This window comes from Cupriavidus sp. 22TCCZM04-2 (assembly GCF_057798895.1).
This window is the reverse complement of record NZ_JBYOJS010000031.1, coordinates 1-46268: the sequence shown is the minus strand read 5'-3', so window position 1 is coordinate 46268 and position 46268 is coordinate 1. Positions and strand designations below refer to the sequence as shown.

General features: G+C 67.4%; 46 protein-coding genes and 1 tRNA gene. 29 read left to right on the top strand and 18 right to left on the bottom strand.

Translation table 11 applies throughout. The annotated features are described in order from the left end of the window. Positions 1 to 73 precede the first annotated feature (73 nt). From AC3FKG_RS28535 to AC3FKG_RS28525, 3 genes are all read left to right on the top strand, one after another. A protein-coding gene (locus AC3FKG_RS28535; protein WP_488742417.1) for an IS3 family transposase occupies positions 74 to 1623 on the top strand; the annotation gives its coding sequence in 2 pieces (ribosomal slippage) (positions 74 to 560 and positions 560 to 1623; 1551 coding nt in all). 540 nt (positions 1624 to 2163) lie between these two features. Next, a complete protein-coding gene (locus tag AC3FKG_RS28530) occupies positions 2164 to 3018 on the top strand; it encodes a ferritin-like domain-containing protein (RefSeq protein ID WP_488744753.1) in 855 nt (284 codons plus the stop codon). After that, positions 3015 to 4169, top strand: a complete 1155-nt coding sequence (locus AC3FKG_RS28525; RefSeq protein WP_488744751.1) for a glycosyltransferase — start codon at positions 3015 to 3017, stop codon at positions 4167 to 4169. Before AC3FKG_RS28530 ends, AC3FKG_RS28525 begins: the two co-directional genes overlap by 4 nt. Positions 4170 to 4173: 4 nt before the next feature. On the opposite strand, the gene hpnA is transcribed toward AC3FKG_RS28525, so the two are convergent. Continuing rightward, a complete protein-coding gene (gene hpnA / locus AC3FKG_RS28520; RefSeq protein WP_488744750.1) occupies positions 4174 to 5175 on the bottom strand; it encodes a hopanoid-associated sugar epimerase in 1002 nt (333 codons plus the stop codon). A gap of 160 nt (positions 5176 to 5335) precedes the next feature. Between hpnA and ispH the strand changes: the two genes are divergently transcribed. From ispH to AC3FKG_RS28490, 6 genes are all read left to right on the top strand, one after another. Continuing rightward, entirely contained in the window at positions 5336 to 6307 is a 972-nt protein-coding gene (gene ispH / locus AC3FKG_RS28515) for a 4-hydroxy-3-methylbut-2-enyl diphosphate reductase (RefSeq protein WP_483713356.1), read from the top strand. Positions 6308 to 6331: 24 nt separating this feature from the next. After that, the gene (hpnH, locus tag AC3FKG_RS28510; RefSeq protein WP_483713355.1) at positions 6332 to 7492 is read left to right on the top strand and encodes an adenosyl-hopene transferase HpnH; all 1161 of its coding nucleotides are present in this window, start codon (positions 6332 to 6334) and stop codon (positions 7490 to 7492) included. 27 nt (positions 7493 to 7519) lie between these two features. After that, positions 7520 to 8614, top strand: coding sequence for a bacteriohopanetetrol glucosamine biosynthesis glycosyltransferase HpnI (gene hpnI, locus AC3FKG_RS28505; RefSeq protein WP_488744749.1), 1095 nt, complete (start codon positions 7520 to 7522; stop codon positions 8612 to 8614). A 137-nt stretch (positions 8615 to 8751) separates the two neighbouring features. Further along, positions 8752 to 10176 (top strand): hopanoid biosynthesis associated radical SAM protein HpnJ, encoded by a 1425-nt coding sequence (hpnJ, locus tag AC3FKG_RS28500; protein ID WP_483713352.1) that lies wholly within the window; start codon positions 8752 to 8754, stop codon positions 10174 to 10176. Between the two features lie 44 nt (positions 10177 to 10220). Further along, complete coding sequence (gene hpnK / locus AC3FKG_RS28495) at positions 10221 to 11030, top strand: hopanoid biosynthesis-associated protein HpnK (RefSeq protein ID WP_483714452.1); 810 nt, start codon at positions 10221 to 10223, stop codon at positions 11028 to 11030. A gap of 7 nt (positions 11031 to 11037) precedes the next feature. Then, complete coding sequence (locus AC3FKG_RS28490) at positions 11038 to 12039, top strand: lysylphosphatidylglycerol synthase domain-containing protein (RefSeq protein ID WP_483713351.1); 1002 nt, start codon at positions 11038 to 11040, stop codon at positions 12037 to 12039. A 16-nt stretch (positions 12040 to 12055) separates the two neighbouring features. Here AC3FKG_RS28490 and AC3FKG_RS28485 read toward each other — a convergent pair whose 3' ends face one another. Continuing rightward, entirely contained in the window at positions 12056 to 12694 is a 639-nt protein-coding gene (locus AC3FKG_RS28485; protein WP_483713349.1) for an MlaC/ttg2D family ABC transporter substrate-binding protein, read from the bottom strand. A gap of 187 nt (positions 12695 to 12881) precedes the next feature. On the opposite strand from AC3FKG_RS28485, the gene hpnN reads away from it, so the two are divergent. Together hpnN and AC3FKG_RS28475 are read left to right on the top strand one after the other, a co-directional pair. Continuing rightward, on the top strand, positions 12882 to 15515 hold the full coding sequence (hpnN, locus tag AC3FKG_RS28480; protein ID WP_488744752.1) for a hopanoid transporter HpnN: 2634 nt from the start codon (positions 12882 to 12884) through the stop codon (positions 15513 to 15515). Positions 15516 to 15556: 41 nt separating this feature from the next. Beyond that, a complete protein-coding gene (locus AC3FKG_RS28475; RefSeq protein WP_488744748.1) occupies positions 15557 to 16387 on the top strand; it encodes an MlaA family lipoprotein in 831 nt (276 codons plus the stop codon). A 19-nt stretch (positions 16388 to 16406) separates the two neighbouring features. Here AC3FKG_RS28475 and AC3FKG_RS28470 read toward each other — a convergent pair whose 3' ends face one another. After that, a complete protein-coding gene (locus AC3FKG_RS28470; RefSeq protein ID WP_483713347.1) occupies positions 16407 to 16838 on the bottom strand; it encodes an FKBP-type peptidyl-prolyl cis-trans isomerase in 432 nt (143 codons plus the stop codon). Between the two features lie 304 nt (positions 16839 to 17142). Beyond that, entirely contained in the window at positions 17143 to 17280 is a 138-nt protein-coding gene (locus AC3FKG_RS28465) for a hypothetical protein (RefSeq protein ID WP_483714524.1), read from the bottom strand. Between the two features lie 258 nt (positions 17281 to 17538). Here AC3FKG_RS28465 and AC3FKG_RS28460 point away from each other — a divergent pair, with 258 nt between their 5' ends. Both AC3FKG_RS28460 and AC3FKG_RS28455 read left to right on the top strand, forming a co-directional pair. Further along, complete coding sequence (locus tag AC3FKG_RS28460) at positions 17539 to 17919, top strand: hypothetical protein (protein ID WP_483713346.1); 381 nt, start codon at positions 17539 to 17541, stop codon at positions 17917 to 17919. 70 nt (positions 17920 to 17989) lie between these two features. Then, positions 17990 to 18076: transfer RNA gene (locus AC3FKG_RS28455), tRNA-Leu, on the top strand. Between the two features lie 53 nt (positions 18077 to 18129). Here AC3FKG_RS28455 and AC3FKG_RS28450 read toward each other — a convergent pair. The 4 genes from AC3FKG_RS28450 to AC3FKG_RS28435 all read right to left on the bottom strand — a co-directional run bounded on the left by AC3FKG_RS28450 (position 18130) and on the right by AC3FKG_RS28435 (position 19999). Next, a complete protein-coding gene (locus AC3FKG_RS28450; protein WP_483713345.1) occupies positions 18130 to 18480 on the bottom strand; it encodes a VOC family protein in 351 nt (116 codons plus the stop codon). An 88-nt stretch (positions 18481 to 18568) separates the two neighbouring features. After that, entirely contained in the window at positions 18569 to 18949 is a 381-nt protein-coding gene (locus tag AC3FKG_RS28445) for a hypothetical protein (protein WP_488744747.1), read from the bottom strand. Positions 18950 to 18954: 5 nt separating this feature from the next. Then, positions 18955 to 19212, bottom strand: coding sequence for a DUF2795 domain-containing protein (locus AC3FKG_RS28440; RefSeq protein WP_483713342.1), 258 nt, complete (start codon positions 19210 to 19212; stop codon positions 18955 to 18957). A gap of 211 nt (positions 19213 to 19423) precedes the next feature. Continuing rightward, complete coding sequence (locus tag AC3FKG_RS28435) at positions 19424 to 19999, bottom strand: recombinase family protein (RefSeq protein WP_488744746.1); 576 nt, start codon at positions 19997 to 19999, stop codon at positions 19424 to 19426. Positions 20000 to 20077: 78 nt separating this feature from the next. Here AC3FKG_RS28435 and AC3FKG_RS28430 point away from each other — a divergent pair, with 78 nt between their 5' ends. Then, a complete protein-coding gene (locus AC3FKG_RS28430) occupies positions 20078 to 20710 on the top strand; it encodes a hypothetical protein (protein ID WP_483713339.1) in 633 nt (210 codons plus the stop codon). A gap of 113 nt (positions 20711 to 20823) precedes the next feature. Here the strand turns inward: AC3FKG_RS28430 and AC3FKG_RS28425 are convergent, their stop codons facing one another. Further along, positions 20824 to 24888, bottom strand: coding sequence for a CheR family methyltransferase (locus AC3FKG_RS28425; RefSeq protein ID WP_488744745.1), 4065 nt, complete (start codon positions 24886 to 24888; stop codon positions 20824 to 20826). A 369-nt stretch (positions 24889 to 25257) separates the two neighbouring features. Here AC3FKG_RS28425 and AC3FKG_RS28420 point away from each other — a divergent pair, with 369 nt between their 5' ends. From AC3FKG_RS28420 to AC3FKG_RS28410, 3 genes are all read left to right on the top strand, one after another. Next, on the top strand, positions 25258 to 26679 hold the full coding sequence (locus AC3FKG_RS28420; protein ID WP_488744744.1) for an erythromycin esterase family protein: 1422 nt from the start codon (positions 25258 to 25260) through the stop codon (positions 26677 to 26679). A gap of 159 nt (positions 26680 to 26838) precedes the next feature. Then, positions 26839 to 27270, top strand: a complete 432-nt coding sequence (locus tag AC3FKG_RS28415) for a PRC-barrel domain-containing protein (protein ID WP_483713336.1) — start codon at positions 26839 to 26841, stop codon at positions 27268 to 27270. A gap of 178 nt (positions 27271 to 27448) precedes the next feature. Beyond that, a complete protein-coding gene (locus AC3FKG_RS28410) occupies positions 27449 to 27961 on the top strand; it encodes a DUF4142 domain-containing protein (protein ID WP_483713334.1) in 513 nt (170 codons plus the stop codon). Between the two features lie 98 nt (positions 27962 to 28059). Here the strand turns inward: AC3FKG_RS28410 and AC3FKG_RS28405 are convergent, their stop codons facing one another. The 4 genes from AC3FKG_RS28405 to AC3FKG_RS28390 all read right to left on the bottom strand — a co-directional run bounded on the left by AC3FKG_RS28405 (position 28060) and on the right by AC3FKG_RS28390 (position 30425). Continuing rightward, positions 28060 to 28266 carry a hypothetical protein gene (locus tag AC3FKG_RS28405; protein WP_483713333.1) on the bottom strand — a complete coding sequence of 69 codons (207 nt, stop codon included), beginning with the start codon at positions 28264 to 28266 and terminating at the stop codon, positions 28060 to 28062. Positions 28267 to 28547: 281 nt separating this feature from the next. Continuing rightward, the gene (locus AC3FKG_RS28400; RefSeq protein WP_483713332.1) at positions 28548 to 28832 is read right to left on the bottom strand and encodes a hypothetical protein; all 285 of its coding nucleotides are present in this window, start codon (positions 28830 to 28832) and stop codon (positions 28548 to 28550) included. Positions 28833 to 28939: 107 nt separating this feature from the next. Then, entirely contained in the window at positions 28940 to 29104 is a 165-nt protein-coding gene (locus AC3FKG_RS28395; RefSeq protein WP_483713331.1) for a hypothetical protein, read from the bottom strand. A 754-nt stretch (positions 29105 to 29858) separates the two neighbouring features. Continuing rightward, positions 29859 to 30425, bottom strand: coding sequence for a phasin family protein (locus AC3FKG_RS28390; RefSeq protein WP_483713330.1), 567 nt, complete (start codon positions 30423 to 30425; stop codon positions 29859 to 29861). Between the two features lie 309 nt (positions 30426 to 30734). Here AC3FKG_RS28390 and AC3FKG_RS28385 point away from each other — a divergent pair, with 309 nt between their 5' ends. From AC3FKG_RS28385 to mdcH, 8 genes are all read left to right on the top strand, one after another. Further along, complete coding sequence (locus AC3FKG_RS28385; protein WP_488744743.1) at positions 30735 to 31652, top strand: LysR family transcriptional regulator; 918 nt, start codon at positions 30735 to 30737, stop codon at positions 31650 to 31652. Positions 31653 to 31760: 108 nt separating this feature from the next. Further along, positions 31761 to 33419 carry a malonate decarboxylase subunit alpha gene (mdcA, locus tag AC3FKG_RS28380; protein ID WP_483713327.1) on the top strand — a complete coding sequence of 553 codons (1659 nt, stop codon included), beginning with the start codon at positions 31761 to 31763 and terminating at the stop codon, positions 33417 to 33419. Further along, positions 33419 to 34327: a triphosphoribosyl-dephospho-CoA synthase gene (locus AC3FKG_RS28375; protein WP_483713325.1), complete on the top strand. Its 909-nt coding sequence runs from the start codon at positions 33419 to 33421 to the stop codon at positions 34325 to 34327. Before mdcA ends, AC3FKG_RS28375 begins: the two co-directional genes overlap by 1 nt. Positions 34328 to 34335: 8 nt before the next feature. Next, entirely contained in the window at positions 34336 to 34653 is a 318-nt protein-coding gene (locus AC3FKG_RS28370) for a malonate decarboxylase subunit delta (RefSeq protein ID WP_483713324.1), read from the top strand. Further along, a complete protein-coding gene (locus AC3FKG_RS28365) occupies positions 34650 to 35522 on the top strand; it encodes a biotin-independent malonate decarboxylase subunit beta (protein WP_488744742.1) in 873 nt (290 codons plus the stop codon). Before AC3FKG_RS28370 ends, AC3FKG_RS28365 begins: the two co-directional genes overlap by 4 nt. Continuing rightward, positions 35519 to 36355 (top strand): biotin-independent malonate decarboxylase subunit gamma, encoded by an 837-nt coding sequence (mdcE, locus tag AC3FKG_RS28360; protein ID WP_483713322.1) that lies wholly within the window; start codon positions 35519 to 35521, stop codon positions 36353 to 36355. Before AC3FKG_RS28365 ends, mdcE begins: the two co-directional genes overlap by 4 nt. Beyond that, entirely contained in the window at positions 36343 to 36987 is a 645-nt protein-coding gene (locus AC3FKG_RS28355; RefSeq protein ID WP_488744741.1) for a malonate decarboxylase holo-ACP synthase, read from the top strand. Before mdcE ends, AC3FKG_RS28355 begins: the two co-directional genes overlap by 13 nt. Further along, the gene (mdcH, locus tag AC3FKG_RS28350; RefSeq protein ID WP_488744740.1) at positions 36984 to 37916 is read left to right on the top strand and encodes a malonate decarboxylase subunit epsilon; all 933 of its coding nucleotides are present in this window, start codon (positions 36984 to 36986) and stop codon (positions 37914 to 37916) included. The genes AC3FKG_RS28355 and mdcH overlap by 4 nt, the downstream gene beginning before the upstream one ends. A gap of 8 nt (positions 37917 to 37924) precedes the next feature. Here mdcH and AC3FKG_RS28345 read toward each other — a convergent pair whose 3' ends face one another. Further along, the gene (locus tag AC3FKG_RS28345; protein WP_488744739.1) at positions 37925 to 38650 is read right to left on the bottom strand and encodes a Coq4 family protein; all 726 of its coding nucleotides are present in this window, start codon (positions 38648 to 38650) and stop codon (positions 37925 to 37927) included. Between the two features lie 132 nt (positions 38651 to 38782). Between AC3FKG_RS28345 and AC3FKG_RS28340 the strand changes: the two genes are divergently transcribed. Continuing rightward, entirely contained in the window at positions 38783 to 39175 is a 393-nt protein-coding gene (locus AC3FKG_RS28340) for a hypothetical protein (protein WP_483713317.1), read from the top strand. A gap of 35 nt (positions 39176 to 39210) precedes the next feature. Here AC3FKG_RS28340 and AC3FKG_RS28335 read toward each other — a convergent pair whose 3' ends face one another. Further along, positions 39211 to 40173, bottom strand: a complete 963-nt coding sequence (locus AC3FKG_RS28335) for an alpha/beta fold hydrolase (RefSeq protein ID WP_488744738.1) — start codon at positions 40171 to 40173, stop codon at positions 39211 to 39213. After that, entirely contained in the window at positions 40170 to 41699 is a 1530-nt protein-coding gene (locus tag AC3FKG_RS28330) for a flavin-containing monooxygenase (RefSeq protein ID WP_488744737.1), read from the bottom strand. Before AC3FKG_RS28330 ends, AC3FKG_RS28335 begins: the two co-directional genes overlap by 4 nt. Before the next feature lie 82 nt (positions 41700 to 41781). On the opposite strand from AC3FKG_RS28330, the gene AC3FKG_RS28325 reads away from it, so the two are divergent. The 3 genes from AC3FKG_RS28325 to AC3FKG_RS28315 all read left to right on the top strand — a co-directional run bounded on the left by AC3FKG_RS28325 (position 41782) and on the right by AC3FKG_RS28315 (position 44169). Continuing rightward, positions 41782 to 42423, top strand: coding sequence for a TetR/AcrR family transcriptional regulator (locus tag AC3FKG_RS28325; protein WP_488744736.1), 642 nt, complete (start codon positions 41782 to 41784; stop codon positions 42421 to 42423). Positions 42424 to 42574: 151 nt separating this feature from the next. Then, positions 42575 to 43579, top strand: coding sequence for an acyl-CoA dehydrogenase family protein (locus AC3FKG_RS28320; RefSeq protein WP_488744735.1), 1005 nt, complete (start codon positions 42575 to 42577; stop codon positions 43577 to 43579). Next, positions 43576 to 44169 (top strand): SAM-dependent methyltransferase, encoded by a 594-nt coding sequence (locus AC3FKG_RS28315; RefSeq protein WP_483713310.1) that lies wholly within the window; start codon positions 43576 to 43578, stop codon positions 44167 to 44169. The genes AC3FKG_RS28320 and AC3FKG_RS28315 overlap by 4 nt, the downstream gene beginning before the upstream one ends. A 38-nt stretch (positions 44170 to 44207) precedes the next feature. Here AC3FKG_RS28315 and AC3FKG_RS28310 read toward each other — a convergent pair whose 3' ends face one another. After that, positions 44208 to 45203, bottom strand: a complete 996-nt coding sequence (locus AC3FKG_RS28310; RefSeq protein WP_488744734.1) for a Bug family tripartite tricarboxylate transporter substrate binding protein — start codon at positions 45201 to 45203, stop codon at positions 44208 to 44210. A gap of 214 nt (positions 45204 to 45417) precedes the next feature. Then, positions 45418 to 45906 (bottom strand): PaaI family thioesterase, encoded by a 489-nt coding sequence (locus AC3FKG_RS28305; protein WP_483713306.1) that lies wholly within the window; start codon positions 45904 to 45906, stop codon positions 45418 to 45420. Positions 45907 to 46268 lie beyond the last annotated feature (362 nt).

Sequence of the window (46268 nt, the reverse complement as noted above, 5' to 3'; positions counted from 1 at the left end):
CCCTCCATGTCAGGATAGTTGTCGCCTCGCTGCCTTTCGATGAAGGACAATGGGGGGCGGTAACGGTTGGAAGATGAAGCCTTATCCGGCGGAGTACAAAGAATGGGTGGTCGAGCAGATGAAGCCGCCCTTGAACCGGTCGGTGGCGGAGTTGGCCAGGGAGACAGGCATTACAACGGTGTGCCTGCGCAACTGGCGCAACGCGGCCCGAGAGCAAGGAAAGGTTGTGCCAGGCAACGGCAAACAAAGTGATAAGTGGTCCAGTGCGGACAAGTTCCGAGTGGTGCTGGAGACGGCGCCCCTGAGTGAGGCGGAGCTGTCCGAATACTGCCGCAGGAAGGGTATTCAGCCGGAACAGATCCGGGCGTGGCGGGCCGCGTGCGAGCAGGCCAATGCCAAGACACCAGACAAGCCTGACCTGGCGCAGCGCCGCGAGGAACAGGCGGCTCAGAAGCGGATCCGGGATCTTGAGCGCGAACTCAAGCGCAAGGATGCGGCGCTGGCTGAGACAGCAGCGCTGCTGGTGCTGAGAAAAAAAGCCGAGGCGATCTGGGGAAGGGACGAGGAAGACTGATCAACGTCTCGGATCGCCGCGATGCCATTGCGTTGATCGATGAAGCGGTAAAGAGCGGTGCACGCCAGTCCAGGGCCTGCGAGGAACTGGACTTGAGTGAGCGCACCTTGCAGCGCTGGCGCCATGCGCCAGAGGATGGCCGCCCGGGAGCGCAGCGCCCGGTGCCGGCGAACAAGCTCAGCGAGGCAGAACGGCAGGCCGTGCTGGCAGCGGCCAACCAGCCTGGCTACGAGAGCCTGACGCCGCACCAGATCGTGCCGAAGTTGGCCGACGAGGGCCGCTACCTGGCGTCGGAATCGACGTTCTACCGTGTGCTTCGGGCTGCAGGGCAGAGCCGGCGACGTGGACGCAGTCACAATGCCAAGCCCCGCGCGCCGACCACGCATCGTGCAGACGGTGCCAATCAGGTGTGGTGCTGGGACATCACGTGGATGCCCACTACGGTGAAGGGTCGCTTCTTCTACTGGTACATGATGCAGGACATCTACAGCCGCAAGCTGGTGGTCAATGAAGTGCACGAGAGCGAGTCGGTGGAGCATGCCCGCCGGCTGCTCGAACTGGGCTGTCTGCGCGAGCAAACGGCTGGGCGGCCGCTGGTGCTGCACTCTGATAATGGCAGCGTCATGAAGGGGCTGAGCATGCGCGCTGCGATGCAGGATCTGGGCGTGGTGCCGTCATACAGCCGCCCACGCGTGAGCAACGACAACGCCTATGCCGAAGCGTTGTTCCGTACGGCCAAGTACTGCCCGCTGTGGCCCGAGAGGCCATTCGATACGCTGGAACAGGCGCGTGAATGGGTGCATCGGTTCGTGCGTTGGTACAACGAGGAGCACCGTCACAGCGGGCTGAAGTATGTCACGCCGAACCAGCGGCACCGCGGGGAAGCGATACCCCTGCTGGCGCGACGAATGGTGGTGTATCAGGCTGCGCGCGCCCGGCACCCGCAGCGCTGGTCGCGGGGAATCCGGAATTGGAAGCTGGATCCAGTGGTCTACCTGAACCCCGAGCGGGCTGAGCTGGAGCCTAAGGAGTACCGGAAAGCAGCATAGCGGCGGACGCGACAACTACCTTGACACACGCCGCTCGGACAAAAAGTGACTCGCCGGCTACGCCGGCGAAACAGCGGCGTTTGCCAAGAGCGATAACCCAATCATTGCCAGAAACGCCCCGCCGGCTACGCCGGCGAAACAGCCGCGCCTGCCAAGCACGATGCCCTGCAATTCGGCGACACCCCCAAAAAGGCCCGCATCATCAACTTCGTCGTGCTGACCGCAGCGCTGTCCTCGTGCAACGGCGGCATCTTCAGCACCGGCCGCATGCTCTACAACCTGAAGGTGTTCGTGTGGGTGACGTCGATCTGCGGGCGGTGCGCCTGCGGGCGCCCGCCGCTACAATGGCCCCCGGGCAATCCACTGCCAGGGGGCCAGATGTCCGAACTCTACGCCGCACCACCGCGCCACGACGGGGTCGCTGATCCAGACGCCGGCCACACCGACGTCATCGCCAATTCAGCCGAAGATGCCGTAGCGCGCGCCGCCGCCGTGGCCGGCACAATCGCGCGCACGGCGGTCGAGCAGGCGGACCACGCGATGCGCCACTGGACCGACCCGGCGCCGGGTCCGGTGCGCATCGGCTCCGCACAGCACCTGCGCATGTTCTCCAACATGCTGCTGCAAACCCACAACCCCTACAAGCCGGCCGTGATCGAATGGCCGACGCTCTCGCCTGATGCGCTGCAGCGCGTCACCTCCCTGCCGATCTGGGACATTGCCGTGCAGACCGAGGGCCGCGCCTCGATCCGCGTGAAGACCTTTGCCGAAACCGTTGCCGACCCGCTGCTGCGCAGCGCGCTGGACATGGACGGCGCCGAGGAAGCGCGTCACAAGGTCGTGCTCTCGAAGATGGTGGAGGCCTACGGCATTCCGCTCGCACCCGAGCCGGACTATCCGCCCCCGGACGACCCGGAGTGGGGATGGCTGGTGACCGGCTACAGCGAATGCATCGACAGCTTCTTCGCCTTCGGCCTGTTCGCCATGGCGCGGCGCTCCGGCTATTTCCCGGCGGAGCTCGTGGAGACCTTCGAGCCGGTGATCCAGGAAGAGGGCCGGCATATCCTCTTCTTCGTCAACTGGGCGGCCTGGTATCGCAGCAACCTGCCCTGGTGGCGCAGGCCGCTGTTCGCGCTGAAGGTGGCGCGGGTGTGGGCCTTCCTGGTCTGGGAGCGCATCGGCATCGCGCGCGGCATCGACGCCGATGGCGCGGCCCAGGACGCCAACTTCACGATGAACGGCTCGGAAGCGCTTGGCGATTCGCTGTCTCCAGGCGCAATGATCGATTTGTGCCTGGCCGAGAACGAGCGCCGCATGGCGGGCTACGATGCCCGGCTGCTGCGGCCCGAAACCGTGCCGCGCCTGGCAAGGCTGGCGCGCCGCTTCCTCAAATGACCTTGACCGCCGCGTTTGCGCTGTCCCTGCTGTCGCTGGCTATCTGGTGCGTGCTGCTGTTCGGCCGCGCGGGTTTCTGGCGCGTGCGCAAGCCTGCGCCGGCTCCCGCCCCGGATGCGTGGCCCGAAGTCGTGGCCATTGTCCCGGCGCGCAACGAGGCTGACGTCATCGGCCGATGCGTGGCCGGCGTGCTCGGCCAGCAGTACCCGGGAACGTTGTCGCTGGTCGTGGTCGATGACCACAGCCACGACGGCACGACGGAAATCGCGGCCAGCGCGGCAGCCGGGACGCCGCGGCCCGGCGCCCTGACCGTTGTCCCCGCCCGGGACCTGCCGGCCGGATGGAGCGGCAAGGTATGGGCCCAGTCGGAAGGACTCGCTGCCGCCGCCCGCGTGACGCCGGGGGCCGCCTATGTCTGGCTGACCGATGCCGATATCTGGCACGGCCCAGGCGTGCTGGCCGGCCTGGTTGCCCGCGCCGTGCACGAGCGCCGCGATCTCGTGTCGCTCATGGTGCGCCTGCGCTGCGCCTCGGCCTGGGAACGGCTCATCGTGCCGGCTTTTGTTTTCTTCTTTGCCAAACTCTATCCGTTCGAGCGCGTCCGAAACCCGCGCAGCGCGGTAGCGGCCGCGGCGGGCGGCTGCATGCTGGCAAGCCGCGCGGCCCTGGGCCGCATCGGCGGATTCGCCGCCATTCGCGGCGAGTTGATCGATGATTGCAGCCTGGCCTCGAAGATCAAGCCGGGCGGCCCGATCAGCCTGGATCTCGCCGATGACAGCGTGTCGCTGCGGCCCTATGACGACTGGCGCAGCCTGTGGGACATGATCGCCCGCAGTGCCTATACACAGCTGCGCTATTCGCCGCTGCTGCTGGCCGGCACGGCGCTGGCGATGACCGCGACCTATCTGGCGCCGCCGCTGCTGGCGCTGGCGGGAGGCCCCCGGCTATGGCCTGCCTGGCTCACCTGGGCGGCGATGTCGCTGGCCTACCTGCCCATGCTGCGCGAATACCGCCAGCCGGCCTGGCTTGCGCCGCTGTTGCCGCTGACGGCGCTGTTCTACCTTGGCGCCACGCTGGATTCGGCGCGGCGCTACTGGCTGCGCCGCGGCGGGCAATGGAAGGGCCGCAGCCAGGCGCCGGTGCGGTCCTGAGGCTTCAGCCCAGGTATCCCGCCTCGCGGAACCAGTCCAGCGCGTCGCGCAGTCCCTCCAGATAGGGACGCGGCTGGTAACCCAGTTCGCGCCGGGCCTTGTCGCAACGGAAGAACATCTTGTACTTCGACATGGTGAGCCCGTCCACGGTAATAAACGGCTCCTTGCGTGTCACGCGCGCCACGGCCTCGGCCGCGTGGGCGAGCGGATACAGCGGCCACCGCGGCAATTGCACGGTCGGCGGCCGACGGCCGCAAAGGCCGGCGATATCACGCAGCATCTGCTGCAACATGACGTCATCCCCGCCCAGGATATAGCGTTCGCCGGTCCGCCCGTGCTCCAGCGCCTGGAAATGGCCCGCGGCCACATCATCCACGTGGGCCAGGTTGAGCCCGGTCTCGACAAAGGCGGGGATCTTCCCGGTGGCGGCTTCGACGATGATGCGGCCGGTCGGCGTGGGACGCACGTCGCGCGGGCCGATCGGCGTGGACGGGTTGACGATCACTGCCGGCAGGCCGCGTTCGACCACCAGGCGCTCGACCACGCGTTCGGCCAGCACCTTGCTGCGCTTGTAGGCGCCGATGGCCTCGTGCGGTGTCAGCGCAGCCGTTTCGTCGACCGGCGCGGTGGCACCGGCTACGCGCAGCGTGGCCACGCTGCTGGTATAGACCACGCGCTCCACGCCGGCCTGTTGCGCGGCCTCCATGACGGCCATGGTGCCGTCGACATTGGTCCGGACGATCTCCTCGGGGTCGGGCGCCCACAGCCGGTAATCGGCCGCCACGTGGAACAGGTAACGCACGCCCTGCATGGCAGCCGCGACGGCGGCCGGGTCGCGCATATCGCCCTGCACGACCTCGACCGGCAAATCCGCCAGGTTGGCGCGCGGACTCGACGCGCGCACCAGCGCTCGCACGCGCCAGCCACGTGCCAGTGCCTGCCGCAGCACCGCGGATCCGAGAAAACCCGATGCACCCGTCACCAGAACGTAATCGTTTACTGTCATAAACCGGTTTCACGAAGAGATGGAAACGCCGCAACATGCAAAGGGCCGTCAGACATTTCCGGCGCGTCCGGTATATAGTAACCATCATGTGTCGGAAATGTGATTTCTGTACACCTTCCCAATCACTGAAACCCATTGAAGGGTCCAGGGGGCCTACCGTATGCAGGTGATTCTTGCTCAACCCCGAGGCTTCTGTGCCGGTGTCGTGCGCGCGATCGAGATCGTCGACCGCGCGCTCGTCAAGCATGGGGCGCCGGTCTTCGTGCGACACGAGATCGTGCACAACAAGCATGTTGTGGAGGGATTGAAGAACAAGGGCGCGCGCTTTGTCGAAGAACTCGACGAGGTCCCCGCGGGCGCCGTGACCATCTTCAGCGCACACGGCGTTTCGCGCGCCGTGGTGGCCGATGCCGGACAGCGGCAGTTGCATGCCATCGACGCGACCTGCCCGCTGGTGATCAAGGTGCATAACCAGGGCCGGCAGTACGCGGCCAGTGGCCGCACCGTCATACTGATCGGCCATGCCGGCCACCCGGAGGTTGAAGGCACCATGGGCCAGATCCCCGGCAAGGTGATCCTGATCCAGAACGAGGCCGAGGTCGCCGGGCTCGACCTGCCCGCCGACACCCCGGTGGCCTATGTCACCCAGACCACGCTCAGCGTGGACGACACCCGCAATATCATTGCCGCGCTGGCCCGCCGCTTCAGCGACCTGGTCGGCCCCGACACCCGCGACATCTGCTACGCCACGCAAAACCGGCAAAGCGCCGTGCGCGACCTGTGCAAGCTGGCCGATGTCATCCTGGTCATTGGCGCTACCAACAGCTCCAATTCCAACCGGCTGCGCGAGATTGGCACCGAAAGCGGCGTGCCGAGCTACCTGATCGCGGATGGCAGCGAACTCGACCCGGCGTGGGTCGCGGGCGCCAATATCGTCGGCATTACCGCTGGCGCCTCCGCGCCGGAAGAAATGGTCGAGGACGTGATTGCCGCGCTGCGCCGCCTGGGCCCCGTGGAAGTCTCGACCATGGCAGGCCGCGAAGAGCACGCCGAGTTTCGCCTGCCCGCCGAGCTGGTCGACGTCCGCCCCGCAGCGGCCGCACCGCAGCCCGTCGAGAAGGTCCCCGGCTGAACCCACAAGAGAAGGAAGTCCCCCTTGCCTATTCCGTTCCTGCAGGTCGCCCGCGTGGGCGCCTACATCGTCGGCAAGCATCTGGCGCGCCAGAAGCGCTATCCGCTCGCGCTTATGCTGGAGCCGCTGTTCCGCTGCAACCTTGCCTGCAACGGCTGCGGCAAGATCGACTACCCGGACCCGATCCTGAACCAGCGCCTGTCCATCGAGGAGTGCCTGGGCGCGGTCGACGAATGCGGCGCCCCGGTGGTGTCGATTGCCGGTGGCGAGCCGCTGCTGCACAAGGACATGCCCGAGATCGTGCGCGGCATTGTCGCGCGGCGCAAGTTTGTCTACCTGTGCACCAATGCCCTGCTGATGGAGAAGAAGCTGGACCAGTACGAGCCCAGCCCCTATTTCGTCTGGTCGGTCCACCTGGATGGCGACCGCGAGGCGCACGACCACTCGGTCAGCCAGGAAGGCGTCTATGACCGCGCCGTGGAAGCCATCCGTGCCGCCAAGGCGCGCGGCTTCCGCGTCAATATCAACTGCACGCTGTTCAACGATGCCAAGCCCGAGCGCGTGGCCGCCTTCTTCGACACGGTCAAGGCGATGGGCGTGGACGGCATCACGGTGTCGCCGGGCTACGCCTACGAGCGCGCCCCGGACCAGCAGCATTTCCTGAACCGCGGCAAGACCAAGCAGCTGTTCCGCGACATCCTGCGCCGCGGCCGCGGCAAGAAATGGTCGTTCAGCCAGTCGACCATGTTCCTCGACTTCCTGGCCGGCAACCAGACCTACCACTGCACGCCCTGGGGCAACCCCGCGCGCACGGTGTTCGGCTGGCAGCGGCCCTGCTATCTCGTCGGCGAAGGCTATGTGCAGACCTTCAAGGAATTGATGGACGAGACCGACTGGGACGCCTACGGCACCGGCAACTACGAGAAGTGCGCCGACTGCATGGTCCATAGCGGCTACGAGGCCACCGCCGTGGCCGACACGTTCGCGCATCCGCTCAAGGCGCTCGGCGTGAGCCTGCGCGGCGTGAAGACCGATGGGGCGATGGCCCCGGACATCCCGCTCGACAACCAGCGTCCCGCCGACTACGTGTTCTCGCGCCACGTCGAGATCAAGCTGGCCGAGATCGGCCGGGCCCAGCCGCGCAAGGAACGGCCCGCCAGGGCGGAGACCACGGCGACCCACTGAGTGCCGATGCCCGCGGAAGCTGCGGCCATGGCCGCGACCCTGCTTGGCAGCGCGCTGACCTGCGTGTCGGCGGGCTATGCCGTGACCGCCGCCGTGCTGACGCGGCGCGCGGGCACGCGCGCCGCGTCACTCGCACAATCCGGCGAACTCCGCGTCAGCGTGCTTAAACCGCTGTGCGGGGCAGAACCGCGCCTGTACGACAATCTCGCCACGTTGTGCCGGCAATCGGTCACGGGCCAGCAACTCGTATGCGGCGTGCGTGACCCGGACGATCCCGCCATCGCCGTGGTGCGGCGCCTGCAGCAGGACTTCCCCGAGACCGACATCACGCTGGTCATCAACCCGCGCGTGCATGGCACCAACCTCAAGGTCAGCAACCTGATCAACCTGGCCGAGCAAGCGCGCCATGACTTGCTGGTCGTGGCCGACAGCGACATCGCCGTGCCGCCCGACTACCTGGCACGCGTCGCCGCGCCGCTGGCAGACCCCGGCGTCGGCATCGTCACCTGCCTGTACCGCGGGCGCCCCGTCGACGCCTTCTGGCCGAAGCTCGGCGCGCAGTTCATCGACGACTGGTTCGCGCCGTCGGTGCGCATCGCGCATGCCGGGGGATCGCGCCGCTTCGCTTTCGGCGCGACCATCGCGCTGCGACGCGACACGCTGACGCGGATCGGCGGCTTCGCCTCGCTGTCCGACCGGCTCGCCGATGATTTCTGGCTGGGCGAACTGACCCGGCAGGCAGGGCTGCGTACGGTGCTGTCCGACGTGGTGGTCACGACCGATGTGACCGAGACAAGGCTGGCCGAACTCTGGACGCATGAACTGCGCTGGCTGCGCACCATCCGCTCGCTGAATCCGGCGGGCTTTGCCTTTACCTTCATCACCTTTACGTGGCCGATGCTGGCGTTGGGCGTGGCGTTGTCGCCTGCTGCATGGATTGGCGCCATTGCTGTAGCCGGCGCGCTGGCGCGCAGCGCACTGGCAGGCACCGCGGCCGCGGCATTGCGCGCACCAGTGCGGGACATGCTTTTGCTTGTCGGCTGGGCCGCTGCGCTGGGTGGCCAGCGGGTCAGATGGCGGCAGCAAGTCCTCTCCGTGCAGGATCCTGGCATGACCCGGTGACACATGATGACCAAGACAAGACAACGCTGCGGCGCTTTGCCCGATGTAGCAAGCATGGCTACGATCGTAGCCATGCTTGCTACATGCACGCCAGGCCGACAAGCCGCAGCTGACCTGACAACATCGAAGCCGACACTATGAAAAAAACCCTGTTCCTCCAGGCCCCTTCCTTCGATGGCTTTGACGGCGGCGCCGGTTCGCGCTACCAGGCCAAGCGCGAGATCAAATCGTTCTGGTATCCGACCTGGCTCGCACAGCCCGCCGCGCTGGTGCCGGGCAGCCGCGTGCTGGACGCGCCCGCCGACGACCTGACCCCGCAGCAGACGCTGGACATCGCCGTCGAGTACGACCTGGTCATCCTCCACACCAGCACGCCGTCGTTCCCGACTGACGCCAAGTTCGCCGAGGAGCTCAAGCAGCGCAAGCCCGGCGTGATGATCGGCATGGTCGGCGCCAAGCCCGCGGTCGACCCGGGCGGCACGCTGGGCGCCAGCGACGCGATCGACTTTGTCTGCCGCGAGGAATTCGACTACACCTGCCAGGACGTGGCCGCCGGCAAGCCGCTCAAGGACATCCTCGGGCTGTCGTACCGGCTGCCCGATGGCTCGCTCGAGCACAACGGCCAGCGCCCGATGATCGAGAACATGGACGAGCTGCCCTTCGTGGCGCCCGTCTACCAGCGCGACCTGAAGATCGAGAACTACTTCATCGGCTACCTGAAGCATCCCTATGTGTCGATCTACACGGGGCGCGGCTGCCGTTCGCGCTGCACGTTCTGCCTGTGGCCGCAGACCGTGGGCGGGCACCGCTACCGCACGCGCTCGGCCGAGAGCGTGATTGCCGAGGTGAAATGGATCAAGGAGAACATGCCCGAGGTGAAGGAGATCATGTTCGACGACGACACCTTCACCGACTTCAAGCCGCGCGTGGAGGAAATCGCGCGCGGGCTCGGCAAGCTCGGCGTGACCTGGTCGTGCAATGCCAAGGCCAACGTGCCCTACAGCACGCTCAAGATCATGAAGGAGAACGGCCTGCGCCTGCTGCTGGTTGGCTATGAGTCGGGCGACGACCAGATCCTGCTGAACATCAAGAAGGGCCTGCGCACGGATATCGCGCGCCGCTTCACCGAGGACTGCCGCAAGCTTGGCATCCAGATCCACGGCACCTTCATCCTGGGCCTGCCCGGCGAAACGCAGGAAACCATCGAGAAGACCATCGCCTACGCCAAGGAGATCAACCCGCACACCATCCAGGTGTCGCTGGCGGCGCCCTACCCCGGTACCACGCTGTACCAGCAGGCGGTCGACAATGGCTGGCTCGAAGAGAACAAGGTCATCAACCTCGTCAACGACAAGGGCGTGCAGCTCGCGGCGATCAGCTACCCGCACCTGTCCAAGGAAGAGATCTACGGCGGCGTGGAGCGTTTCTACAAGCAGTTCTACTTCCGCCCCGGCAAGATCTGGGCGATCGTGCGCGAGATGCTTGGCAGCTGGGACATGATGAAGCGGCGGCTGCGCGAAGGCGTGGAGTTCTTCCGCTTCCTGCGTTCGCGCGAGGCCTGATCCTGCTGTCTCATCGCACTGCCACCGCGCGTCCCGCGCGCGGCCTGATCATCACCGCGGACGACTTCGGCCTGCATACCGCCGTCAACGAGGCGGTGGAACTCGCGCATCGCGACGGCGTGCTCAACGCGGCCAGCCTGATGGTGTCCGCCCCCGAAGCCGCCGACGCCGTGGCGCGCGCGCGGCGCCTGCCTTCGCTGCGCGTGGGCCTGCATGTGGTGCTGGCCGATGGCCCGGCGATGCTGCCGCGCGCGGCCATTCCCGATCTCGTCGATGCGCGCGGCCGCTTCGGCTCGGCCATGGCGCGCGACGGCTGCCGCTTCTTTTTCCTGCCGCATGTACGCCGCCAGCTCGCCGCGGAAATCCGCGCGCAGTTCGAGGCGTTTGCCGCCACCGGGCTGCCGCTCGATCACGTCAATACGCACAAGCATTTCCATTTGCACCCGACCGTGCTGTCGCTGATCCTGTCGATCGGCCGTGAATTCAGCCTGCGCGCCGTGCGGCTGCCGCTGGAAGCCGATGCGCCGCTGCTGTTGCGCCCGTGGCTGGCGCTGCTGCGCCGGCGGCTGCGGCGCGCGGGCATCGCGCACAACGACTACGTGCTCGGCATCGCGCGCAGCGGTGCCATGGATGAGGCCGTGCTGCTCGCCGCGCTCGCCAGGCTGCCTGACGGCATCGGCGAGATCTACCTGCATCCGGCGGTCACGTCGGGCGCGGCCATCGCGCCGACCATGGCGGGCTACCGCCACGCCGACGAACTGGCGGCGCTGCTGTCGCCGCGCGTGCGCGCGGCCCTCGATGCGGCCGGCGTGCGGCGCGGCGGCTTTGCCGACGTGCTGGCCGCGGCCCGATGACTCTCGCATGAAACGCATCGCCTACCTGACCGGCCTGCTGGGCCTGCTCGCCCTCACCGCCCTGGTGATACACGAAGGTCTCGGCGATATCGCCACCGTGATGGCGCAGGGCGGCTGGCTGCTCCTGCTGCTGGTGCCGCTGCACGCGCTGCCGCTGCTGCTCGATGCGCAGGGCTGGCGCGTGCTGCTGACCTCGGCCGATCCCGAAGAGAAGGCGGGTCTTGGCTTCCTGCTGTGGGTGGCCAGCGTGCGCGAAGCGGTGAGCCGCCTGCTGCCGACCATGAGCATCGGCGGCGAGCTGGTCGGCGTGCGGTTGAGCCGGCTGCGCATCCACGACACCACGGCCGTCACGGCCACGATCGTCGTCGAGGTCATGGTCACGCTGTTCGCGCAGTACCTGTTCTCGGCGCTGGGCGTGCTGATGCTCATCGCCGCGCTGCATGACAGCGGCCAGGCCTGGATCATCCTGGCCGGGCTGCTGCTGTCACTGCCCGTGCCGGTGGTATTCGCGCTGTCGCTGCGCCATGTGGCGCTGTTCGAGAAGCTGGAGGGCGCGGCGCGCAAGCTGTTCGGCCAGGATCACCGCATTGTCGCCATGATCGACGGTGCGCGGCTCGATGCCCATATCCGCGCGCTCAACCGGCGCTGGCGCGAACTGCTGGCGGCACTGGCCTGGCAATTCGCGGGGCTGGTCAGCGGCACGCTCGAAATCTGGTTCGCGTTGATGCTGCTGGGGCACCCTGTCCCGTTCTGGCAAGCCTTCGCGATCGAGTCGCTCACGCAGGCCGTGCGCCACGTGGCGTTCTTCGTGCCGGCCGGGCTGGGCGTGCAGGAGGCCGTGGTGATGCTGCTGGGCCAGGCGCTCGGCATGGACGCCCATGTGTCGCTGGCGCTGGCGCTGGTCAAGCGCGCGCGGGAGATCCTGTACGGCGTGCCCGCGCTGCTGTCATGGCAGTGGGTAGAGCTGCGCCGCTGGCACCGTGAGGCGGCCAACGGCAGCGCACAGTAAGCGTGGCGCGCCCGGTCTAGGCGGCCTGCCGCGCGTTATGGTCGACCAGGTACTTCACCAGCCCGTCGACACCGCCGCGCGCGACGATATCGGCAAACTGCTTGCGGTACACCTCGATCAGCCACGCGCCCATCATGTTGATGTCGTAGATCTTCCAGCCGCCTGACGTGCGCTGCAGCCGGTAGTCGATCTGCATCTCATCACCGTTGTTGAGCACGCGCGATTCCACCACGACGTCGCCCGATCCGCCGCCGGGCTGCGCCGGCTTGAAGCGGAACTTGACGTTCTGCTCGCGCAGCTGTGCAAGCGACACCGCATAGCTGCGCACCAGCAGCGTCGTGAATTGCTCGTTGAGCTGCTTCTGCTGTTCCGGCGTGGCATTGCGCCATGCGCTGCCGACCGCAAGCCGCGTAGTGCGGCCGAAATCCGTATAGGGCAGGAATTGCTTCTGGACCACTGCGGTGATCTTCGCCAGGTCGCCGCTGCGGGTCTCGGGGTTGGTCTGGATGGTCGTGATCACGCCTTCCACTGCCGCCTGCACCAGGCGCTCCGGTGCGGCCTTGAGATCGCCGGGCTGCACGGTCTGCGCCTGCGCCGTGGCCACCATGGCGACCGCCGCAACGGGCGCAAAGGAAATCAAGCCGAATCTGTTCATGCCGAAGTGTGCTGCAAGATGCGTTTGAAAAAGGCTCCGGACGCCGCGCCGCATCGCGTCCGGGATGCCGGGCCAGTATAGCGGAACGAGGATGCCTACCCCGGCTGCGCCGCACGCGCCACGCGCCCCCGGGCTGATTGCGTGCCAGCCGGTATACTCGCGGCTCAAGCCCTGTCCCGAGCACGCCATGCTGACCTCGCTGCTGACCCGCCTCGTCAGGCTCGCCACGATCCGCGCCTGGCTGGTGATCGTGGCGAGCCTGCTGCTCACCGCTGCCAGCGGCTTCTATGTGGCGCGGCACTTCGCCATCAACACGGACATCGGCCGCCTGCTGGAATCCGACGCCCCGTGGGCCCGGCGCGATGCGGCCATCGGCGAAGCGTTTCCCCAGCGCGGACAGATGATCCTGGCCGTGGTGCAGGCGCCCGCGTCGGAACTGGCCGATGCCGCCGCCAACGAACTCGCCGATGCACTGCGGCGCCATCCGGAGCACTTCCGCTCCGTCAGCCAGCCCGGCGCGGGCGAGTTCTTTGCGCGCAACGGCCTGCTGTTCGCGCGCACGGCCGAAGTCGAACAGGTCACGCAGCAACTCGTCCAGGCGCGCCCGCTGCTGAACCAGCTCGCGCACGACCCGACGCTGCGCGGACTGTCCGACACGCTTGCCGCCACGCTGGGCCTGCCGCTGACGATGGGCCAGATCAAGCTGTCCGATATGGACACGTTGCTGGGCGCGGGCGCGGGCGCGCTGGAGCAGGTACTGGCGGGCAAGCCGGCCGCGATGTCGTGGGCCGCCCTGCTCGACGACAGCCTCAAGCCGGACAAGGAGGGACGCGTCTTCAGCTTTGTCTCGGTCAGCCCCGTGCTCGACTACAGCGACTTGCAGGCCGGCGCGGCCGCTGCCGATGCCATCCGCGCCGCGGCAGCCGAACTGAAACTGGCGCAGCGCTACCAGGCCAGCGTGCGCCTGACCGGCCCGCAGCCGCTCGCCGACGACGAGTTCGCCTCGGTCAGCGACGGCGCCGCGCTCAATGGCTTGCTGACGGTGCTGGTGGTGGTGCTGATTCTCTGGATGGCGTTGCGCTCCGTCCGGCTGATCCTGGCGGTGCTGGCCAGCCTGTTCACGGGCTTGCTGATGACCGCCGCACTGGGCCTGGCCATGGTGGGCGCGCTCAACATGATCTCGGTCGCCTTCGCGGTGCTGTTCGTCGGCCTTGGCGTGGACTTCGGCATCCAGTTCGGCGTGCGCTATCGCGCCGAACGCCATGATCGCGACCATATTGCGGAGGCGCTGGAACATGCCGCACAGGCAACCGCGCTGCCGCTCACGCTGGCCGCCGCGGCCACGGCGGCGGCGTTCTTCTGTTTCCTGCCCACCGACTTTCGCGGCGTCGCGGAACTGGGGCAGATCGCCGGCGTCGGCATGATGGTCGCGTTCCTGACGACATTCACGATGCTGCCTGCCCTCATCCAGGTCCTGAAGCCGCGCGGCGAAGCCGAGGCGCCGGGCTTTGGCTGGCTGGCCCCGGCCGATGCGTTCTTCGAGCGCCATCGCAAGCCGGTGCTCCTGTTCACGTGCGCCGCCATCCTGCTGGGATCGCCGCTGCTGCTGCGCCTGCGCTTCGACTTCGACCCGCTGCACCTGAAGGACCCGCACTCGGAATCGATGGCGACGCTGCTGGCACTCAAGGATGCGCCGGAAGCAGGCACCGACGATGTCACGGTGCTGGCCCCCTCGCTCGATGCCGCCCGCGAGATCGCAGCCAGGGTCTCGCCGCTGCCCGAAGTGGCGCGCGTCGTCACGCTGCAGACCTTCGTTCCCGACGACCAGCCTGCCAAGCTTGCGGCCATCGGCACGGCGCGCACCGCATTGATGCCCGTGCTCACGCAGCAGACCGCCACGCCGGCCAGCGACATGGCACGCGTCAATGCGCTGCGCAATGCGTCGCGCCAGCTCGCCATCGCGGCGGACGAACATCCCGAAGCCGGCGCCGCGCAGGCAACCCGCCTGTCCAAGGCGCTGAAGCGGCTCGCGGACGCCGATGCCGCCACGCGCGACCGCGCCGAGCAGGCCATTGCCCTGCCGCTGCGCCTGGCCCTGGGCCGCCTGCGCCTGATGCTCGATCCGCTGCCCGTCTCGCAGCAAGCCCTGCCGAAGGAGATCGCGCGCGAGTGGCTGACCCCGGATGGGCGCGCGCTGGTCAGCATCACCCCGCGACTGCCGCAGCAGGACGGCATCGAACGCGAAGCCGCGCTCAACCGATTCATCGACGCGGTGCTCCACGTCGAGCCGAACGCAACCGGCGGGCCGATCGCCATCCGCGGCTCCGCCGATACGATCATGGGCGCCTTCGCGCAGGCCGGCGGCTGGGCCGTGCTGTCCATCACGATCCTGCTGTGGATTGCGCTGCGCCGGATTGGCGATGTGCTGCGCACGCTCATCCCGCTGCTGGTGTCGGCCATCGTCACGCTGGAACTGTGCGCGGCGTTCGGCATTGCGCTGAACTTCGCCAACGTGATCGCGCTGCCGTTGCTGCTCGGCATTGGCGTCGCCTTCAAGATCTACTACGTGATTGCATGGCGCCATGGCAAGACCAAGCTGCTGCAGTCCAGCCTCACGCACGCCGTGCTCTATAGCGCCGCCACCACCGCCACGGCGTTCGGCAGCTTGTGGCTGTCGCAGCATCCCGGCACCGCGAGCATGGGCAAGCTGCTGGCGCTGGCGCTGATGTGCACGCTGGCGGGCGCCGTGTTCTTCCAGCCGATCCTGATGGGCCGCCCGCGCGAACGCGCGCACCGGCCCCACGCAACACCCGTTGAATAACCACAACTAATCGATCGCGACCGCGACTCATCCGCAGTTCCATGCCGCTCCCCTCAATGACGCGCCAGCCCGTACGGCTGGCATGCATCGCTCTCGTTCCGCTGCTTGCGGCCGGTTGCGCCACCGGCCCGCAGGCAAACCCCGATGACCCGCTCGAACCGATGAACCGCGTGGTCTTCAAGGTCAACGACAAGCTCGACCAATACGTCGCCACGCCGGTGGCCAAGGGCTACCGCGCGGTCACGCCGCAACCGGTGCGCACCGCGGTGACCAACTTCTATTCGAATATCGCGGACGTGGGCAACTTCGCCAACAACCTGCTGCAGGGCAAGGGCGTGGATGCGGCCGAGAGCCTGATGCGGGTGGCGATCAACTCCGTGCTGGGGATTGGCGGGCTGATCGACATTGCCACGCCGGCCGGCCTGCAGAAGCATTCGCAGGACTTCGGGCTGACGCTGGGCACGTGGGGCGTACCGCCAGGGCCTTACCTGGTGCTGCCGTTTTTCGGCCCGAGCTCGTTCCGGGATGGCGTGGGCCTGTATGTGAATTTCCAGTTCGACCCAACCACCTACATGGATCCGGCCTGGCGCAATTCGCTGTTTGCCATGAACGTGGTGGACGTGCGCACCAACCTGCTCGGCGCAACGGACCTGCTCTCGCTGGCGGCGCTGGACAAGTACGCATTTGTCCGCGATGCCTACGTGCAGCGCCGGCGCTACCTGCTGGATGGCGGCGGCGGCAAGCTGCCCGACTACGGTGACGACGAGGAGGCGGAAGGCGCGGCCATGCCGACGCCCGCCTCGTCGCCGGCACCGGCATCCGCGCCGGGCGTCGAGCCCGCAGCGCCCGCTTCCGGGACACCGGGGCAATAGCGCCCAGGCGCCGGGAAACTCAGCCGCCGATGCCCAGCAGCACCACCTCGAACGTGAGCGTGGCATTCGGCGGAATCGTGCCCGGCACGCCGCGCGCACCGTAGGCGGTTGCCGCCGGGCAGGTCAGCCTGGCCTTGCCGCCGACCTGCATGGTCTGCACGCCTTCGGTCCAGCACGGGATCACGCGGTTCAGCGGGAACGAGATCGGCTGGCCGCGCTTGTACGAGCTGTCGAATTCGGTGCCGTCGGCCAGCGTGCCGCGGTAATGCACCTGGACGGTGTCGGTGGCCTTGGGCGACGGGCCGGTGCCCTTGACCAGGTGCTGGATGGTCATGCCCGAGGGCAGCGTCTGCGGCGCTGCGGCGGCGGCCGGTGCCGAGGCGCCCGGTGCGGCCGCCACGGCGGCGCAGGCAAAAGTCATGGCACTGAGAAGCAGAGCGATTCGTTTCATGGGAAATCCGGAGCAGCGGCGTTGTGGAATGGAATGAGCGGGCAGTGTAACCCGCCCGGCAGGGACCAGACGCGCCGATTCACGGAAACGAAACACCCGCCTTGGGGCGGGTGTTTGCGGGAACGGATCTGAGGAGGCGCGCTAACCCGCCATGGCGGGCATGGTGGTAATCATCTGCGCGAAGTCGTTGTGACCGCGGTCCATCGACGAAAAATTGTCGGACCGGGGCGATTCGTCAATCTTCCGACTGACGAGCGGAGCGCGATGTGACCCGCGCAGGCGTAGGGCGGGCCGTCCCGGAGACTCAGGTAAGTACGTTGAAGACGAAGCCCAGCGCAATGGCCGCGCCGATCGTTTCCACTGCTGCCAGCGCGAGCAGGTTCTTCACAATGAACGCATCTTCCTGCTTGGTCACCATGGTGTAGTCTCCGTAGGAATTCATGTCCGACTGGAAAGCGATGAGCAACCCTTGCAACGTGCAGCCCGATCTTCCATCCAGCCACGTCTTGTGCGCGTTTCCAGTAGACTCCAACGCCAGCGCCTGCGAAAGCTGGCACAAACCCGAATATTGCGACGGCGCGAACCGGCACACAGTATGGTGTTGCCGCATGACGCCAGGCTTCAGGAAAATGCCGGAACGACCGAAGTTGTATGAGGCAGGCGCAGGCTTGTGTTGATCCCTTTCCGATTGTTGACCGGCATGGAACCCCAGGAACCCCTCTCGTTCGAATTCGTTTCCGTCGAGGAAGCGAAAAAGATTCTTGACGGCGCGCCGCCCGAGCACGCAGCGCCGGACTGGCCCAGCCTGCGCAGGCCCGCGCCGCCCGACACGCTGGCCCTGACGCCCGCGGCAGTACGCTGGCTGGCCTCGCTGCCGCCCGAAGCCCGGCCCCTGGAGCTATGCCGCCGTTTTCCGCGTATCGGCAACCAGCTCGCTGCGTTGTGGAGCCATCCCGATGGCATCCTGGCCTACCTCGAAGACCTGCTGATCGACAAGCGCGGCGGGCGCCAGGGCTTTCCCGACGGCATTGCGCTGGAGCTCTCGCGGCTGCAGGAACACCTGCGGCCACCGCAGGCGTAGCGCGAATATTGGTCTTCGCGGCGTACCGCTTGCATTCCCCGAATCCTCTGGTACAATGCGCAGCTCACTTGCCCAGGTGGCGGAATTGGTAGACGCACTAGGTTCAGGTCCTAGCGGTGGCAACACTGTGGAGGTTCGAGTCCTCTCCTGGGCACCAAGATTTGGAAAAGGCTTGCTTCGGCAAGCCTTTTTTCATTGGTGCGCGCGATGTCAGCAGTGGACCAGCACGTTGACGAGCTTGCCAAGCGGATCGCGCACGTAGAAGCGCCGCACGCCCCACGGTTCCAGCGCGGGGCCGTACTCCACCGCAATGCCGGCAGCCCGCACGCGCTCTAGCGCCGCATCAAGGTCATCGACCTCGATCGACAGATCCGGCACCGGCGTTCCCGAGCCACCTTCCGAAGCCACGCTGATTTGCACCGACATGGACTCGTGCGAGCCATAGGTGGCAAGCCATCCGTGATCCATCAGCAGTTCCAGGCCCAGAACATCCCGATAGAACGCACGAGCCGTATCGAGATCCGGCGCAAAAAGGTTCGCGACAATGCGTTTGACTTTCATGGCACTCCGGCGGCAAGCTGAATGGCAGCCCGCATCAGGAAAGTGCCGATGATGACACGGAACGGCGAGCCCGGATGACCGGGCCGCTTCAGCGCGCCTTTTCGTCAGGCGGGCGCACCTGGTCGATCCTTGCCCCGCCCGTCCCCTTGCGCGGGCTGCCATGAAGGCCGGAGGTCGAAGTCTTGCCGGCGGACTCGGCGTCCGGACGCGCGGCAGGCTTTCCGGGCAAACCCGCGCCGGTCGCAGGGGGCTGCGGCGTGTCGTTCAGGCCCTTGCCCAACCCGCCGGGATTGTCAGCCCCCTTGCGCGTGGCCGCGGGCGTGCTGCCCGGCGCCATGGGCCCGATGATCCTGCTGTCCTTCGGGCCGTAGTCGGCACGGTTCGACGTGTCCTGGGCCAGGCCCGTCACGCTGCAGCACAGAGTCATCGCGGCGATCGCGGCGGATGCCGCACAACGCATGTCACGCATGGCCGCTACCCGCGATGATGGGCCACGGCTTCGGAAACCTGCGCAGGGTCCTCGTAGCGCTTTTCGGGAATGCCTTCCAGCGCATCGACGATCGCGTCGTCGGCGCCGCTGTCACGCGCGGCCGAAACCAGCGCGCCGCGCGTGGCCGGATAATCGACGCCCTTCAGCGCTTTCTGCAGCGCGATCGGGTTCGGCTGGTTGCGAGCGGAGTCGCCCTTGCTGCCCTTGTCACCCTTGCCGCCCTTGTCTTTGTCGCGTTCCATACCATAGCCTCCATCGGTTCTCCTGCACGGCAAGACGTTCCGCGCAGGCTGCATGCGTGGCCTTGAGGGACGCAAAGCCCATGCCGGAATCGAAGCACGTCTGTCGCGATGGACGACAAAAGCCATCACGCGACGCAGCCGATGCGGGACCGCGCCGCGTGGAAAGAAATTGCATCGGGGAGGTGCGCGGATTGCAAAACCCGCGCAGCGCTCACGACCAGCCGTCGCGAATGCGCATGATGGTCTGGCGCGACACGCGCAGTGTCCGCGCCAGCTCGCTGATCGACGTGCCGACACGAATGGCGGCGCGGATTTCTTCGTGCATGTCGGGTTCCAGCAAGGGCTTGCGGCCCAGTTTCGCGCCGCGATCGGCGGCCTCCTGCGCGCTCAGCTTCATGCGCGCACTGCGCCCCTGGCGCTCCAGCCGTTCAATGGCCTGCAGGGTGCGCATGGTCACGGAGCCGGGTGCGGTCAGGTCGTCATCGCCGACTTCGACGCAACACACACGCACCCCCAGCGCGCGGCAGCGCTGCGCCGTGGCAATGACGTCACGCAGGTTGCAACCAAGGCTGGCAAGCGTAGCGGTGAGGATCGTGTCCCCCGCGCGCAGGCGCCGCAGCATCTGCTGGAACGCCGGACGCTGCAGGGCCGGCCCCGTTCCCGACGTGCGCTCCCACCAGGCGTTGCCGATGTTCACGACGTAACCCGCAGCGTCCAGCGCCATGCATTCGCTTTCAAACTCGCTGAGGCTTCCTGCCTGATTCGTATAGAGATACATGGACGGCATTCGATCTCCTTGCCGTTTGCCGGCGGCCTGACACCCTTACGGTGTCCGGAATCGTAGCATTCATAACGGCTCGCCGATATGTCAGCACAGCTCAACCTTTCTTACCATCTCGTTAATACACCGAGACAACAAGGATCGGTTGCACTGCGAATGCAAACCGGCCGCGACTGGAGACAGAAAGTGCCGATGACGACGCAACAATATTACGATCATACGGTCGAAGGTTCCGCAACGCTGCTCTCCGACGATACCTGGCAGGCTGCTGGCTGCGTAGTGCATGCCGGCGCCGTGCTGGTGGAGTCGGGCACGCTGGGCCTTTTCCGGACCCGTGAACGTGCGCAGGCCCAGGGGCTGGCCTGGGCCAAGAGCTGGATCGACATGCATCCGGACTCGGAAATCGCCGCGCCCGAACCCACCGCCGACGACAATGCCGGCACTCTCCAGCCCGAGGCCGCCGTGCGCGTGCGCACGGCGCCCGACTGTACATCCAAGCGATTGTTCGATATTGAAAGACATATCGCCGAAGTCCGCAGCAATATCCGTCGCCAGATTCGCTTCACGCGACAGCTTCGCGAAGATGGGCTGCCGACCGCGTTTACCGAGATGCTGTTGCACACCTTGTGCCAGACCGTGATGGCGCTGCGCGCGCAGCGCAACCGGCTGCGGCAGCAGACCAACGCCGCCTCGAGTTCGCGCTCGCGCAGCCGCTAGGCGGGACAGCGGAAGGACTGAAAGCCCGAAAGCCCGAAAGAAGAAAAAGCGAAAATCATCGGCGCCTGGAACCGCCCCGGCAAACGGGACGGCTTCCAGGCGCCGTGTCCGCTTCAGCGCGTGCGCAGGCGCAGCAGCGTCGTCAACAGGGTGTCCAGCACGATCGGCTTGGACACGTGGGCGTCAAAGCCGGCCTGGAGCGCGGCGTCGATGTCCCGCTGTTGCCCGTAGCCGCTGAGCGCGACGGCGGTCAGGTTTTCCAGGCCCGAGAGCTGGCGCGCGGCACGCAGCAGTTCGAAGCCATCCATGCCGGGCATGCCAAGATCGGACAGCAGCAGGTCCGGCGCGCTGGACGCCATCTCCCTGAGTGCGGTCTCGGCGTCCGTGGCGACCTGCACCACCGCGCCTTCCGATTCGAGCAGCATCCGGAACGTCTCCACCGTCGGCGCATCGTCGTCCACGAGCATGACGCGCATGCCGCGCAGCAACGAGGGCGTCACCGGCACCTCGCCGTCATCGTGCTGCTCGCCGGATCCGGCCGGCAATTCGACCGTGAAGCTGGCGCCGCGGCCAAAGCCGGCCGAGTCCGCACTGACCGTGCCGCCATGCAGCGTCACCAGCTCCTTGACCAGCGACAGCCCGATGCCAAGACCGGATTGCCGCCCGCGCGGACCGCCGCCCTGGTGGAACATGTCGAAGATATGGGGCAACGCCTGCTGGTCGATGCCATGCCCACTGTCCCGGACGACCAGCCTGGCGTGATCGCCCTGGTTCTCCAGCTTGACGTCGATCCGGTCGCCGTCCCGCGTGAACTTGAGCGCATTGCTGATCAGGTTCCAGACCACCTGCTCGATCCGCGTGACGTCGGCATTGATCCACACCGGCGTTTCGGCCAGTTCGCAGTGCAGCGTCAGGTTCTTGCACGAAGCGTCCTCGGACGCGGCATCGCAGACGCGCTGCACGACCTCGCGCCAGTCCAGCGGCTCGCGCGTGAGCGAGAGCTTGCCGGTACGCACGCGCGACATATCGAGCAGGTCGTCGATGATCTGCGCCTGGTTCTGCACCGTACGGCGGATGGTCGCCGTCGCGCGCGCGATCAGCGGATTGCGGCGTGCCTCGCTCGAGCGCGAGATCAGTTCGCTGCTCGCGCTGATCAGGTTCAGCGGGTGCTTGAGTTCGTGCGACACCACCGCCAGGAATTCGTCGCGCCGCACCTGGTCTTCGTCGTGCCGCCATGACGACTCGTTGCGCGGGGCGCCTTGCGGCAAGGCCTCGTCGAGGTCGCGCGCGATCTTGGCGTAGCCGCTGATCCCGCCGCTTTCCAGCCGCGACAGCACGCCGCTGGAACGGAAGCGCGTGCCGTCCTTGCGCACGTGCCAGCGGTCTTCCTCGACCCGCCCGTACTTGCGGGCCTGGTTCATCTCCTCGGCCGGCACGCGTTGGTCGCGGTCTTCGGGCGTGTACAGGACGTCGGACGACCGGCCCAGCATCTCGGCCTCGTCGTAGCCGAAGATGCGCTGCGCGCCGACGTTCCAGCTGGTGACGCGGCCTTCGTCGTCGAATGTGATGATGGCGTAGTCGCGCGTGCCTTCGGCAACGATGCGCATGCGCCGCTCGCCATCGCGCAGGCGCTCTTCCGCGGCCCGGCGCGACGTAATGTCGATGAACGACAGCACGGCCCCGTCGATGCGATCCTCGGTGGTCCGGTAGGGCAGCAGCCGCGCCAGGTACCAGCGGCCGTCGCTGCTGCGCACCTCGCGCTCGATCAGCCGCAGCGAATCGAAGGCTTCGGCGGCATCGTCCGACAGCTTGTCATATTCGAGCCGGTGCGTGATGTCGAGCAACGACCGTCCGATATCGGACGGGATGATGCTGAACACATCCGTCGCCCGCGGCGTATACCGCTTGATGCGGATATTCCGGTCCACGAAGATCGTGCCGATGTCGTTGGCCGTGATCAGGTTCTGCAGGTCGTCGTTGATCTTGCTGGTCTCTTCGACCTTCGACTTGAGCTCGGCGTTGACGGTGGTCAGCTCTTCATTGATCGACTGCAACTCTTCCTTGCTGGTCTCGAGCTCTTCGGTCGCCGAACGCAGTTCCTCGTTGATGGCCTGCAATTCCTCGTTCGACGCCTTGAGCTCCTCGGTCGAGGTCTCCGACTGTTCGATCGTGGCCTGCAGCTGCTCCTTGGTGCGGTGCAGCTCGCTTTCGAGCTGGCTGACCACCGGATCGCGCAGCGGCTTCGACGCCATGGCGTCCGCCTCGGCCATGCTGTCCTCGACCTCGTCGAACAGGATCAGCACGAAGTCCGCGTTGGCTTCGACGTCGTGGACGGGCCGCGCAATCATGTTCACGAAGAAACGCCGGCCGTCGCGCTCGAGCTGCACGCGGCGCGCTTCCACGCTGTGGTTGGCCTGCAGGGCCTGGAAGATCGCGGTACGCAGTTCGAGCCGCAATTCCGGCCGCACCGCCGCGATGATGTTGTGCGACGGCTCGCCGCCGGCATATTGCAGGAAGCGTCCGGCGCGGTCCGACAGGTGGACGATGTCCGACTCGCGGCTGACCAGCACGCTCGGCGGCGCATGTTGCTCGATCACGCGCTGGTGCAGGTCGCCGAACGAGAACTTGCGGCGCCCCGTATGGGGCGTGATCATCATCGGCAGGGCCGACGCCATGGTCGCGGGCGCCTGCGGCATGGGCGCATCGGCGCGCACCGCGACGTTGGCGCGATAGATCCTGGCCTTCTTGTCGACCACGCTGAACAGGTTCGCAACGCTGTCCGCCGCCTCCGAGCCGCCCAGGAACAGGTAGCCGCCCGGGCGCAGCGCAAAGTGGAAGGTGCGCAGCACTTCCAGCTGGGCTTCGCGATCGAGGTAGATCAGCATGTTGCGGCAACACACCATGTCGAGCCGCGAGAATGGCGGATCGCGCAGCACGTTGTGCAGCGCGAACAGTACATGTTCGCGCAGCTCTTTCTTGACGCGGTAGTGCCCGGCATCGCGCGTCAGGAACTGGCGCATGCGGCCGGCGTCCACATCGGCCGCGATCGCCTCCGGATAAAGCCCCATGCGCGCCTGGGCGATGGCCCGCTCATCGATGTCGGTGGCGAAGACCTGGTACGGCACGGCTTCGGCCGTTTCGCCTGTTGCCTCCTGCAGGAGCATGGCCAGCGAGTAGGCTTCCTCGCCGGTGGCACAGCCCGCGCTCCAGACACGGATCGGATCGCCCTCGGCCCGGCGGGTCGCGATGATCTGCGGCAGCACTTCCGTGCGCAGCGCGTCGAAGGACTCGCGGTCGCGGAAGAAATTGGTCACGCTGATCAGCATGTCCTGCAACAGCAGCGGCGTTTCGTCCGGGTGGCCGTGCAGGAAGTCGCGGTACTCGGACAGTTCGCTGAGCCCGTTCACCTGCATGCGCCGCTCGATGCGGCGCAGGACGGTGGCGCGCTTGTACTGGCGGAAGTCATGCGAGGTGCGCGTGCGCAGGATCACCATGATCTCGCGCAGGATGTGCTCGGTATCGGCTGCGGCGGCGACGCTGTCGCCGGATTCCGCATCCGAGGGCAGGCGGATGCGGCTGGCGTTGGTCCACAACTCCATGAGCTTCTGCGGCATCTCCGGCACCGGCAGGATGATGTCGACCTGCCCGGTGCTGACCGCCGCGCGCGGCATGCTGGAAAACGCCGCGTCCTCAGGCTGCTGCGCAATGACGATGCCGCCAAGCTCCTTCACGCGCGTGATGCCGACCGAGCCGTCCGCGCCCGCGCCGGACAGCACGATGGCCGCGGCCCGTTCGCGATGCGCCTCCGCCAGCGAACGGAAGAACAGGTCGATGGACGCGCGGCGGCTGTCGAGCGCGCCCACCGCTTCGACGCTCAGGTAGCCGTCCACCATCGACAGCGTCATCGACGGCGCAATCACATAGATCTGGTTGGCCTCGATGGTCGTGGTGCCCGTGACCTGCGTCACCGGCATGGCGGCGACCGCGCCGATCACGGCGGGCAGGTTGCTCGCGTGGTCCGGGGCGAGATGCACCACCACCACATAAGCTGCGCCGCTACGCCCCGGCAAGGCTTCAAAAAATGTCTTGAGCGCCTCGATGCCGCCGGCCGACGCACCGATGCCGACGACAGGAAAGGAGAGTTGGCTGGGGAGCGATTTCACTCGGGATGAAGCCATCGTGGTGCGCAAATTTGCTGATCTGAGGGTAAGAAGGAAATATTACTACGCAACGCCCTTGCCAGCGCGCCCAAATGTGGGAATAGCCGCCCGCCAGTGCCGGTAGCGCGACGTGGCGCGGAGGCGACTCGAACCACGCCCGTTCCGGGGGCAGGCCTTGCCATCGTGTTGCGCATCCGATATCCGGTCCGTCATGGCATGACGGATCTCCGTCCAACATCGCACCGGCAGCATCCTGTGTCACGGATCTTGCGTGGGACTCACCACATCCACCCGCTCCCGCGATCCGCACGGCGCCCGGCGCACGTCGGGCCGGCCGCGCTACCGCGCAGGGCCTTTCCCGGCCATGAACGGCCGGCAAGGACAGGTATGGCCCACCATTCCGTCACCCATTCCGACCACCATCCGCCCTCCGTTGCCTGGCACCGCGACAGCCAGCGCGAACCACCGGTGCCGCTGGCGCGCCTGTTCGCGCAGGCCGCCACGCACCTTCCCGAGCTTGACGATGCCGGCTTTGCCGACTGGATCGACCACTATGCCAATGCACGCGTGGTGCTGCTGGGCGAAGCGTCGCACGGCACGGCCGAGTTCTACCGCGCGCGTACCCGGCTGACCCAACGGCTCATCAGCGAACATGGCTTTACTGTCGTTGCCGTCGAGGCCGACTGGCCCGACGCCGCGGCCATCGACCGCTATGTGCGCCACCGCAGCGCGCCGCCGGCATCCGCCGGCCCCAACTTCTCGCGCTTTCCCACCTGGATGTGGCGGAACACCGAATTCGCCGCGCTGGTCGACTGGATGCGCGACTTCAATCTCCAGCGCAACCCCGCGGAGCGCGCCGGCTTCTTCGGGCTCGACATCTATAGCCTGTCCGCATCGATGGCGGCGGTGCTGGCCTACCTGGAGCGCGTGGACCCCGCGGAAGCCGCGCTCGCGCGCCGCCGCTATGCGTGCCTGGTGCCGTGGCAAAGCCAGCCCGCGCGCTACGGCCTCGCCGTACTGTCGGCGACGGCCTCGGCCTGCGAGGACCAGGTCATTGCCCAGTTGCGCGCGCTGCTTGAAAAGCGCATCGAGTACGCGCTCGGCGACCACGACGCATTCTTCGAAGCCGCGCAGAACGCCCGCCTGGTCGCGTCCGCGGAACAGTACTACCGCGCCATGTACCAGGCGTCGGAGGCCAGCTGGAACCTGCGCGACACCCACATGCATGACACGCTGACGCGTTTGCTGGAGGCCTGGGGGCCCGGCTGCCGCGCGGTGGTGTGGGCGCACAACTCCCACATCGGCGATGCCTCGGCCACGACGATGGGGACCGAACACAACCAGCTGAACCTGGGCCAGCTGTGCCGTCGCTCCATGGGCAGCCGGGCCGCGCTGATCGGCCTCGATACCTACACCGGCACGGTGGCGGCGGCCTCGACGTGGGATGGGCCGATGCGGGTCAAGAAGGTCCTGCCGGCGCGGGCCGACAGCTACGAGTACGTGGCCCATGCGGCCGGCCTGCCGCGCGCGTTCGTGGACCTGCGCGATGGCGTGGCGGGCGCGGGCGCCGCGCTGCGCGACGCGCTGCTCGAGCCACAGCGCGAACGCTTCATCGGCGTGATCTACCAGCCCGAGACCGAACTGCACAGCCACTACATGCACGCGGTGCTGCCGTACCAGTTTGACGGATGGCTCTGGCTGGACACGACCACGGCCGTGCGCCCGCTGGCAGCGCCACCAGCCGCGCGGACGGCCGGCGATATGGGCGATATGGGCGATATGCCGGACACCTACCCGTTCGGTCTGTGATACCGCGTTCGCGGCGTCATTACCGACCGTTGTAGATTCTGCCGCGCGCCGGTCGATGCGCAACGCCCGCAGCGCGCATCGCGGCGCGCTCCGGCGATGCGTAGCAGGCGGGCACGCAGGTTGCTCCAGGATGGCACCTGCAACCGTTCGGAGACTGCAATGGATCCCAATCTCACCTCGAACCAAGGCGCTGCCATCGTGGGCGGCGGCGTCGGCGAAGGCCCCGGCCCGGAGATCATGGCCGCATCGACGCTGGACGACACCAAGGTCTATTCGTCGGACGACCAGCACGTCGGCGAAATCAAGGAGATCATGATCGACGTGCCACGCGGCCGCGTGGCGTACGCGGTGCTCAGCACCGGCGGGTTCCTCGGCATGGGCGATACGCTGCATGCGATTCCGTGGAGCGCGCTGGTCATGGACACGGACGCCAAATGCTTCCGCCTGGGCATGACCGCCGACCGCATCAAGAACGCACCCGGGTTCAACAAGGACAGCTGGCCGCGCATGGCCGACCAGCAGTGGGCCACCGACGTGCATCGCTACTATGAGCGCGAGCCGTACTGGATGGGCAATACACCGCTCCTGTAAGACCTTAAGCCGGAACGCCGGGCGCTCCGCCCGGCTTCGCAACCGCGGCGTAGTGGCCGCGCGGTGCCGCCTGCTGAACCTGCATCGCCACGGTGCCACGCGCATCGGCGCCGGCCATCCGGACGGCACGAAGCTTGCACAAGGATCGCATCACCCGAGTGCACTACAGGAGCCTGCCGTGACCGCTACCCGCTTTCCAGGACATCTCGCCGCCGTCCTGGCGTTTGCCGTTGTCATTCCCGCCCACGCCGCACCGTCTGCCTCCGACACCGAATTCATGAAGAAGGCCGCGCAGGCCGGCACCATGGAGATCGAGGCCAGCAAGATGGCGCAGCAGCAGGCCAGTGACAGCGCCGTCAAGGACTTCGCCGCGCGGATGGTGAAGGATCACCAGGCCGCGGCCGATGAACTCAAGCAGCTCGCCAGCCGCAAGAAGGTGGCGCTGCCTGCGACACCGGACGCCTCTGACCGCGCCACGCTGGATGCGCTCAAGGGGCTCAGCGGCACAGCCTTCGACCGCCGCTATGCGGACTCGGTCGGCGTGCAGGCGCATATGCAGGCCGTGGACCTGTTCCGCCAGGCCTCGCAGTCCGCCAGCGATAGCGACGTCAAGTCCTTCGCGAGCAAGACGCTGCCGACGCTGGAGCACCACCTCGACATGGCGCGTAACCTCGCGGCCAAGAACAAATGAATGAATGAGCGAATGAGATCGTAGCGCGCGCGCCCCGTTGCCGGGGCGCGCGCCAGCTGCCGCATCAAGGCGCGGGACACTTCCCGGCGTGCGCTTGATCAGTGGACGGATTCCGTCCCCGTGCATGCATCGCTGAGCCCCTCGATCAGCAGTACCGATTCGTTCTGCAGCGCAAGCCGGACGCCTGCCGCGATCGCCGCGCTCCGGCATGCGAAGGTCTCGGTCTTCGTCTTGCCATCGGCCGTCATGGCCACCGCCCAGATCATGCCCGTGAGCGGGATCACCTTTACGACACCGTCCGCCATCATTCCCCTCCTGAGATCAAAGCGCCCCCAACCTGGCCGGCGAGACGTGATGCGGCGCGTCCATGAACGGATGGCTGCGGCACTGCACCGGCTTCTGAAGCTGACCTCCATTGAGCAGGGTCCATGCCACCGCCGGCCGGTTATGGCGCGCGGCGCATGGCGGGCCCATACCCTCTCGCGGCGGCTGCGCGCAGGATTGGTGGGAAGGCCCTGAAAAAATTACTGCGGCAAGGGGCGCCGTGCCGCAGGCAGGAAACCGCGCCCGGGAAGGGCGTATCGGCTCAGACTTGGCGGTTCTGCTGGTTCTGCTGGTTCTGCCGGTTCTGCCGGTTCTCGACTTCGGCTTCGTTCTGCGCGTAGGCACGCCAGGCGCCGATTGTCCACCGGGTCCAGTGCTCGGGCGCGAACGCCATTTCGTCATACCCCGGCAAGCGGTTGTAGAGGACGTCGCGCATGGCCGGGTCCGCCATGAAGGTGGTACGAATGCGGTAGATCGCAAAGACACGCCCGAGCAGCACCAGCCCCGTAGCGGCCAGCGCGATGCACCAATACTCCAGCGAACTCATGCTGCCTCCCTCGCAACTTGCCAGCCGCCAATGTCGCGCGCCGGATGTCGGCCAGAGCGACGATACGTACGGGCGGGGCCGTCCGGATAGCGAGCTTGTGCTGCCGCCTACCGTGACCTGCTGGGCCGCGTGGTGCTCATGCGAACTTCGAGCGCCGCCAGCGCCCGTTCCAGGCTGACGAGCATCTGGGCAGCCTTGACGGACTCGGCCTCATCGGTCAGCCGGGTCGCACGCTGCTGTTGCAGGCTGATCTCGGCCTTCAGTTCGTTCATATAACGATCCAGAATGACGAGTTCGCGAAATCTTCCTGGCGTCATGGCGGTATCCGGAATTTGCAATGATTAATTGCATGCTATGAAAATAGAAAGCTCTGACTTCATGTTCGAAACGGCATGGTTTCGGACAGGATGGAGGTTGCTATTCCGACATAAGCTTCAGACATGCCCGGTGCTAGTCGCCGGGCGTCGATTCCCGATGGTTGCCCGCTCGAAGGAGCGGGCTTTTTTTGGTTCTTGGGAGCATTGCGGCTGGCGTCGTGCTTGGCAAGCGCCGCCGTTTCGCCGGCGTAGCCGGCGAGTAACTTCTTGTCCAAGCGACAAGAAAGTAAGCAAAGAAGCGCGTTTACTTGTCCTAGCGGACGAATATTGATCGTAGTGTGCGAAGAATTTCGTACGGGTATTCGCTTCAGAGACTGCCCGGCTGCCTGCCGCGTGGTGCGCGTCCATATGCAGGCTCTCGGGCAATGATTGAACGAGGCTTTCGGGCAATGATTGAACGAGCCCCGAAACTGTCCGTGGCCCGACAATGCAGGCGATATCGCATCATCGCCTTCGGCTGCTACGCGGCTCAGTAGTCGGCAGGCGGGACGACATCAACGGCGCAAATGCCGGTGCTTCCGCCCCATCTCTTCCCTCCCCTCTCCTTCCCGGTTTTCAGTGAGTGCGCGCAGCAGCCCAGCCGAGAACAACTTGTTGCCGCGAGCATGTGATGTCGGCGTTGCGCTGCCAACGCCGACAAGGGATCGCCCTACCCCTTGACGATCACCCGCCCACTCTGCGAATTCCCCTTTTGCGCCGCGGCCGCCGCAGCGGCGGCACTGGCCACCTGCCGCTCGACAGCGCCCACAGCTTGCTTGGTCGACTCCTGCATCGACTCATACAGCGAAACGCCGGAAGCCATGGCCGCTTGCCAGGCATTCAGCGGGCCTTGCGAGCCATTCGGCGAACTCTGCGCGAGCTTGTCGAAGATTTCCTGCCAGGTGCGCTTGTTGGCTTCAAATTGCGCAGCCGCCACCTTCTGGAATTCCTCGCGCGTGTTGGCGGCGATTTCCTGGACCTGCTGGAAATACGCACGTGCCTTCTCGGCCGCAGGCTCGACTGCGGTGGCCTGCGCGGCGAACAACTCCTGCGGATTCTTGGCGCTGAACGCCTGGCGAACGGCTTCCTGGCTGTCGACGATCGACCCCTTCATGGTCTGCATGCTCAGCTCGGTGAGCTTCTGGCACGCTTCCAGGGTCTTTGTCGTCATGCCAAATACGATATCCATGGCTGCCGCCTGGGCTGCGTACACGGGCTGCAGATTCACTTCTGGCATGGTGCTCTCCTTGGGATGAATCCCCGCATCCAGGCAGGGACTGATTGACGAAAGGCCGATGCCGCTCGGCGCTTGCGCCGTGGGAAGAACGAGCCTAGTGAAATTCCGCGCGAAGAGAAAGCGGCCAGCGCGGTCCGGAAGCCGGGCGTTATGGACAGCGCCAGACCGGCCCACGCGGTTGACTTTTAGCCCGGCCGGGCATTTCCGGCACCTATATTTCGACAGGCTGCATCACGGCGCCGGCAGTGGGCTAGTGCGGTGACCGCCGCACCCGCTAAGATGGCGGCTCGTCCCTACACGCCCCTCCCAATGAGAATCCGCATCGGCGAAGAGATCACCTTCCGCAAGCTTGAAGCGCTGCTTGCGTTCATGGAATCGGGCAATCTGGCCAAGGCGGCCGAGATCCTGGAAACCAGTACGGTCAGCGTGCATCGCGCGCTGCATTCGCTTGAGGAAGGCACAAGCTGCGCACTGTTCCGGCATGAAGGCCGTAACCTGATCCCGACCGATGCGGCCCATGTGCTGGCCGATACGGCACGTGAAGTGATCAAGACCATGGCCGACGGCATCCGCGCCACGCGCCAGGCCGCCGGGTACCTGGCCGACCATCTCAAGATCGGCTCGCTGTACTCGTTGACGGCGCAGACGGTGCCGCGGATCGTTATCGATCTCAAGGCGCGCCGCCCGGAGCTGCAGACCGAACTCTTGCTGGGCTCGAACACCGACCTGCTGCAGATGCTCAAGCAAGGCTCGATCGATGCCACACTGATGGCCACGCCCGAGCCGGACCCCGAGATCGAATCCATCCCGCTGTTCGAGGACGACATCTTCTTCGCGGCGCCGGCCGACTCGCCCTACGCCGCGATGCCGGCCGTGGACCTGCGCACCTGCCGCGACGAACCTTTCGTCTCGCTGAGCGAAGGCTTCGCCACGTCGCGCGGCTTCGTCGAAGCCTTCCGGATCGCAAGTTTCCAGCCGAGCCTCGTCATGAAGGTCGGCGATATCTTCTCGCTGATGAACCTGGTCGGCGGCGGCGTCGGCTATACGCTGCTGCCAGGCCGCGTGAAGGGTGTGGCCCCGCGCAATGTGGCCTTCGTGCCGCTTACCGCCGACTACGACAATATCCGCCAGACCATCGGCCTGAGCTTCCTGCGCCGGCGCGAGCGCGACCCCAACCTGCTGGCGCTGGCCGCGGTCTGCCGCATGGCCATGCGGCAAGGACAGTAAGGCCCGCTCGCTTTCGCCAAGCGTAACGATCCTGCCGCCCGCGTGATTGTTCCGGGGTCTGCCCCTGTTTATGGTTGACACCATCAGACAGACCACGCCGGAGACACGATGACCAGCACCCCACCCGGGCGCCAGTGGAACACCCGCAGAGAAGCCAAGGCGCGGCGCAAGCAGCAAGGCGCCGCCATCGCGCAGGGCAAGCGCATACCGACCGGCGATATCGTGCCCTTCCTGGAGGCGGTGCTGCGCCCGGGCGATCGCGTGGTGGTCGAAGGCAATAACCAGAAGCAGGCGGATTTCCTGTCGCGCTCGCTGGCCCAGGTCAGCGCCGCGCGCGTCAACGGCCTGCACATGATCATCCCGAGCGTCAGCCGCGTTGAGCACCTGGACCTGTTCGAGCGCGGCATCGCCCGCAAGCTCGACTTCTCGTATGCGGGCGCGCAGAGCATCCGGATCTCGCAGTTCCTGGAAGACGGCCTGCTCGAGGTCGGCGCCATCCACACCTATATCGAGCTGTACGCGCGCCTGTATGTGGACCTGGTGCCCAATGTCGTGCTGATCGCCGGCTACAAGGCGGACCGCGACGGCAACCTGTACACCGGACCGAGCACGGAAGACACGCCCGCGCTGGTGGAGGCCGCCGCGTTCCGCGATGGCCTGGTGATCGCGCAGGTCAACGAGATCGTCGACGATCCGGCCGACCTGCCGCGCGTGGACGTGCCGGGTTCCTGGGTCGACTACGTGGTGCAGGCCGACCAGCCGTTCTTCTGCGAGCCGCTGTTCACGCGCGACCCGCGCCTGATCAAGCCGGTGCACGTGCTGATGGCGATGATGGCGATCCGCGGCATCTACGAGCGCCACCAGGTGCAGTCGCTGAACCACGGCATCGGCTTCAATACCGCGGCGATCGAACTGATCCTGCCGACCTACGGCGAGTCGCTAGGGCTGAAGGGCAAGATCTGCAAGTACTGGACACTGAACCCGCACCCGACGCTGATCCCCGCGATCGAAACGGGCTGGGTCGAGGGCGTGCACAGCTTCGGCAGCGAACTCGGCATGGAGCCGTACGTGGCGGCGCGGCCCGACATCTTCTTCACCGGCGCGGATGGCTCCATGCGCTCGAACCGCGCGCTCTGCCAGCTCGCGGGCCAGTACGCGGTGGACCTGTTCATCGGCTCGACGCTGCAGATCGACGGCGACGGGCATTCGTCCACGGTGACGCGCGGACGGCTGTCCGGCTTTGGCGGCGCGCCCAATATGGGCCACAACCCGGGTGGCCGCCGCCACCCCACGCCCGCGTGGCTGGACCTGATCGAGACCGACGACCCGCTCGCGCGCGGCCGCAAGCTGGTGGTGCAGATGGTCGAGACCTTCCAGGCCGGCGGCAAGCCGACCTTCGTCGAATCGATGGACGCCGTGGACGTCGCGCGCGAAAGCGGCATGCCGCTCGCGCCGGTCATGATCTACGGCGACGACGTCACGCACGTGCTGACCGAAGAAGGCATCGCCTACCTCTACAAGGCGCAATCGCTGGAAGAGCGGCGCCGGATGATCGCCGCCGTGGCCGGTGTGACGCCGATCGGCATGAAGCACGATCCCGCGCAAACGCGCCGCATGCGCAGCGATGGCCTGATCGCGCTGCCCGAGGATCTTGGCGTGCAGCGCAGCCAGGCCACGCGCAGCCTGCTGGCTGCGAAGAGCATGGCCGACCTGGTCGAATGGTCCGGTGGCCTGTACACGCCGCCGGCACGCTTCCGGAGCTGGTGATGGGCGGCGCAGCGGCAAGAATCCTGCGGGTTGCAGACGCGGCTCCCGCCATCGCTGGCCCATCCGCGCAAGCGCAGAGGCTGGCCGACCTGGCGGTCGACGCCATCATCGAAGAAGCACAACTGTCGCCCAAGCCCGGGCTGGTCGACAGCCGTGGCAATGGCGCGCATGCCGACCTGACGCTGGCGCTGATGCTGCGCTCGGCACAGGCGCTGGGCCCTTCGTTCGCCGCCATGGCCATGGCCGGCCAGCGCGCGGCCCGTGTCGGCTACGGGCTGCGCGAGCGGCTCGGCGCGCTCGGGCGAGAAGCCGAAGCGGCCATGCTGGCTGCCACCGGCGGCGTGAACACACATCGCGGCGCGATCTGGTGCATCGGCTTGCTGGTTGGCGCGGCGGCGCAAGTTGCAACCGCCGGCGAACGATCCGGCGCGCGCGCCGTGAGCCATGCGGCTGGCGCCATTGCGCGTCTGTCTGACCGGCATCGCCCAGCTGTTACCGGCAACAAGGGCGAGCTGGCGTGCCTTGCGTATGGCGTAGGCGGTGCCCGGGCCCAGGCGCACGCGGGCTTTCCGCATGTCATGCGGCGTGCGTTGCCGGCCCTGCAGCAAAGCCGTGCACGTGGCGACAGCGAATCGGCTGCCCGGCTCAATGCCTTGCTCGCGCTGATGAGCGGGCTGGACGATACCTGCGTGCTGGCCCGCACGGGCCGCTCCGGGCTCGCCTATATGCAGGCCGGCGCGCAAGCGGTGCTGGCGGCAGGCGGCCCCGGCACGGTCACGGGACGGCGCCTGCTGCGCGAACTCGACGCCGGCATGCTGGCGCGGCGCGCATCGCCGGGCGGCGCGGCGGACTTGCTCGCCGCGACGATCTTCCTCGACCGGCTCGACTCCGGCACCGCGCAAATTTAGGAGCCTCCATGGAACAACTGCGATTTGAATTTCCGGCGGGAGCGCCTGCCGCAACCCGCGCGCTCGTCGGCGTGGTGGGATCGGGCGATCTCGAAGTGCTGGTCGAACCCGGCACTGGCGGCGTCACCACCGTGGAGATCACCACCTCCGTCAACGGCTATGCCCGCGTCTGGGACGCACAGCTCGCACGCGTGTTCGCAGCGCAGCCGCGCGCGTCCATGCAGATCCGCATCCATGACTTCGGCGCGACGCCGGGCGTGGTCGGCATGCGGCTGGCCGAGGCCTTTGAAGCGCTCGATGCGCACGGACAACAGGAGCACCCATGAGCACGCCGACCCGCAGCGCATCGCTGCTGAACCGGGACAGCTTCATCGAACTGGGCGCGCGCGAACGGGCCCGCACGCTGCTGGACGGCGGCACTTTCCGCGAGCTGGCCGGCCCGTTCGACGGCCTGCAGTCGCCGTGGCTGGCGCGCCAGGGCATCGTGCCGCAAAGCGATGACGGCGTGATCGTGGCGAAAGGACAGATCGACGGACAGCCCGCGGTGGTGCTGGCCATCGAGGGCGCGTTCCAGGGCGGCAGCCTTGGCGAAGTCGGCGGGGCCAAGCTTGCCGGCGCGCTGGAACTTGCCGCCGCGGACAACCGCCGTGGCGTGCCGACGCGCGCCGTGCTGCTGCTGGAAACGGGCGGCGTGCGGCTGCAGGAAGCCAATTTGGGACTGGCTGCCATTGCCGACATCCACGCGGCCATTGTCGACCTGCGGCGCTACCAGCCGGTGGTCGGCGTGATTGCCGGACAGGTCGGATGCTTCGGCGGCATGTCGATTGCTGCCGGGCTGTGTACGTCGCTGGTCATGACGCAGGATGGCCGCCTGGGCCTGAACGGCCCGGCCGTGATCGAACAGGAAGCCGGCATCGCGGAATACGACTCGCGCGACCGGCCGTTCATCTGGAGTTTCACGGGCGGCGCCCAACGTGTGGCCACGGGCTTTGCCGACGTGTACGTCGCGGATGACTGCGCCGCAATGCGCGACGCGGTAGCGCGCGAGCTGCGCGTACCGGCAGCCGCCACGCCCCGTAGCGAGCGCCGCCGTGAAGTGCTTGCCCTGCTGCAGGACTACGACTCCGGCATCCAGCCAACGCCGGCCGAAGTACAGCGCCTTTTTGGCCGTTTCCATCGGGAGTCCGACGCATGAACGCCACCGTCCAAACCCTGCCGCAGCAGGACGTCAGCCGCGGCGCGCACTGGTTGCGCGCGCTGGCGCCGGCTGCGTCGTACCGCGAGGGCTTTCCGCACTCCGTGACCGTCGCCGACGGAGAACTGGCTGGTACGCTGGTCCGCTGGATCGCCGTGGTGCCCGATGCGCAAAGCCGTTTTCCGCGCGCGCGCAATGGCGAAGTCGGGCTGGTCGAAGGCTGGTCACTGGCCCAGGCCGTGCATGAAGTGGTGGAAGCGGACCGCGATGCCGCGGTCAAGCGCGCCATCGTCGCGGTCGTGGACACGCCGAGCCAGGCTTATGGCCGGCGCGAGGAAGCACTGGGGATCCACCAGTCGCTGGCCGCCGCCGCTGCGGCGTATGCGCAGGCGCGCCTCGCAGGCCATCCCGTGGTGGCGCTGATCGTCGGCAAGGCTATGTCTGGTGCGTTCCTGGCCCACGGCTACCAGGCCAACCGCATCATCGCGCTGCGCGATAGCGGCGTACTTGTGCACGCGATGGGCAAGGACGCCGCGGCACGCATCACCATGCGTACGGTCGAGGACCTGGAAGCGCTGGCCGCCACCGTGCCGCCGATGGCGTATGACATCGGCAACTTCGCCACGCTGGGCATCCTGTGGCGGCTGATCAACGTGGCCTCGGCCGATGCACCGGAGCCTGCCGACATCCACCTTGCCCGCGACACCATCCTGGCCGCGCTCTCGGATATCCGGCGAGACGGCGCCCCCGACCTCTCCGGCCGGCGCAGTGGGGAGAACCGCCAGGCATCGCGGCAGGTGCGTGACTGCCTGCGCAAGCAATGGCAAGCCTGACGACGTTCCACCCGGCGCCGCACGACCTGCTCTGGCTGGCCGACGCGCGGCGCAGCCTGGCGGGCGTCGCATTGCCGGCCTGGTTATCGCTGGACGCGCTGACCGCCACGCCTGTTGTGGTGCGCCGCGATGCGTGCCGCCCCGATGCCATTCCGGTCGGCCTGCGCGGCGCATCGCGTGCCGAGCGCTTCGGCACCTGGATTGCTCCCGCCGATGTGGCGCACGTGGTCACGCCTGCGGACATCGCGGCGGCGCGCGCGTGGCGGCGCCCTGAACTGATGGCGCTCGCCGCCATCCGCACGCTAGAAGCGGCCGCCGATGCGCTCGATGCGCGGCGCATCCGCTGGGGCGTGGGCGGGGGCGCCGGCTTCACGATCGCCAGCGGCATCAACGTCCTGCATGCGGACAGCGATCTCGACCTGCTGGTCTACGCGGACCATCCGCTGCCGAAGGCCGATACTGGCCTGCTGGCCGCGCTGCAGGATGCCGGCCCGGCACGGATCGACATCCAGGTCGACACCCCGCAAGGCGGCTTCTCGTTCCTCGAATGGCGGCGCAACGGCGGCAAGGTCCTGCTGAAGACCGCGCAGGGACCGAGGATGTGTGCCGACCCGTGGCAGCCCGCGCCATGAGCGTGCTGCTGACCTTTCCCGGCCAGGGCTCGCAGCGGGGCGGGATGCTCGCGGACCTACCGGACCACCCGGCCGTCAGCGACGTGCTCGCGGAAGCGGCCGATGTCCTGCAAGTACCCACGGCCGAGATGGACACGCCGGCACGCCTGCGCTCGACGATCTGGGTGCAGCTCTGCCTGCTCACGTCTGGCGTAGCCATGGCGCGATGCCTGGCCGAAGAAGGGGGACACCCGGACGCTGTCGCAGGGCTCTCGATCGGTGCCTATGCAGCGGCCGTCACGGCCGGCGTGCTGTCGTTTGCCGATGCGTTGCGGCTGGTCCGGCTGCGCGGCGAACGCATGGAGCAGGCCTATCCGCATGGATTCGGCATGACGGCAATCCTGGGGATGGAACGCGCGCGGCTCGAACCGCTGGTGGCACGGGTCCACACGACGCAAAGCCCAGTCTATCTCGCGAATTTAAACGCGCCGGCGCAGATCGTGATTGCCGGCAGCATCGCAGCCATGGAAGCCGTATCGGCACTGGCCCTGGCGGACGGCGCACAGGCGGCCAAGCCCGTCGCCATCCACGTGCCGTCGCATTGCGCCTTGCTCGATGACGCCGCCGACGGGCTGGCGAAGGCCATGGCGGCTGTTTCATTGTCGGCGCCCCGCCTGCGCTACTTCAGCGCAAGCCTTGCACGCGAACTGCGCGACCCGCGCCGGATCGCCGGCGACCTGGCCCGCAACATGGCCATCCCCGTGCGCTGGCACGAGACCATGCTGCTCGCCTATGCCACCGGCATGCGCGTGGTGGTCGAAGCGCCGCCGGGCGACGTGCTGACGCGGCTGGCGCAACCTGTGTTTGCGGATGGCATCGTCATTGCCGCCGACCGGGCGCGCGTGGATACACTGGCCGCGATCATGCGGCGTGGCCGGCAGAGGGACTGAAGCCCCCCTCAGGCGTGCCAGTCCTGCAGCGGATGGCAGGTCATATACCGCGGCGCCGCGCCGATACCAAGCCGGGCACGCGCGGCATCGAGCGGCTCGTGCAAGAGCGCCTCGTAATCCTCGCCCAGCAGCCACTTCGCCGCGCGGCCCAGGCGATAGCCTTCGAGCACCGCGCGCGCAAAGGCCAGGCTGCGGGTGACGCGCAGGCTCTTCAGCGACGCCGCCACCGCGATAAATGCCCAGCCAAGGCCGCCGGTCTGCGCATAGCTGAATGCCACCAGCGCGGCCTCGCCAAGACTTTCGTCGGCACGGTAGCCGGTCAGCACGTGCCAGATGTCGTGGATATCGCGGGTGCGGCGGGCGAACCACATATAGGCGTCTTCAACCAGCGGCTCGCGGCCCATGTTGGAGACTTCGGCGAGCCCGTCGGCGCTGTAGCCCGTGTGCCGCAGGAAGTCCCGGTACGCCGCGCCGACCGTGCCGGGCGCAAACGTCGCCACGTAGGCCGGGTCGCACAGCCGCTCGGCCAGTTCCGTGCGCTGGTAGACCAGCCGCCGGCCATCGGGCGTGCCCAGCAGGCGCGCGAAGTTCCTGGGCATGGACGGCCCGTTCAGCGCGCGCATGATCAGGAACACCTGCGTGGTGTCGTGCCCGTCCACCAGCAGCTTGCGGATGGCGCTGAATGCGGTGGAGAAATCGCGCTTGTAGGGATCGGGGGCAATCGCGGCAGCCATCGGCGTCTTCCTTGAGAACGTGGTTCAGTGGCACGGGCGGCGGGAGTGGCCCGCCCCCGCATGGTGTCCGGACGGGCCTGCGCCACACATTCTCATGTAGCATGCAGCGTCGCTTTTACAAAGGAAACATGGATGTCCGCAACCCGCCTCCGCCTCCTCCTGCTCGCGGCCGTGGCCGTGCCCTGGCTGGCCGCCTGCGCCAGCGGCGCCAGCGTCGAGTACCTCCAGGCCCAGGAGCCGAAGCAGATCCACTCCGACGCCAGCGTCGGCGACCTGACACTGTGCCTGAAGAGCCGGCTGCGTGAAGAAGCGAATGTGATCGCCTACCCCGAACCGGGCAAGGTGGACGTGCGCATCGGCTCCGCCACGCGCACGGACACGGGCTACTTCTACGTGGTCAGTCTGCGCCAGGCGCGGCAGGGGACGGATGTCGAGATCCGCGGTTCGGGCGAATGGCGCCCAACCATGAGCCCGAGCCGCGTCGCCGGCTGGGTGCAGGACTGCAAGCCCGGCATGGCGCACTGAGGCGCCTTGCCGGACACGGGCGCGAGCGATCGCGCTCATGCCGTCGCCGCCTCGGCAACATGCACGCGCGCGGCGGCTTCCCGCACGAAGCCCTCGCAGGTGTCGGGGGCCGTGATCGGCAACATGTGGCCGCCCGGCACCAGCGTCAGCGTGGCGCCCGGCACCTTTGCGGCCAGCGCCTGGCCATTGGCGGCCGGATCGAGAATGCGGTCTTCGCGGCCGAACAGGATGCTCACCGGCAAGCGCAGCTCTCCGTAGCGCGCGACCAGCGGCGGCAGGCTTGGCGCCCCGGCGACCAGATCCTCCGACGCCGCGACGAAATGGCTCGGGCGCAACGCCAGCATGCCACCCCCGCGCAGGGCAAAGTCCGCCGGCACCGGATCGGGACCGAAGACGATTTCCAATACCGCCTCCCGCCGCAACTCCGACATCGGCACCGCCAGCGTCCACGCCACGAACTGGCGCAGCCAGTGCCGCCGCAGCGTCAGCGGCCGGAATACCAGCGGGATCTCTTCGGCCGGGTGCGTCAGCGGCGCCAGCAGCGCCAGCCCGCCGACTCGATCCGGATGACCCGCGGCCAGTGCCAGCGCGATGGCGCCGCCCAACGAGTGGCCGACCACGAGCGGGCGTTCCAGGCCGACCTTCTCGATCAGCGCCGCCAGCACATCGGCCTGCGCGGCCAGGTCCGCGTGCGCACCGGGCGTGCGCACGGAATAGCCCGAGCCCGGCCGGTCCACCGCCACCACGCGGAAATCGCGCGCCAGCGGTTCGATCATGCCGTAGCCGAAATTGCCGAGCTGGCCCGACAAGCCATGCACCAGCAGCAGCGCCGGACCCTGGCCACGCTCGACCACGTGCAGGCGCGCGCCGGGCACCTCGACAAAGCGCCCGTCGGGCGGCAGCGCGGCCTCGACGCGCCGCACCTTGCGCACGGTGTACAGGAAGAGCCCCGCGAACAGTGCCGCCAGGGCCAGCGCCATGTAGAGCAGGATCATCATGGCTGGACCTCGCCGCCGGACAGGCTTGCGGGCGTTTCGCGCGGCGCCGGTGCGCTGCGCGGCAGGTCGAACTGGAGCACGCCATCGGCAATGCGGCCGTGGCGGAGGGTGAGCATGTCGAGGATGTAGTTCTGGTAGAGGCGCCATGGCCTGCGGTCGCCCTGTCGTGGCAGCACGCCGGCGGCACGCTGCACATAGCCCGACGTGAAATCCAGGAACGGCGCGGGCTGCACGGACGCGTCGCGCCGCGGCATGGCCACGCGGTGCCCATGGCGGTCCATGTACCGCAACAGCCGGCACACGTATTCGGCGGTCAGGTCCGCCTTCAGCGTCCAGGAGGCATTGGTGTAGCCGAAGGCCAGCACCAGGTTCGGCACGTCATCGAGCATCATGCCCTTGTATGTCATCAGCGCTGCCGGCACGCGCGGCTGCCCGTCGACGCTGACGGCGATGTCGCCAAGCATATTGAGCCGAAGGCCGGTGGCCGTCACGATGATGTCCGCCGGCAGGGTCTGGCCCGAAGCCAGCACGATGCCGTCTTCGGCAAAGCGCTCGATGGTATCGGTGACGACCGACGCGCGGCCGTCGCGGATCTCGCGGAACAGGTCGCCATCCGGCACCAGGCAAACGCGCTGGTCCCACGGCTTGTAGCGCGGCGTGAAGTGCTTGCCGACATCGAAGCCGGGGCCGAGCTGCGCGGCGGCCATGCCGACCATGGCCGCGCCGACCCGCTCCGGACGGCGCCGCGCCAACTGGAAGAAATACATGCCGAGCAGCACGTTCTTCCAGCGCGTGGCCGCGTAGGCCAGCCGTTCCGGCAACAGCCGCCGCAGCCGGGCGGCCATGGCGTCCTCGCCGGGACGGGTCACGACGTAGCTGGGCGAGCGCTGCAGCATGGTCACGTGCGCGGCGGTCGCCGCCATGGCCGGCACCAGCGTGACCGCCGTGGCGCCGCTACCGATCACCACCACGCGCTTGCCGGCATAGTCGAGCGACGGATCCCAGAACTGCGGGTGAACGATGCGGCCGCGGAAGCGCTCCTCGCCGGGGAAGGCGGGCCGGTGGCCCTGTGCATAGCTGTAGTAGCCGGCGCACACGTACAGGAAGCGCGCGCGCCACTGCTGGCGGCTGCCGTCCCCGCTACGTTCCGTCGTGACCGTCCAGCAGCCTTCGTGGCCGTGCCAGTCCGCGCTGACCACCTTGTGGCCGAATCGGATGTGCGGGGTAATGCGCGCTTCGTCAGCGGTCTCGCGGATATAGGACAGGATCGACGGACCGTCGGCGATGGCCTTTGCACCCTTCCACGGCTTGAAGCGGTAACCCAGCGTGTACATGTCCGAATCGGACCGGATGCCCGGATAGCGGAACAGGTCCCAGGTACCGCCGACCGCATCCCGCGCTTCGAGGATGGCGTAGCGCTTTCCCGGACAGCGCTGCTGCAAGTGCCGCGCGGCGCCGATCCCGGACAGGCCGGCGCCGACGATCAGGACGTCGAGCAACGTGTCTTCGGGTGCGGCAACGGTCATGGCGGGACTCCCGGATGCGGTCACTTCTGACACCATAGGTTGTCAGATGCCATCTGACAATAGGGAATGTCATAATGGCCCGATGATGCGCGATCCGACCGAGCCGACCGAGACCTCCACCGCTCGCCGCTACCGCGGTGCAGCAGCCGACGAGCGCCGCACGCAGCGCCGTTGCCAGCTCATCGCGGCGGCCATCCAGGTCTATGGGGAGCGCGGCTACCAGAACTCCACCGTCAAGGCGGTTTGCGAAGCAGCGGGGCTGACTGAACGCTACTTCTACGAGTCCTTCCCCAACAGCGAAGCTTTGCTTGAGGCGTCGTTCCGCGCCGTGACCGACCTGCTGCTGCAGTCGATCGGCCATGCGGTGCAAGACGCCGGACGCGGGCGCCAGCAGCGCGCGCTGGCCATGCTGCGAGCGTATTTTGGCGCCTTGCAGCGCGAGCCGCGTTCGGCGCGGGTGTTCCTGGTCGAGATTCGCGGGGTGAGCAAGCGCGTGGACGAAGCGCTCGAAGCGTCGCTGCGCGCCTTCGGCGGCCTGCTCGCGCAGGCGCTGCTGCCGCCGGGGCAGACTGGCGATCCATTGCTGCTGGCCGGCATCGCCGGCGGCGTCGTTCATATCGCGCTGCGCTGGATCCGCGACGGCTACGCGCCGGACGTCGACACGGTGGCCGCCACCGCGCTGGAACTGGCGATGGTGCTGACGCGCAAACCGACCGGATCCTGATTCCCGTTTTCCACGAGCGCCGGGTCGCGGACCGGTAAAGCTTGCACCGGGAAAGGCGTAGCGAAGCCGGAAGCGCGGCAACGCCGTCGCCGGGGCGCTGGCAGGGAACTTGCGGGCGGCCCATGCATGGGCGACTGCACTTCGGCGCACCATGGACCTCCGCGATACGATTCACGCGCTAATCACTACACATGCCCCCGAGGGCGACATCCCGCTGCCTGGCTACGGCAACACGGCCGCGCGCTGGCGGCTGTTCTCCATCGTCGCGGCCACGCATGGGACTGTCGCCATCAAGCTCTTCGAAGCCCACGCTGACGCGCTGGCGATCCTGTCCGAGCTCGCCCGGGCCCGTCCCGAGCCGGGCACCCGGTGGGCGGTGTGGGCGGCCGAGCCGCCCGACGCGCGCGTGTGCGCCAGCCCAGCGCCGGACGCGGACACACAGGACCTGGCAACGCGCGCGGGCATGACGCATGGCAGGCCGGTGTTGCTCAGTGGCAGCAAGGCCTGTTGCGCGGGCGCCGCCGGCGTATCCCATGCCTTGCTGACCTGCCTCGACGCCGACGGCGTGCCGTGGCTCGCGGCCATCGACATGCACGGCGCGGGTGTGACAGTCACCTCCTCCGGCTGGCACGGCGTCGGCATGAAAGACACCTGCAGCGGCGGCATACTGCTCCATGATTGTCCCGCGCTCTTGGTCGGCGGCCCGCGCGCCTATCAGGAGCGGCCCGGCTTCTGGCATGCGGGCGCCGGCATGGCCGCGTGCTGGTATGGCGCCGTATTGCCGCTGGCGCTGGCCGTGCGGGACACCGTGCGCCAGGGCAGCGACGCCCATGCCGCCACGGAGCTCGGCGCCATCGACGGCGACCTGCATGCGGCGGCCGCGCTGCTGCGCGAGACCGCCGAATGGATCGACACCCAGCCGGACGATGATGCGTTCATGCCCGCCATGCGCCTGCGCACGGTGGTCGAAGCCACGGTGCGGCGCGTGCTGAATCGCGCCGGCAACGTGCTCGGCGCGGGGCCGGCGCGCCGCGATGCGCGACTGTCCGCGCTCTACGCGGACCTGCCTGTGTTCCTGCAGCAAAGCCATGCCGGACACGACCTGGCGGCACTCGGCACCGCCATCAGCCACGCCGACAACGGCTACGCGCTATGACATCGCCGACCGCCTTCGAGGCGATCTTCGAGCAGGACGACCCGTGGGGCTTCGAATCGCTATGGTATGAGGCGCGCAAGCGCGACTTGCTGATGGCGGTCCTGCCCGAAGCGCGATATGCCCGCGCGCTGGAGGCCGGCTGCGCGACCGGCATGCTGACCGATCGGCTCACGGCCCGGTGCGATGCGCTGCTTGCCGTCGACTGCGCTGCCCGAGCCGTTGCGCGCACGCGCGCGCGCCTGGCGGCCCACGCGCATGTCGAGGCGCGCGTGGCCAGGCTTCCGGCGGAGTGGCCCGCGGGCAGCTTCGACCTGATCGTGCTCAGCGAACTCGGCTATTACTTTGCCCCGCAGGACTGGCGCGATACGGTGACGCGTGCCGTCGGCGCGCTTGCGCCGCATGGCACCATCGTCGCGTGCCACTGGTTGCGACCGTTCGCTGGGCGCCGGATGTCGACCCGCCACCTGCACGCCACCATAGGCCGCCAGCCGGGGCTGCATCGTCATGTGCGGCATGTCGAGCCGGACTTCCTGCTCGACGTCTGGTCGCGCAATGAACAGCCGCTGCGCCTGCGGGAGCCCATGCAGTGATCATCGTGTGGTGCCCGTGCCGAGCCGGCGTGCGTGGGCTACTGCAACGGTACGCCGGTGTCCCTCACCACGCGGGCCCAGCGCTCGCGTTCGCTCTGGACGAAGCCCGCGAAGTGGGCCGGCGTATCGCCGCCCGGAATGCCGCCAAGTTCGGCGAGCTTGCCGCGGGTCCCGGGCTCGGCGAGGATGTTCGCGACGTGCTTTTGCAGCAGGTCGATGATTGCGGGCGGCGTGCCGGCCGGGGCAACCAGCCCGAACCATGCGGTCACCTGGAAATCATCGAGGCCCGCTTCCTTCATTGTCGGCACGTCGGGAAGCTCGGCCACGCGCGTGGCGCTGGTCACGGCGAGCGCGCGCAGCTTGCCGGCCCGGATATGCGGCAGCGAGCTGGGCAGGTTGTCCACCATCATGCTGACCTGGCCGGCAAGCAGATCGGAGACCGCGGGCGCCGCGCCCTTGTACGGCACGTGCACGACATCGATGCCCGTGCGCTTGCGAAACAGCTCGCCCGCAAGATGCGGAGACTGGCCGGTGCCGGACGACGCAAACGAAAGTTGTCCCGGCCGGGCCTTGGCAAGCGCCACCAGTTCCGCGACGGAGCGGGCGGGCACGGCAGGGTTGACGACCAGCACATTGGGCACCGACACCACCAGCGTGACTGGAGCAAAGTCCTGCGGCTTGTAGGGCAGGTGCTTGTACAAGCTGTAGTTGATGGCGTTGGGCCCGATGTTGCCCATCATCAGCGTATAGCCGTCAGCGGAAGCATTGGTGAGCGCCTGCGAGCCTATGATGCCGCCCGCCCCCGCGCGGTTCTCGACCACGACCGGCTGGCCCAGCGTCTCGCCCAGGCGCTTGCCGACCAGGCGCGAGGCAATGTCCGTCGTGCCACCGGCGGCGGCCGGAACAATGAGCCGGATCGGCTTGTCCGGATAGGCCGCCATGGCACTGCGGCCGGCCAGCAGCCCGCTTGCCGCGGTGACAACCGAAAGCAGCCCGAAGATAAACCGCAAACCCATCCGTCGTGATGTCAACATGCCTGTCTCCTGATTCTCGTGATGTTCCGGGACGCTCGCGCGAGCCCTGCACTGTTGTGGTTGGGGCAGCATACCTACGAGTCCCGGCGGAGGGATTCAGCACTGAGAAAGGCGGCCTTTGGCGCGACGGAATGGCGCGGGTGAAAGCGGAGATTTCCAATCGATGGAGAGGAAATCCGCGATTATTCTGGGACTCCCGCGAGCGCAGCGAAACTCACCGAGCGGGAGCAGCGGCAGGCGCCAGCACCAGCAGCGTCGACGTGCCGTGTGCCAGGACACGGCCGTCGCCGGCCAGGATCCGTGCCTCGGCCGTGATGATTTGACGGCCCTGGTTGATCACGCGCCCCTCGGCGCGGACCCGGCCGGTGTCGGCCTTGATCGGGCGGGAAAAATTGCCCTTGGTTTCGATCGTCGTGTAGCCGGTGCCAGCCGGCAGCACGGAGTTCGCCGCGCAGCCCGTGGCGCTGTCGATCAGCGTCAGGGCCCAGCCGCCGTGGACCGTTCCCATTGGATTGAACAAGTGTGTGCCGGGGTCGCCTTCAAAGACGGCGAAACCGTCGCCGACCTCCGTCAGCCAGAAGCCGAGCATCTCTGAAATGGGCGGCTGCGGCAGGCGGCCTTCGATGATGGCCTGCAAGATGGCTTTGCCCGTCATGCCTGCGATCTCTGCGGGCGATGCGACGCCGTAGCGGTGGGTGGTCATGGTTGTCTTTGTCTCCCGATTGGAAGGGGGTAGATTACATGGAGATCGGGGGAGGCGTCGGGGGGCAAGAAGAAGGAATGGTTCGCTCTCTGGCAATGATGGGGCTGTCGTGCTTGGCAGGCGCGGCTGTTTCGCCGGCGTAGCCGGCGGGGCGTCTCTCGCAATGATTGGGTTATCGCTCTTGGCAGGCGCGGCTGTTTCGCCGGCGTAGCCGGCGAGTCACTTTTTGTCCGAGCGGCGTGTGTCAAGGTAGTTGTCGCGTCCGCCGCTATGCTGCTTTCCGGTACTCCTTAGGCTCCAGCTCAGCCCGCTCGGGGTTCAGGTAGACCACTGGATCCAGCTTCCAATTCCGGATTCCCCGC

Excerpts from the sequence above, each read along its gene's own strand:
- AC3FKG_RS28530 (WP_488744753.1), top strand. The coding sequence starts at position 2,164 with ATGCGCCACTGGACCGACCCGGCGCCGGGTCCGGTGCGCATCGGCTCC.
- AC3FKG_RS28525 (WP_488744751.1), top strand. The coding sequence starts at position 3,015 with ATGACCTTGACCGCCGCGTTTGCGCTGTCCCTGCTGTCGCTGGCTATC.
- hpnA (WP_488744750.1), bottom strand. The coding sequence starts at position 5,175 with ATGACAGTAAACGATTACGTTCTGGTGACGGGTGCATCGGGTTTTCTC.
- ispH (WP_483713356.1), top strand. The coding sequence starts at position 5,336 with ATGCAGGTGATTCTTGCTCAACCCCGAGGCTTCTGTGCCGGTGTCGTG.
- hpnI (WP_488744749.1), top strand. The coding sequence starts at position 7,520 with ATGGCCGCGACCCTGCTTGGCAGCGCGCTGACCTGCGTGTCGGCGGGC.
- hpnJ (WP_483713352.1), top strand. The coding sequence starts at position 8,752 with ATGAAAAAAACCCTGTTCCTCCAGGCCCCTTCCTTCGATGGCTTTGAC.
- AC3FKG_RS28490 (WP_483713351.1), top strand. The coding sequence starts at position 11,038 with ATGAAACGCATCGCCTACCTGACCGGCCTGCTGGGCCTGCTCGCCCTC.
- AC3FKG_RS28485 (WP_483713349.1), bottom strand. The coding sequence starts at position 12,694 with ATGAACAGATTCGGCTTGATTTCCTTTGCGCCCGTTGCGGCGGTCGCC.
- hpnN (WP_488744752.1), top strand. The coding sequence starts at position 12,882 with ATGCTGACCTCGCTGCTGACCCGCCTCGTCAGGCTCGCCACGATCCGC.
- AC3FKG_RS28475 (WP_488744748.1), top strand. The coding sequence starts at position 15,557 with ATGCCGCTCCCCTCAATGACGCGCCAGCCCGTACGGCTGGCATGCATC.
- AC3FKG_RS28470 (WP_483713347.1), bottom strand. The coding sequence starts at position 16,838 with ATGAAACGAATCGCTCTGCTTCTCAGTGCCATGACTTTTGCCTGCGCC.
- AC3FKG_RS28465 (WP_483714524.1), bottom strand. The coding sequence starts at position 17,280 with ATGAATTCCTACGGAGACTACACCATGGTGACCAAGCAGGAAGATGCG.
- AC3FKG_RS28460 (WP_483713346.1), top strand. The coding sequence starts at position 17,539 with ATGGAACCCCAGGAACCCCTCTCGTTCGAATTCGTTTCCGTCGAGGAA.
- AC3FKG_RS28450 (WP_483713345.1), bottom strand. The coding sequence starts at position 18,480 with ATGAAAGTCAAACGCATTGTCGCGAACCTTTTTGCGCCGGATCTCGAT.
- AC3FKG_RS28445 (WP_488744747.1), bottom strand. The coding sequence starts at position 18,949 with ATGCGTGACATGCGTTGTGCGGCATCCGCCGCGATCGCCGCGATGACT.
- AC3FKG_RS28440 (WP_483713342.1), bottom strand. The coding sequence starts at position 19,212 with ATGGAACGCGACAAAGACAAGGGCGGCAAGGGTGACAAGGGCAGCAAG.
- AC3FKG_RS28435 (WP_488744746.1), bottom strand. The coding sequence starts at position 19,999 with ATGCCGTCCATGTATCTCTATACGAATCAGGCAGGAAGCCTCAGCGAG.
- AC3FKG_RS28430 (WP_483713339.1), top strand. The coding sequence starts at position 20,078 with ATGTCAGCACAGCTCAACCTTTCTTACCATCTCGTTAATACACCGAGA.
- AC3FKG_RS28425 (WP_488744745.1), bottom strand. The coding sequence starts at position 24,888 with ATGGCTTCATCCCGAGTGAAATCGCTCCCCAGCCAACTCTCCTTTCCT.
- AC3FKG_RS28420 (WP_488744744.1), top strand. The coding sequence starts at position 25,258 with ATGGCCCACCATTCCGTCACCCATTCCGACCACCATCCGCCCTCCGTT.
- AC3FKG_RS28415 (WP_483713336.1), top strand. The coding sequence starts at position 26,839 with ATGGATCCCAATCTCACCTCGAACCAAGGCGCTGCCATCGTGGGCGGC.
- AC3FKG_RS28405 (WP_483713333.1), bottom strand. The coding sequence starts at position 28,266 with ATGGCGGACGGTGTCGTAAAGGTGATCCCGCTCACGGGCATGATCTGG.
- AC3FKG_RS28400 (WP_483713332.1), bottom strand. The coding sequence starts at position 28,832 with ATGAGTTCGCTGGAGTATTGGTGCATCGCGCTGGCCGCTACGGGGCTG.
- AC3FKG_RS28395 (WP_483713331.1), bottom strand. The coding sequence starts at position 29,104 with ATGAACGAACTGAAGGCCGAGATCAGCCTGCAACAGCAGCGTGCGACC.
- AC3FKG_RS28390 (WP_483713330.1), bottom strand. The coding sequence starts at position 30,425 with ATGCCAGAAGTGAATCTGCAGCCCGTGTACGCAGCCCAGGCGGCAGCC.
- AC3FKG_RS28385 (WP_488744743.1), top strand. The coding sequence starts at position 30,735 with ATGAGAATCCGCATCGGCGAAGAGATCACCTTCCGCAAGCTTGAAGCG.
- mdcA (WP_483713327.1), top strand. The coding sequence starts at position 31,761 with ATGACCAGCACCCCACCCGGGCGCCAGTGGAACACCCGCAGAGAAGCC.
- AC3FKG_RS28375 (WP_483713325.1), top strand. The coding sequence starts at position 33,419 with ATGGGCGGCGCAGCGGCAAGAATCCTGCGGGTTGCAGACGCGGCTCCC.
- AC3FKG_RS28370 (WP_483713324.1), top strand. The coding sequence starts at position 34,336 with ATGGAACAACTGCGATTTGAATTTCCGGCGGGAGCGCCTGCCGCAACC.
- AC3FKG_RS28365 (WP_488744742.1), top strand. The coding sequence starts at position 34,650 with ATGAGCACGCCGACCCGCAGCGCATCGCTGCTGAACCGGGACAGCTTC.
- mdcE (WP_483713322.1), top strand. The coding sequence starts at position 35,519 with ATGAACGCCACCGTCCAAACCCTGCCGCAGCAGGACGTCAGCCGCGGC.
- AC3FKG_RS28355 (WP_488744741.1), top strand. The coding sequence starts at position 36,343 with ATGGCAAGCCTGACGACGTTCCACCCGGCGCCGCACGACCTGCTCTGG.
- mdcH (WP_488744740.1), top strand. The coding sequence starts at position 36,984 with ATGAGCGTGCTGCTGACCTTTCCCGGCCAGGGCTCGCAGCGGGGCGGG.
- AC3FKG_RS28345 (WP_488744739.1), bottom strand. The coding sequence starts at position 38,650 with ATGGCTGCCGCGATTGCCCCCGATCCCTACAAGCGCGATTTCTCCACC.
- AC3FKG_RS28340 (WP_483713317.1), top strand. The coding sequence starts at position 38,783 with ATGTCCGCAACCCGCCTCCGCCTCCTCCTGCTCGCGGCCGTGGCCGTG.
- AC3FKG_RS28335 (WP_488744738.1), bottom strand. The coding sequence starts at position 40,173 with ATGATGATCCTGCTCTACATGGCGCTGGCCCTGGCGGCACTGTTCGCG.
- AC3FKG_RS28330 (WP_488744737.1), bottom strand. The coding sequence starts at position 41,699 with ATGACCGTTGCCGCACCCGAAGACACGTTGCTCGACGTCCTGATCGTC.
- AC3FKG_RS28325 (WP_488744736.1), top strand. The coding sequence starts at position 41,782 with ATGATGCGCGATCCGACCGAGCCGACCGAGACCTCCACCGCTCGCCGC.
- AC3FKG_RS28320 (WP_488744735.1), top strand. The coding sequence starts at position 42,575 with ATGGACCTCCGCGATACGATTCACGCGCTAATCACTACACATGCCCCC.
- AC3FKG_RS28315 (WP_483713310.1), top strand. The coding sequence starts at position 43,576 with ATGACATCGCCGACCGCCTTCGAGGCGATCTTCGAGCAGGACGACCCG.
- AC3FKG_RS28310 (WP_488744734.1), bottom strand. The coding sequence starts at position 45,203 with ATGTTGACATCACGACGGATGGGTTTGCGGTTTATCTTCGGGCTGCTT.
- AC3FKG_RS28305 (WP_483713306.1), bottom strand. The coding sequence starts at position 45,906 with ATGACCACCCACCGCTACGGCGTCGCATCGCCCGCAGAGATCGCAGGC.